Source organism: Streptomyces sp. NPDC048436, from assembly GCF_043200355.1.
GTDB lineage: Bacteria > Actinomycetota > Actinomycetes > Streptomycetales > Streptomycetaceae > Streptomyces.
The window spans coordinates 525,055-581,668 of sequence record NZ_JBICXP010000001.1 but is presented as its reverse complement, the minus strand read 5'-3'; the positions used below and the strand labels follow the sequence as shown (position 1 = coordinate 581,668).

Below are 56,614 nucleotides of genomic sequence, written 5' to 3'. Positions count from 1 at the left end.
TCCGGCGAGCACTTCGCGCAGCAGCGCGACCCGTACGGCGTCCATGGAGTCGCATCCTGCCCCAACAAGTCACTTGTCAGGCGCAGTTCACCGGGAATTCGCCCGGGGTGGGGAGTGCCCCGGGATGACTGTTGAGACAAGTGTTCCCTTCCGGGCGGGGCGCGAGGGGTACGCGAGCTTCCGGATCCCCGCCGTCGTGCGCACCCACGCGGGCACCCTCCTCGCCTTCTGCGAAGGCAGGGTCGGATCGCAGCAGGACTTCGGCAACATCGACGTCGTACTGAAGAGGTCCGGCGACGGCGGCCGCACCTGGGGCCCGCTCCAGGTCGCCGCCAAGAACGGCGCCGACCTCGCGGGCAACCCCGCCCCCGTCGTCCTGAACACCGGCCGCGTCCTCCTCGTCCACGTCCGCAACGCCGCCGCCGCGACCGAGGACGCCATCCGGCGCGGCAAGGTCCCGGCGGCGAACGGCCGCCGCGTCTGGGTGCAGCACAGCGACGACGACGGACGCACCTGGTCCGCCGCCAGGGAGATCACCGGGCAGGTGAAGAAGGCGAGCTGGCGGTGGTACGCGACCACCCCGGGGCACGCCCTGCAGACCGGCACGGGCCGGGTCGTCGTGCCCGCCAACCACACCCTGCCCCCGGCCGGCACCGACAACGGCACCGAAGCCAAATACAACGGCGGCCACTGCCTTCTCAGCGACGACCTCGGCCAGACCTGGCGCATCGGCTACATCGACGACAACACCAACGGCTATGTGAACGTGAACGAGACCACCGCGGCCGAACTCCCCGACGGGCGGGTCTACTTCAACACCCGCAACGACTCCCCGGCCCCCGGCAACCGCGCCGACGCCCACTCCCGCGACGGCGGCCAGAGTCTCCTCAAGCCCTTCCGCCCGCAGGCGGGGCTCACCGGCCCCGTCGTCGAATGCAGCGTGCTCCAACTGCGTACGCCCGACGTGCTGCTGTTCTCCGGGCCCGCCGACCCCGGCTTCCGCGCCCTGATGACGGTGCGCCGCAGCCGCGACGGCGGCACCACATGGCAGGACGCGCACACGGTGGACGGACTGCCCGCCGCGTACTCCGATCTCGTACGCGTGGACGACGAGAGGGTCGGACTCCTCTACGAGACGGGCGACTTCAGCGCGTACGAGACGATCACCTTCCGGCGGATTCCGGTGGCGGAGCTGGCCTGACGGGGGCGGTGACCAGGCGGTGAGTAAGGTCGGCTGCATGACCTCTAACGACAGTGTGCAGAAGGCTCCGGCCAAGGATCCCTGGGAGCTGCCCGACGTCTCCGGGCTCGTCGTCGGCGTACTCGGCGGCACCGGCGACCAGGGCCGCGGCCTCGCCTACCGCCTGGCCCGCGCAGGCCAGAAGGTGATCATCGGCTCCCGTGCCGCGGAGCGCGCGCAGAGTGCCGCCGACGAGCTGGGGCACGGCGTCGAGGGCGCCGAGAACGCGGAGTGCGCGCGGCGCAGCGACATCGTGATCGTCGCCGTACCGTGGGAAGGGCACGGCAAGACCCTCGAAGGGCTGCGCGAGGAGCTGAGCGGCAAGCTCGTCGTCGACTGCGTGAACCCGCTCGGCTTCGACAAGAAGGGCGCCTACGCCCTCAAGCCCGAGGAGGGCAGCGCCGCCGAGCAGGCCGCAGCGCTGCTCCTGGACTCCCGCGTCACGGCCGCCTTCCACCACCTCTCGGCGGTGCTGCTCCAGGACCCGGCCGTCGAGGAGATCGACACCGACGTCATGGTCCTCGGCGAGGCCCGCGCCGACACGGACCTCGTCCAGGCGCTCGCCGCCCGCATCCCCGGCATGCGGGGCGTCTTCGCCGGACGGCTGCGTAACGCGCACCAGGTGGAGTCCCTGGTGGCCAACCTGATCTCCGTGAACCGGCGCTACAAGGCGCACGCGGGGCTTCGCGTGACCGACGTCTAGGACGTAGCGGGCATGGGGGACACTGGATCGGTACGCCGCCTCGAACGACCCTCGATCCTCGAACCCCGACAGGAGCCGACCCCCATGCCCCGCCTCGCTCTCTACGCCCTCACGGTCTGCGCCCTCGCCGTCGTCGCGGCCGTGGTCTCCTTCGTCCAGGGCTACTGGCTCGGCGTCGTGTGGGTGCTGCTCGCCGGTCTCTCGTCGAACATGGCGTGGTACTACCTGCGGCGCGCGAAGGCCGAGCGGGACGCGCGCGCGGCTACGGGTTGAGCGTGCAGTACTGGCTCGGGTCGCCGTCCCAGAAGCGATAGAAGTCCTGGCCGCAGTACGTCTGCAGATCGTTTACGCCCAGTCCGCGCAGGACGGCGTCGATCGCGTCGAAGAAGGCGTGGTTGACCTCGGGGATCCACAGGATGCCGAAGACGGCCAGCAGACCGAACGGCGCGAACGGCTCCACCTGGCGGCGGATCTTGTGCGAGAGCCAGGGCTCGATGACGCCGTAGCCGTCAAGGCCCGGAATGGGCAGCGAGTTCAGGATCGCGGCCGTCACCTGGAGCAGCGCCAGGAAGGCCAGCGCGTACCGGAAGGTGTCCGGCACCCCGGAGAGCGCGTCGAGCCAGAAGGGCGCGGTGCAGACGACCGCGAAGAGCACGTTCGTCAGCGGCCCCGCGGCCGAGATCAGACTGTGCTTCCACTTGCCCCTGATGCGCCCTCGCTCGATGAAGACGGCGCCACCGGGCAGACCGATGCCGCCCATGATCACGAACAGCACCGGCAGGACGATGCTGAGCAGCGCGTGCGTGTACTTGAGCGGGTTGAGGGTCAGATAGCCCTTCGCGCCGATCGAGATGTCGCCGCTGTGCAGGGCGGTGCGGGCGTGCGCGTACTCGTGCAGACAGAGCGAGACGATCCAGGCCGCCGTCACGAAGAGGAAGACGGCGATCCCCGGATTGTCCGCGAATCCGGTCCATGCGGCCCAGCCGGAGACCGCGGTGACGGCGGCGATCCCCAGGAAGACGGGACTGATCCGCCGGTCGCTGCTTCGGGTGGGAGCGGTGGTCATGGGGCGGGGCTCCTGAAGGTGGCGGGCCGGTTGTCGCAGGGAACGTACCCCGGCGTACGTCGAAAACGTCTCGCACCCGGTGGGGAGTTCCGGGGAAGGTGGGGGCATGGCGCTGTGGAACGTGATGTACGACGACTGGCAGATGGAGTGCTGCGGGACACCGTTCACCGTCGGTGACGAGGTGGCCTGGCAACTGGAGGGCGAGCCGCCGCTGTACTCCGTGGAGCGGCACGGGATGGAGGGGCCGGACACGATGGGGCGGGTGCGGTCGATCCAGATGGTGACGCAGGGCTTCGCGCTGACGCCCGACTCCGGGGGCACGTTCGAGCCGGTGCCGGGGGAGCGGTGGCTCCGCCCGGTGGAGGAGTGCCCGAAGTGGTTCACGGATCCGGTGGAGGGGAGCCGGGAGGAGGGATACTTTCGGCGGGAGGTGGGGGTGCTGGTGGTTCTTGAGGTGTCTGGTGGTTCTTGAGGTGTCTGATACCGGCCTGTCCGGCAGACTTCCGGCCCGTCCGGCGCTTGAGGACGAACTCGGCGGAGCCGGTGACTGACGGCGCAACACCCGGCGGATCCCTCCGCACCCCGCTCAACCGGCGGAGCCAACCCCCACCACCGGAGACAATGGACCCGTGCGCTACCGCATTCTCGGCACCACCCAGGCATTCCACGCCGACGGCACCCCCATCGCCGTCGGCGGCTCAAGGCTGCGCGCGCTCCTGACCGTCCTCGCCCTGCGCGCCCCGCGCCCCGTGCCCGCGGACGTCCTCGTCGACGAGGTGTGGGGCGGCGACCCGCCCGCCGACGCGACCGGCGCGCTGCAGGCACTCGTGGGCCGCCTGCGCCGGGCCGTGGGTGCCGACGCGATCGCATCGGCCGACGGCGGCTACCGGCTGACCGCCGAGCGGGACGACATCGACCTGTACCGCTTCGACCGCCTCGCGAGTGAAGGCGCAAGAGCCCTCGCGGACGGCGACCCGGCGAAGGCGATGGCGAGCCTGGACGGCGCGCTCGCCCTCTGGCAGGGCCGCCCCCTCGCCGACCTCCCCGACCGCACGGCGGAGGCCGCCCGCTGGGAGTCCCGCCGCCTCGACGCCCGCCGCGCCAGACTGACCGCGGCGCTCGCCCTCGGCAGGGCCGAGCAGATACTGCCCGAGCTCGCCGCCCTGTGCGAAAGCCACCCCCTCGACGAACCGCTCCAGGCCCTGCGGCTGCGGGCGCTGCGCGAGGCGGGCCGCCCGGCGCAGGCGCTCGCCGCGTACGACGAAGTGCGCCGCCTCCTCGCGGACCGCATAGGCACCGATCCCGGCCCCGAACTCCGCGCCCTGCACGAGGAGTTGCTGCACCACGCGACCCCGCAGGCCGCGGCACCGGCCCCGGCCCCCGCCCCGGCCCGCCCGCAGGGCAACCTCCGGGCCAGGCTCACCTCCTTCGTCGGCCGCGAGGGCGACATCGAGGCCATCCGGGGGGACCTGGCGCGGGCCCGCCTCGTCACCCTGCTCGGGCCCGGCGGCGCGGGCAAGACGCGGCTCTCGCAAGAGGCAGCGGAAGCCCACGCGGGCGGCGTGCCCGATGGCGTATGGCTGGCCGAACTCGCCCCGGTCGAGGACCCGGACGCGGTCCCCGAAGCGGTGCTCACCGCGCTCGGCGCCCGCGAGACGGTGCTGCGCGGCGCGGGCGCCGAAGAGCTGCGGGCGGTGTCGGAGTGGCACGGCGACGACCCCGTCGTACGCCTCACCGAGCACTGCTCGCCGCGCCGCATGCTGCTGATCCTCGACAACTGCGAGCACGTCATCGAAGCCGTGGCCCGCCTCGCCGACCAGCTGCTCGCGCACTGCCCCGGCCTCACGGTCCTCGCCACAAGCCGCGAACCCCTCGGTGTACCAGGGGAGTTGCTGCGCCCGGTGGAACCCCTCCCGGAGCCCATCGCGCTGCGGCTGCTCGCGGACCGCGGGGCGGCGGCGAGACCGGGCTTCCGCGTCGAGGACGACCGGGCGGCGGCGGCCGAGATCTGCCGGCGCCTGGACGGCCTGCCTCTGGCCATCGAACTCGCCGCGGCCCGCCTGCGCATGCTCACCCCCCGCCAGATCGCCGACCGCCTGGACGACCGCTTCCGCCTCCTGACGAACGGCGCCCGCACGGTCCTGCCCCGCCAGCAGACCCTGCGCGCGGTCGTCGACTGGTCCTGGGACCTCCTCGACACCCCTGAACGCACCGTCCTGCGCCGCCTCTCCGTCTTCGCGGGCGGCTGCGACCTGGCCGCGGCGGAGGCGGTGACGGCCGCCCGCCAGGACGGCGAACCCGGGGAGGCCGACGTCGCCGACGTACTCGGCTCGCTCGTCGACAAGTCCCTTGTCGTCGCCGCCCCTTCGCCCCAAGGCGTGATGCGCTACCGGCTCCTTGAGACCGTCGGCGAGTACGCGGGGGAGCGCCTCGACGAAGCCGGTGACCGCGGCGCCGCCGAGCGCGCGCACCTCGTCTACTTCCGGGAGTACGCCCGGCTCACCGAGCCGCGGCTGCGGGGCGGCGAGCAGCGGGACGCCGTCGAACAGCTCGAAGTCGAGTACGAGAATCTGCGCACCGCCCTGCGGCACGCCGTCGCCGCCGGGGACGAGCAGGAGGCGCTCTGCCTCGTCCTGTCGCTGTCCTGGTTCTGGACGATCCGCGATCTGCGCATCGAGATCCGCAACTGGTCCCGCGATGTCGTCGCCCTCGGCCCCGACCCCTTCACCCGCCCCGTCGCCCCGGTGGAACCGCTCTACGAACGCTGCACCGCCGCCCCGTTGCCCATGCGCCCCGAGGTGCTCCAAGAGGCGCGGCGCGGCGTCCATCTCATCCAGCTCTCCTGCATGGACATGAACATGGAGGCCTGGCAGACGTCCGCGGCCGCGGAGAAACTCGCGGGCATCAGGGAGGCCTACCGGCCGGGGCTTCCGCAGACCTGCTGGTCGCCCGGGAGTCTGTGGTTCTTCGCGGTGCTTCTCGCCGGGGACATCGCCTACCTGCGCGACATCATCGACGCGACCATCGCCACCTGTCGCGAGCGGGGGTACGAGTGGGAGCTCGCCGCGTCCTTGCAGCAGCGGGCCAACATCCTCGCCAACCGCACCGCCTGGGCCGGCGACGCCCGCCGTGACGCGGATGAGTCCCTGCGGATCTTCACCCGGCTCGGCGACGTGTGGGGCATGGCCGAGGCGCTCTCCTCGCGCGGTGAGGCCCATGAGCGGCGCGGCCGGTACGAGCTGGCCGCCGAGGACTTCGCCGCCGCCATCGAGCACGCGAAGCGGCTCGGCGCTCCCGCGCAGGTGTCGGTGCTCACGGCCCGGCTCGGCGCGGTCCTCGCCGAGGCGGGCGAACTGGCCCGGGGCGAGGAGATGCTCTGGTCGGTCATGGACCGCGACGGCAAGGGCGGCAACACCAACGAGTCGATGCCCACCGCCCGCTTCTTCCTCGTCGACCTGCTGGGCCGCACCGGCCGCACCGCAGAGGCGCGCGAGCAACTCGCCCTGTTGCGGGAGGAGTTCAAGGCCGTCGAGTTCGTCGTCTTCGAGGGATTCATGCTCGGCTGCGAGGCATGGCTCGACATTCTGGACGGCCGGCACGCCGAGGGTCTCGTCCTGGCGCTCGCCGCGCTCGACAAGTCCCGCGACCCACTGGCCAAGATGATCGCCCCCCATATGCCGACCATCCAGCTCATCTCCGCCGCCCGCGCCCTGGCCGGTCTCGACGGCGGCCGGTACGCCCATGACGCCGCCCGGCTGATCAGCGTCGCCCAACGGGAGCTGCCGTCCGGTCACTTCGCCGCCGCCATGGAGCGCGAGAACCACGCGGCAGCCGTGGAGCTCGCGCGCGGGGCACTGGGTGATGCCGCGTACGAAGCCGCGTACGAGGAAGGCGGCAACCTCACCTTGGATGAGGCCGCCGCCCTCTGTGACACGTACATCGGCTAGCGAGCCCGTGCTCGGGTCTCAGGCCTTCGTACGGAACTTGTGGATCGCGATGGGCGCCATCGCCAGCGTGAGCACCGCCGACCAGCCGACCGTCACCCACACGTCGTGCGCGACCGGGCCGCCCACCATCAGGCCGCGCGCCGAGTCGGCGAGCGCGGACAGCGGGTTGTAGTCGGTGAAGCCCTGCAGCCAGCCCGGCATCGACTGCGTCGGCGCGAAGATCGACGAGCCGAACTGCAGCGGCATCAGGACCAGGAAGCCCATCGCCTGCACGGACTGGGCGCTCTTCATCGTCACGCCCAGGACCAGGAAGATCCACATGATGGACGTGCCGAAGAGCGCGCTGAGGCCCACGGCGGCCAGCAGACCACCCCAGTTGGTGATGTCGAAGCCCACCAGGACGCCGACGATCATCATGATCGTCGTGGCGACGAGGAGCCGCATCAGCTCCACCACGATCTTGGCGAAGAGGACCGAGCCCTGGCCGATGGGCAGGGTCCGGAAGCGGTCCATGATGCCGTTCTGGAAGTCCTGGTTGAAGCCGGTGCCGACGGCCATGGCGATGTTCATGCTCATCATCGCCATCATGCCGGGCACCACGTACTGCACGTAGGCGTCCTGGCCGCCGCCGAGCGCCTGCCCGATGGAGCCGCCGAAGACGTACACGAACAGGAGCGTGAAGACGATCGGCATCAGGACCGCGTCGAACATCGACTCCGGATCCGCGCGGATCCACTGCAGGTTGCGGCGGACGAGGGCGCCGGTGTGGCGTACGTGGCCGCGCAGGCCGATGCGGCCGTCGTCCTGGCCGCCCTTGGCGAGGGGGGCCGTGAGAGTGGTGGCGCTCATACGGCGGCCTCCTCGAGTTCGGTGGGGCGGATGTCCTGCGGGGCGCTCGCCTTCTCGCCCGTGATGGAGAGGAACACCTCGTCAAGGCTGGGCAGTTCGGTGGCGATCGAGCCGATGGTGATGCCGCGCGCGGTGACCGCGCCGACGACCGCGGTGAGCTGCTCGTCGCTGAGGATCGGGACCAGGACGGTGCCGGTCTCGGCGTCCACGGTGGACGTGGCGAGGCCGGTGAGGCCCAGGTCGTCCAGGGTGGTGGCCAGCGGGTGCAGCTCCAGCGGGTCGGCCGGGCGTACGCGCAGGGTGCGGCCGCCGACCTTCGCCTTCAGCTCGTCGATGCCGCCGTTGGCGATGACCTTGCCGCGGTCGATGACCGTCAGCTCGGACGCCAGCTGCTCGGCCTCCTCCATGTACTGGGTGGTGAGCAGCACGGTGACGCCGTCGGCGACCATGCGCTTGACCTCCGCCCACACCTCGTTGCGGGTGCGGGGGTCGAGGCCGGTGGTCGGCTCGTCCAGGTAGAGGACGGAGGGGCTGCCGATCATCGACGCGGCGAGGTCGAGGCGGCGGCGCATGCCGCCCGAGTACGTCTTCGCCTGGCGGGTGGCGGCCTCCGTGAGGGAGAACCGCTCCAGGAGGGCGTCGGCCCTCGCCCTGGCGTCCTTGCGGGAGAGGTCGAGGAGCCGCCCGATCATGTAGAGGTTCTCGCGCCCGGAGAGCTTCTCGTCGACCGAGGCGTACTGGCCGGTGAGGCCTATGACGCGGCGGAGCTGGCGGGGCTGCTTGACGACGTCGTACCCGGCGACGAAGGCGGAGCCCGAGTCCGGGGTGACGAGGGTGGAGAGGCAGCGGACGAGGGTGGTCTTGCCGGCGCCGTTGGGACCCAGCACGCCGAGGACCGTGCCCTCACGTACGTCGAGGTCCACGCCGTCCAGTGCTTTGGTCTCGCCGTAGTGCTTGACCAGTCCCCTCACGGTGACGGCGCTTCCTGCGCCGCCGGGGATGTTGTCGATTCGCTTCATGCCGGAAGAATGGCAGCCGCCACCGACAAACCACCGACATCCCGCCTACAGGGGGTGCTCGTCGAGGGCAGGACGCCGGGTAATCGGGTGGGTGGGCGGGAAACGATCGCCGCGAAGCGGCGCAGAGGGAGACCGCGAAACCGCCCCCGGCGAGAAAAGGCAGCCCGTCGACGGGGGAATCGACGGGCTGCCGTGGTGCCGCTATGGCTCATGTGCCCGGCACAGGGTGCCGGGCGGTACCAGTTGCCGTACTAGTGGACCGCGTGCTCCTCGGAAGGAAACGTTCCGCCGACCACGTCCTCCGCGAACGCCTTCGCCGCGCCGTTCATCACCGAGCGCAGATCCGCGTACTGCTTCACGAAGCGCGGCATCTTGCCGCCGGTGAGGCCCAGCATGTCCGTCCAGACAAGGACCTGCGCGTCGCACCCGGCGCCCGCGCCGATGCCGACCGTCGGGATGTGCAGGGAGCGGGTGACCTCGGCGGCCAGTTCCGCGGGGACCAGTTCGAGGACCACCGCGAACGCCCCCGCGTCCTGCGCGGCCTTCGCGTCGCTCAAAAGGCGGTGCGCCGCCTCGTCGCCGCGGCCCTGGACGCGGTAGCCCATGGTGTTCACGGACTGCGGGGTGAGGCCGAGGTGGGACATGACCGGGATGCCGGAGGCGACGAGCAGCTCGGTCTGGGGGAGCGAGCGCTCGCCGCCCTCCAGCTTCACCGCGCCGACCCCGGCCTCCTTGACCAGGCGCGTCGCCGAACGGAGGGCCTGGACCGGGCCCTCCTGGTACGAACCGAAGGGCAGGTCGCCGACGATCAGGGCACGCGAGGTGCCCCGTACGACGGCCGCGGACAGCATGGCCATCTCGTCGAGGGTGACGGGCACGGTCGTCTCGTACCCGAGATGGCAGTTGCCCGCGGAGTCGCCGACCAGCATCACGGGGATGCCGGCCTCGTCGAAGACGGACGCGGTCATCGCGTCGTACGCGGTGAGCATGGGCCACTTCTCGCCCCGCTCCTTGGCGGCGGCGATGTCCCGCACGGTGATGCGGCGGGAGCTCTTGCCTCCGTACAGCGCCTTGCTGCTGTCGGTCGAGGCGGACTCGCTCGCGGGCTGGTTCTGGGCAGCCGGAAGTTGCGTCATCGCAACGGCTCCTTCTCTTATCTCGAGGCGCCCTGACGGCGTCCCCGGATCACCTCCATGGTGGCATCGCGTGCCGCCCCGCGGCTAGTGGACCCTTCCGGCCCCTTGGGTAAAGTCTTTACAATACGAGACGGTCTCGTATCGGAATGGTCCTAGGGTGAAGCCCATGACAACTCCCACCGTCTCCGCCCCACGTATTCCGGAAGCCGTTCACCGGCGCCGCTGGGCGATCCTCGGCGTCCTGATGCTGAGCCTGCTGATCGTGGTGCTCGACAACTCGATCCTGAACGTCGCCATCAAGACGATCTCGACCCCGGAGCCCACGGGCCTCGGCGCCACCCAGAGTGACCTGGAGTGGGCCATCAACGCCTACACCCTGGTCTTCGCCGGACTGCTCTTCACGGCAGGCCTCCTCGGCGACCGACTCGGCCGCAAGAAGGTCCTGCTCGCGGGCCTCGCCGTCTTCGGTATCGGCTCCGCACTCGCCGCCGAGTCCGGCTCGCCCGTCCAGCTCATCCTGTTCCGCGCGGTGATGGGCCTGGGCGCCGCCTTCGTGATGCCCGCCACCCTCGCCGTCCTGATGAACGTCTTCGAGCGCGACGAGCAGCCCAAGGCCATCGGCATCTGGGCCGGCGGCGTCGGCCTGGCCATTGCCATCGGGCCCATCACCGGCGGCGTACTGCTCGACCACTTCTGGTGGGGCTCGGTCTTCCTGGTGAACGTGCCGATCGTGATCATCGCGATCGGCCTGATGATCTGGCTCGTGCCCGAGTCGCGCGACCCCAAGCCGGGCCGGATCGACCTGCCGGGCGTGGCCCTGTCCATCGTCGGCCTCGTCCTGCTCGTCTACGGCATCATCAAGGGCGGCCAGCTGGCCGACTTCACCGACCCCGCCGTCCTCGCGACCATCCTCGCGGGTCTCGCCGTGCTCGTCGGCTTCGTGGTGTACGAGAAGCGCAGCGACCATCCGTCCATCGACATCTCGTACTTCGAGAACCGCGCCTTCTCGGCGGCCATCGCCTCCCTCGCGCTCGTCTTCTTCGCGCTGATGGGCGTGACGTTCTTCGCGGTCTTCTACACGCAGAGCGTGCGCGGCTACTCGCCCCTGCAGACCGGCCTGCTGATGCTGCCGCTCGCCGCGGCGCAGCTCATCTTCGCGCCGCGCGCCCGCCTGGTCGTCGACCGCTTCGGCGTCCGCGCCGTGTGCACGGGCGGGCTGCTGCTCGTGGCCGCGATGCTCGCCGCGTTCACGATCCTTCAGGCCGATACGCCGATCTGGATCCTGGAGGTCATCTTCTTCCTGATGGGCACCGGAATGGCGCACATCATGACCCCCGCCAGTGTCGTCATCATGCAGGCGCTGCCCCGCGAGAAGGCGGGCTCCGCCTCCGCCCTGAGCAACACCTTCCGCCAGGTCGGCGGCGCCCTGGGCATCGCGGTGCTCGGCTCCGTGCTCTCCGCCGCCTACCGCAGCGGCGTCGAGGACAAGCTGACCCTGCTGCCCGCCGACGTACGGCACACCGCGGGCGAGTCCATCGAGGCCACCCTCGGCGTCGCGGCCAAGCTCGGGCCGCGCGGCGAACCCCTCATCACCGCGGCCCACGACTCCTTCCTGCACGCCATGCACATCACGGCCCTCTGCGGCGCCGGCGTCGCCCTGATCGGCGTCGTGGTCGTCGCCCTGTTCCTGCCGGGCCGCGCCCCCGAGGAGCCGGAAGCCGCATGACGGGAAACGGAGTTGATGTGGGCCACATCGCCAGAGGCGTCCGGGGGCGCCCCCGCAGTGAGGCCGTGGAGCGGTCGATCATCGAGGGCGTACTGAAGATGCTGGAGGACGGTGTGCCCCTCGCCGACCTCTCCATCGAGCGGATCGCCCGCACGGCGGGTGTCGGCAAGGCCACCATCTACCGCCGCTGGAGCGGCAAGGAGGAGCTCTTCGTCGACCTCCTGCGCACCATGGACGACCCTCCTCCCGAGCTGGCAGGGGACTCCATGCGCGGCGACCTCATCACCCTCCTCGACCATCTGCGCAGACGCGGCGTGAACATGCGGTCCTCCGCGCTCCTGCACAACGTGTTCGCGCAGATGAAAAGCCTGCCCAAGCTGTGGGAGGCGTACCACGCGACCGTCATCGAACCGCAGCGCAGCGTCATGCTCGGCGTGCTGCGCCGGGGCGTCGAGAACGGCGAACTCGGCCGGGACGTCGACGTCGTCCTTGCCAACGACCTGTTCGCCGGCCCCATGCTCGTACGCGCCGTTCTGCGCTCCGACGCCCCGCTCGACGAGGACCTCGCCGAGCGGATCGTGGACACCGTGCTCGCCGGGCTGCGGCCCACGGGGTGAATGTGCGCGTTTCGTCACAGCGGCCCCGTTGTGGGGCGAGATGCGGAACCCGCCGCACTGCCCCGCTCGTCCTCGTCCCGTACGGCCGTCATGGACGGCGGGGAGACACCCGTTCATCCCCTAGTGTTTCAGGGGCGAGGACGGTTGCACGGCACCAGTGAGGCGACGAGCGTATGGCGCAGGCGTATGTGACGGAGACGGGCAGCGGCGGCTCGGAACCCGGCCGCCAAGGGTCCCGGTTCCGGCGCCTGGCCGACGGATGGCGGGGCGACCGGGGAATCTGGCGGCGTGGACTCGTCATCGCCGGTGTCGCGGTGCTGCTCAGCCTGGTGATGCTCTTCCACGCGCAGATCCCGAACGGCGTCGGCAACCTGGGCAGCCTCATCGAGACGTTCCTGCCCTGGCTCGGCATCCTGATCCCGGTGCTGCTCGTCATGGGCTTCGTCCGCAGGTCCGCCACCGCGCTGATCGCGGTGCTGCTGCCCTCGGTCATCTGGGTCAGCTCCTTCGGCGGCCTGATCACCGACAAGTCCGGCGCGGGCGGCGATCTGACGGTCGCCACGCACAACGTGAACGCGGAGAACGCCGACCCGTCGGGCACCGCCCGTGACGTGGCCGCGTCCGGCGCCGACGTCGTGGCCCTCGAGGAGCTCACGGCGGGCGCCGTCCCGACGTACGAGAAGGCCCTGGCCGGCACGTACAAGTACCACTCGGTGCAGGGCACGGTCGGCCTGTGGAGCAAGTACCCGCTGACCGGCACCGAGCCCGTCGACATCAAGCTGGGCTGGACCCGGGCGATGCGCACGACGGTCGCCAGCCCCAAGGGCGAGGTCGCCGTGTACGTCGCCCATCTGCCGTCGGTGCGGGTCAAGCTGGACGCGGGCTTCACCGCCAACCAGCGTGACGCGAGCGCCGACGCGCTGGGCGAGGCGATCGGCCACGAGCCGATCTCCAAGGTCGTGCTGCTCGGTGACCTGAACGGCACGATGAACGACCGGGCCCTGAACGGGGTCACCTCGCAGCTGCGCTCCACGCAGGGCGCGGCGGGCGACGGCTTCGGCTTCAGCTGGCCCGCTTCGTTCCCGATGGCGCGGATCGACCAGATCATGGTGAAGGGCGTCGAGCCGCTGTCGTCGTGGACGCTGCCGGAGACGGGCAGCGATCATCTGCCGATCGCGGCGCGGGTCGAGCTCTAGCCTCGGGCCGGCCGGGGGAGCGGGACGCGCCGCCATGTGGCGCACATCTCCTCTTAACCTCGCGGAATACTGGGCCTGAGAGACTTTGTTCCGGAAGTAAACTTATGGAACACCACTCCCTCACGCGCTCCTCCGGAAGGTTCTTCATGCCCCTGGCCCTGCTCGCCCTAGCCGTGGGCGCCTTCGGCATCGGTACGACCGAGTTCGTGATGATGGGCCTGCTGCCCAACGTCGCCGACGACCTGGACATATCCATCCCCACCGCCGGACACCTGGTGTCGGCGTACGCCCTGGGTGTCGTCATCGGCGCCCCGCTGCTCGCCGCGGTCACCGCGCGCATGCCGCGGCGGCGCGTCCTCATCGGCCTCATGGTGCTGTTCGTCGCCGGCAACGCCCTGTCGGCCGCGGCCCCCGACTACCACTGGCTGATGGCCGCCCGCTTCGTCAGCGGCCTTCCGCACGGCGCGTTCTTCGGCGTCGGCGCTGTCGTCGCCACCGGCCTGGTCGCTCCCGAGCGCAAGGCGCGCTCCGTCTCGCTGATGTTCCTCGGCCTGACCGTCGCCAACATCGTGGGCGTACCGGTCGCCACCGCCATGGGTCAGCAGCTCGGCTGGCGCGCCACGTTCCTCGCGGTCAGCGCGATCGGCCTCGCGGCGATCGCGGCGCTGGCCTTCCTCGTACCCGCCGACCACGGCCACGGCGAGAGCGGCGGCCTGCGTGGAGAGATCCGGGCGCTCGGCAGCGTGCCGGTGTGGCTCGCGCTCGGCACGACCGTCGCGGGCTTCGGGGCGCTGTTCTCCGCGTACAGCTATGTGACGCCGATGCTCACCGACGCGGCGGGCTACGCTGAATCCAGCGTTACGTTGCTGCTCGCGCTGTTCGGTGTCGGCGCGACGGCGGGCAACCTGCTCGGCGGCCGGCTCGCCGACCACTCCCTGCGGGGCACGCTCTTCGGCGGCCTCACGGCGCTTGTCGTGGTCCTCGCCCTGTTCCCGGTCCTCATGGGCACGGCCTGGACCGCCGCGATCGCGGTGACGCTGCTCGGCATGGCGGCGTTCACCACGGGTTCGCCGCTGCAGCTGATGGTCATGGAGAAGGCGTCGGCGGCCCCGTCCCTGGCCTCATCCGCCAACCAGGCCGCGTTCAACCTCGCCAACGCGGGCGGCGCGTGGGCCGGCGGCCTCGCCTTGGCCGCGGGCTTCGGGGTCACCTCTCCGGCGGTGACCGGCGCGGCGCTTGCCGTGCTCGGCCTCGGAGTGGCCGCGGTGGCGTACCTGGTGGACCTGCGGTCGCCCGCGGCGGGCAGTGAGCGGCTGGTGGCTTCGGGGAAGCCTCTTCGGGAGACGTCCCGGCGGTAGTTCCCCTGGTCCCTCGGGTGACACGTGGGTGGACGATCGACTCGCCGCTTCGCGGCGGATCTTCCCCGCCCACCCACCCGTTACCGTCAGACGGACTCCCGCCACCGATTGGTGATCGGCAGCCGCCGGTCCTTGCCGAACCCCTTCGCGGAGATCTTCGTGCCCGGCGGGTACTGCCGCCGCTTGTACTCGGCCGTGTCCACCATCCGCAGCACCTTCACGACGAGCTCCCGGTCGTACCCGGCGGCGACGATCGCGTCAGCGCCCTGGTCCCGGTCGACGTAGAGGGCCAGGATCCCGTCGAGCACCGGATAGTCGGGCAGCGAGTCCGTGTCCACCTGGTCCGGCCGCAGCTCCGCGCTCGGCGGCTTGGTGATGGAGTTCTCCGGGATCGGCGGGGTCTGCCCGCGGTCGGCCGCCGCGCGGTTGCGCCACTCGGCGAGCCGGAAGATCAAGGACTTGTAGACGTCCTTGATCGGCCCGTACGCCCCGACCGAGTCGCCGTAGAGCGTCGAATACCCCACCGCCAGCTCGGACTTGTTGCCGGGCGCGAGGACGATGTGGCCCTCCTGGTTGGAGATGGCCATCAGCATCGTGCCGCGCAGCCGCGACTGGAGGTTCTCCTCGGCGAGCCCGGTGAGCCCCAGGGACCCCATGTACGCGTCGAACATCGGCGCGATCGGCACGGTACGGAGGTTAAGACCCGTACGCCGGGCCAGCTCCTCCGCGTCACCGATGGAGTGGTCGGATGAGTAGCGGGACGGCATGGCGACGCCGTACACGTTCTGCGCGCCGAGCGCGTCGCAGGCGATCGCGGCGGTCAGCGCGGAGTCGATGCCTCCGGAGAGCCCGATCAGGACGCTGCTGAACCCATTCTTCGCGGTGTACGCACGCAGCCCGACGACCAGTGCCGAGTACACCTCTTCGTCGTCGTCGAGCCGCTCGGCGTACCCGCCGGTGAGTTCGCCCTCGTACGGAGCGAGGGGCTCGGCCGAGAGGGTGACGTGCTCGATGCGCAGTCCGTCGTCCACGATGCCCGACGGCGGCTCGGGGGCGGCGGCGGGCAGCTCCAGGTCGAGCACCACGCATCCCTCGGCGAACTGCGGTGCCCGCGCGATGACTTCGCCGTCCCGGTCCACGACCACCGAGTCGCCGTCGAAGACGATCTCGTCCTGGCCGCCGATCATGGCGAGATAGGCGGTGGTGCAGCCGGCCTCCTGCGCGCGCTTGCGCACCAGGTCCAGCCGTACGTCGTCCTTCATCTGCTCGTACGGCGACGCGTTGATCGACAGGAGCAGACCCGCCCCCGCGGTGCGCGTCGCCGGGACACGGCCGCCGTCCTGCCAGAGGTCCTCGCAGATGGCGAGCGCGACGTCGACGCCGTGCACCCGCACGATCGGCAGGGTCTCGCCCGGCACGAAGTAGCGGAACTCGTCGAAGACGCCGTAGTTCGGCAGGTGGTGCTTGGAGTAGGTCAGGACGGCCTCGCCGCGGTGCAGCACGGCGGCGGCGTCCCGCGGGGCGCCCGCGGGCTGGCCGAACTTGGGCTTGGCCTCCTCGGTGCGGTCGAGATAGCCGACGACGACCGGCAGCTCCCCGTACCCCTCGTCGTTCAGCCGCACGGCGAGCGCGCGCAGCGCCGCCCTCGAGGCATCGACGAAGGACGACCGCAGCGCGAGGTCCTCGACGGGATAGCCGGTCAGCGCCATCTCGGGAAACGCGACGAGGTGCGCTCCCTGCTCGGCGGAGTGCCGGGTCCAATGGACGATCGACTCGATGTTCCCGGCGAGATCGCCGACGGTCGAGTCGATCTGATTCAGGGCGAGGCGTAGTTGAGGCACGGAGCCAGTGTAATCGTCAGAGCGACGCGATGCCTGGGCGGGGAGTCCCCGTGGAGCGCCCCCACGGGGACGCCCCATGGGGGCGCCGGTCAGCGGCGGTAGCCCAGGACCGTCATCATTCCCGCCTCCGAGTGGTAGACGTTGTGGCAGTGGATCATCCACAGGCCCGGATTGTCCGCGTCGAAGTCCACCGTCAGCGTGCCGTTCGGCAGGACGACCGCGGTGTCCTTGCGGGGGCCGCCCGCCACGTTCGCCAGGGCGAAGGTGTGGCCGTGCAGGTGGACCGGGTGCCACATCGCCGTCGAGTTGGCGAAGACCAGGCGGACGCGTTCGCCCGCGCGGACCGGGTGGCGGCGGCCGGGGGAGTACGGCTTCTTGTCGAAGGCCCAGTCGTACTTCGCCATCCCGCCCGTCAGCTGGATCCTGATCGTGCGGTCAGGCTTGCGGGACGGGAGGGCCGCCGACTCCGCGGCCCGCAGCTTGTCCGCCGTCAGGAGGCGGCCCTTGAGCTCCTTGGGGCGCGTGGCGGGAGCGGGCGCCGCGCCGCCGCCCGTGCGCAGGACCGCGAGCGCCGCCGCCTTCTTGCCCTCGGCCGCCGCGGTCAGCGGGAACGCCCCGTCCTTGGCGGTGACCAGGACGTCGTAGCGCTCGCCCATGCCGAGCAGCAGCGCGTCCGTCTTCGCGTGCTCCACCGGGAAGCCGTCCGTGTGCGTCACCGTCATCTCATGGCCGCCGAGCGCCACCCGGAAGGCCGTGTCGCCGCCCGCGTTGATGATGCGCAGGCGGATGCGGTCGCCGGGGCGGGCCTTGAAGGAGGAAGGGGAGTCCGGGGTACGGCCGTTGATCAGGTAATGCGGGTACGCCACGTCGCCGGCGTCGCCGCCGAGGAGGTCACTCTTGGCGCCCATCATCATGCGGGAGGGGCCTGACGGCTTGGTGCCGGGCTCCGGGGACGCGTCCGTTCGCAGAGACATGCTCGACATGTCGTGGCCGCCGTGGTCCATGCCGCCGCCCGTGTCGTCGCCCTCGTCGCCCTTGCCGCCCATGTCGTGGCCGCTCATGCCCTTGCTGAGCTGGGCGAGGACGGCGTCCGGGGTCGAGCCGTCCACGCCGTCGACCCAGTCGTCCAGGACGACGACCCACTCCTTGTCGTACTTCAACGGCTCCTTGGGGTCCTCGACGATCAGCGGTGCGTACAGGCCGCGGTCCTGCTGGGTGCCCGAGTGGGGGTGGAACCAGTACGTCCCCGGGTGCGGGACGGCGAAGCGGTAGGTGAAGTCGGCGCCCGGCTTGACGGCCTTCTGGGTGAGGCCGGGGACGCCGTCCATGTCGTTGCGCAGGGCCAGGCCGTGCCAGTGCAGGGAAGTGGCCTGGGGCAGGTGGTTGGCGAGCGTGAGGGCGAGGGTGTCGCCCGCGGTGACGCGGACTTCCTTGCCGGGCAGCTGGTCGCCGTACGCCCAGGTCTTGACCGTACGGCCGCCGAGGTCGAGCTCGGCCGTCATGGCCATCAGCTTCACCTCGCGGACCGCGCCGCCGCCGGCCCGCTTCTTCTCCGCGGCGGCGACTTCCTTGCCGGAGGGGTCGACGTAGCCATCGGGCTCGGAGCCGCCGCTGTGCGCGTTGTGGCCGTTGTGGCTGGAACCGGAGCACGCGGTGAGAAGTCCCGAACCGGCGATGGCGGTCGCGGCGCCGAGGAGGGCGCGGCGGGATGGGGTGCGCGGGGTTTGAGTGCGCATGGCTGAGTACACCTCGTCGTGGTGGTGGTGCGTACAGAGGGGCGCGTCTGCTGCTTCTGATGCGTCGCGCAACGCCGGAGTGCGGCGGGGTGCGGGCAGCGCGAAGCAGCCGGTGCGTCGGCCTAGATACGCAGCACGGAGAGGTGGGAGAGGAGTATGCGGGGCGGCGGCGGATCGGGCCGCAGCCCATCGGCGGCCGGGGCGAGCGGACGTGGGGGTACGGCAAAGCCACCGGGTCGCAGGAGCCCGGCTCGCAGCAGCAGGAGAAGGGTGAGCCCGGCAAGCACGGCCAGGCATACGGAGAGGGGGTCCATCCCGGCCATGCCGGCGGGGACGGACGCCGATGCCACGTTTGCGGCGGGGGCCGTGCGGGCGTGGCTGCTCGGGATCGCGCCCGGCAGCGGTTGCCCGGCTCCGGGGCGGACGTGGGCGCCTGCGTCCATGGCGGCCGGCACGCGCGCGTGCCCGCTGTCGGCCGTACTCATCCCATGCTGCCCGGCGGCCCGTTCGGTCCCGCCCCCGTGTCCCGTCGGATGGCCCAGCGTATGCATCGTCACGATGCCGAAGAGCAGCGCGGCGAGCAGCAGGAGCTGTCCGCCGTTCGCTGAGCTCTTCCTGTGCGCCATGGGACGAAACCTTACCCCCGGCGGGTATTCGACGACATGCGGGCCCCCGGTGCTCCACTGATCATGAGCCCATGACAACTACGGACGAAGTGGCAGAAGTCGGACCCGTGCCGACTGTACTGCCGGGACCCCGCCCCGGTACCGGCCGGCCCGCCGCAGTATCGGCCCTCCTCGCCCTGGGCGCGTTCGCCTACAGCGCGTGGCTCATCGAACCCTTCCTCGGGACCGGGCTCTCGCCGGTGAGTTCGTACGTCAGTGAACTCGCCGCCCAGGACCAGCCGTTCGGCACGCTGTTCCGCACGACCGACCTGACCGCAGGGCTGCTGGTCCTCACCGCCGCGGTGAGCGCGTTGCTGTGGCTGCCGCGCCGGTGGGCCACCAACGCGGGCTGGGCGGGGCTCGCGCTGTTCGGGGCGGCCACCGCCGTCGACTCGCGGCTGCCGATGAGCTGCGCGCCGACCGCCGACGCGGGGTGCGCGGCAAGGGAGCGGGCGGGGCTCGTGCCCGCGACGCACGCCGCGCACGTGGTGAGCAGCAGCGTCGCGGTGACGGGGGCGCTGGTGGGGGTGGTGGTGCTGACGCTCGCGGCGCGGAGATGCGGGGTCCTGCCGTCCCTCGCGGGCACCCTCGCCCTCTTCCTCGTACTCCTCGAACTGGCCGCCACCACCTGGACCTTGGCGGCCATCGCCGCCTTCGACGCGGGGCAGGGCACGTGGGGCATGGGGATCGGGCAGCGGCTTCAGGTGCTGCTGATCGCGGTCTGGGTGGGGCTGCTGGCGCGTGCGGTGGTGCGGCGCGGGTGAGGGGGTGAGGGTGCGTTCCTTCGTACGGATCGGGGGAGTGCCGCACCACGTGGAGGTGACGGGGCGGGGGCCGGTGTGCGTGCTGAGCGCGGGGCTCGGGCTCGCGTGGTTCGACTGGGACGCGGTGGTGGAACTCCTCTCCCCACGGCGGACGGTCGTCAACTTCGACCGGCCGGGGCTCGGCCTGAGCGGGCACGCGCGCGTGGCGCCGTCCCTCGCCGGGGAGGCGGCGCGGATCGCTTCACTCCTCGACGCGCTCGGCCTCTCCGGGCGGCCCGCCACGGTGGTGGGGCACTCGCTCGCGGGCTTCCACTGCGAGGCGTTCGCGCGCCTGTATCCGGCGCGTACGTCGGGCCTGGTCCTGGTCGACTCCAGCGTCGAGGAGCGGCCGAGGGTGCGGACGCCCCGCGGGGCGCGGCTGGGCTTCGCACGCGCGTGCGGGGCTGTGCTGAGCGGGGTGGGGGTGCCGAGGGCGGTGGGGCCATGGGTGCGGCGGATGGCGGTACCGGGGGCGCCGGTGGATGTCGTGCGGCAGGTCTACGGGACGAGCAGGGTGCTTCAGGCCTCACTCGTGGAGTACGCGACGTATGGCGACGCGGCGGCCGAACTCGCCGTGCTCCGGCGGAAGTTACCGCTCCCGGAGGGTATTCCCGTGACGGTGCTTGCCGCGTCCGCGGGGGCTTCGGGTTCGGGTTCGGGGAAGTGGCTCGCTCGCCAGCGGGGGCTGGCCGAAGAGCTCGACGCGGAGTTCCGCGTCGCGGAGGACTCGGGCCACGTGGTGATGCGGGACCGCCCGGCGGAGGTCGCGGAGGCGGTACTGGGGGATGGCGGGTGACGCCCCGGCCCGCCACCCCAAAGCCCCGCCCACGAACACCCCCGGACGCCCCGCACCCCCGCACGCCCCGCACCCCCGCCCCTCCCCCTAAGCCCCCCCGCGCCCCCGAACCCCCCTCACACTCTCCCGAATCACGATATGCGTCCCCAGGAGATGCCTCTCCTGGCCCGACCGTGCGCTCCCGTTCAGCGCGAGCCGGACCGCCGTCCTGCCCATTTCCTCTGCCGGGATGTGCACCGTCGTCAACCCGGGGGTGATGTCCGCCGCTACCGGGTCGTCGTTGTAGCCGACCACCGAGATGTCCTCCGGGACCCGCAGGCCGTGCTCCCGGAGTGCGATCACCGTCGCCGCGGCCACCCTGTCGTCGCCCGCGAAGACCGCCGTGAAGTCCGGCTTGCCGTCCGCCTTCTTGAGGAGGTCCATGATCGCCTCGTACCCGTGGTTCTGGCCGAAGCCGATGCCGTGCAGGATCGCCTGCTCGCGCGGCACCCCGTGGTCGGACAGCGCGCGGAGGTATCCGGCGACGCGGTCCTCGCCCGTGGTGTGGCCGGGCTGGTAGCCGATCAGGGCGATCTTGCGGTGGCCCGCGCCCAGGAGGTGGCTCGTGATCGCGTACGCCCCCGCCTCATTGTCGTACTCGACGACCAGCGCCGGGACATCCGGCGCCGGCGCCGGACGCCCGCACAGGACGAGGCGGGAGCCGGCCGCGGCCAGCGCCTCCGCGTACCGCGCCATCCGCTCGCGGTACTCGTCGTCCTCGACGACGCCACCCACCAACACCACCGCCTCCGCGGCCTGTTCGCGCATCATCTGCACCAGGGCAAGCTCACGCGCCGGATCACTGCCCGTCGACGCGACCAGGGTGAGCCTGCCCTGCTGGGCGGCCTCCATTTCCACGCCGTGTGCGACATGGGCGTAGAAGGAGCTCACCAGCTCGAACATGAGCACCGCTATCGTCTTGCGGCCCGCGCCCGCCAACGCGCGCGCATGCGCGTTGGCGACGTAGTCGAGATCCTTGACGGCCCGCAGCACCTTCGCGCGGGACGCCGTCGACGTCGGGTAGTTGCCCGCGAGAACCCGCGAGACGGTCGCGACCGAGACGCCAGCCCGCGCCGCCACATCGCGGATGGTGACCCGCTCACCCACTGTGTCTCCTCAAGTAGCAGTAGCCGGGGCGGGGTTGCCCGCGAATGAGCATGCGCCCACCGCGCCCGCCCCGGCACCATCATCCCGCGTCCGCGCCCGGATGAGTGCGCGGATCAGTCCCCGGATCAGTGCGCCGCCTCGTACTCCTTTGCGAACTCCGCCCGCGCCTTGTCGCCGCCCTGCGCCTGCCACTTCTTGTAGACGGCGTCCCAGTCGGACAGCTTCTTGCGGCCCGAGACGATCGCCGTGACGCCGTCCTCGATGACCTGCTGCATGGACGCGCCCTGCCGGTTGTACGTGTCCGACATCAGACCCCAGTGGTCATCGCGGACGAGGTGCGGCACGACCGCCTTCTCCCAGGTGTGCAGCCGCTTGGTGAGGTCCGGGTAGCCGGGGAAGTACAGCGGCTGCGGCGCGTCCATGAGGTAGGCGAAGGGGAGGTTCGTCCTGTTCTCCACCAGGCCGAGCGAGGTGGGGATCGGGTCGCCGTTCTTGTCGTACGTGAAATGTGTGCCCTCGACGCCCGAGTGCATCAGCTCGTACTCCTTCGAGCCGAACGGCGACGCCAGCCAGTCCAGGACCCGCAGCATCAGCTTGACGCGGTCCTTGGAGGCCTTCTTGATGACGGTGTAGCCGAAACAGCCGCGGTTCTGCTGGTAGACGGGCGTCGCGCCGTCGACCACGTACGGCACGGCCGCGTCCAGCGTGAACTCGTCCTTGATGCCCTGCGCGTTGGAGATGACCGCGCCCCAGCCGTCCGTCATCGAGCGGACCGTGCCGTTGTAGAACTGGGTCTTGAGGTCGACCTGGGAGACCGAGGTGGCGTCGGAGTTGTACGAGCCCGCCTTGCGCATCTTGGACATGTACTCAAGGGCGGCCTTGAACTCGTCGGTCCCGAACATGTCGGTGACCTTGCCGTTCTTGATCTGCCACTGGTTCGGCGCGCCGTGCCACATCGCGTGGTAGAGGTAGCCGAAGAAGCCGACAGAGGAGGCGCCGAGCGCGTACTTCTTGTTCTGCGAGGCCTCCCTCGCCATCGTCTGGAAGTCGGCCGCCGCCATGCCCGGCTTGTAGCCCGCCTTGGCGAAGGCCTCCTTGTTGATGAACATCGCGCCCTGCACCTTGGCGCGCTCGATCGGGAGACCGTAGATGCGGCCGGATACGCGGCCCATGCCCTCCCACGCGTACGTGGGGATGTTGGCGAGGTTCGGGTAGTCGTTGACCGCGTCGCCCGACAGGTGTTCGGACAGGTCCGCGCACCGCGCCTGTACGAACTGCGACTCGCGCGGCAGGACGTAACCGCCACCGAAGTTGATCATGTCGGGCAGGTCGTCGCCCGACATCAGCGTCGACATCTTGGAGCGGAAGTCCGCGTCAGGCACCACCGAGAACTCGACCTCGACACCGAGGGCCTCGTTCATCGCCTGCCAGAACTTGTTCGATCCGACCGGCTTCGGCGGGGTGCCGTAGGTGATGGTCATGACCTTGATCTTCTGCTTGCCGGTGCCCGGCTTCTCGGCCGTCGCGGCGACGAGCTTCTGCGGGTACTTGGTGAAGCCGGGCTGTACGCCCGCGGTGCTCGGCGCGAGGTCGGGCTTCGGGCCGTCGGCGGGCGTGTACGTCGGCCAGGGCGTCACCTTCTTGTCGGCGTTGCTGACCGAACCGCCGCCGCCCGAGTCGGTGGAACAGGCGGTGAGCAGGGAAGGGGCCGCGACAGCGGCACCACCGACGGCTATGGAGCGCAGCAGCGTGCGGCGCGACATCGAGGAACCGGACACAGTGTCATCAACCTTTCGGACATGCGGAGTCGAGCGAGTCGTGTGAGTCGTGCGGGAAGTGGCTCAGCTCTTGATGGCGCCGGTGAGCACGCCCTTGGTGAAGTACTTCTGCAGGAAGGGGTAGACGATCAGGATCGGTACGGTGGCGATCACCAGGACGGCCATCTGCATCGTCTGCGGTGCCGAGACGTTCGCCGCGTCGCTCAGGCCGGTGTCCGCGATCTGCGAGCCACCCATGACGTATGTACGAAGGACCTGCTGGAGCGGCCAGTGGTCTGACTCCAGATAGATCGACGCATGGAACCAGGCGTTCCAGTAGCTCACCGCGTAGAAGAGGCCGACGACAGCGAGGGCGGCCTTGGAGAGCGGGAGCACGACGCGCCACAGGATCTGCCAGTCGTTCGCGCCGTCGAGCCGCGCCGCCTCGTACAACTCCTCGGGAACGCCCTGGAAGAAGCCGCGCAGGACGACCAGATTGAAGACGTTGATGAGGAGGGGGACGATCAGGGAGCTGTAGCTCTCCAGCATTCCCATCCCCTTGACCAGCAGGAACGCGGGGATCATGCCGGGCGGGAAGAGGAAGGTGAACAGGACGATCAGCAGGATCGGCTTCCCGCCGTACACCTTGGGGCGGCTCAGCGCGTACGCCAGGAACGTCGTGCACGCCAGCGAGGCGAGGGTTCCGATGATCGTGACGCCGGCGCTCACGCCGAGCGCCTTGGTGACGATGCCGCCCTCGAAGACCTGTTCGTAGGCGCGCAGGGTCGGGTGCGTCGGCCACAGGACCCAGCCGCCGTTGTCGATGACCTCGCGGTTGGAGGCGAACGACGTCGAGACGATGACCAGGAAGGGTACGAAGACCATGACCAGGATGGTGACGATGGCGAGGGCCTTGGCCACCTGGGTGACCGGCTTCGGCTTCTCCATCCAGGAGGGGCGTACGGGGCGGGTAGGGCGTGCGGGGCGCGCCCGGCCCGTGGGCCGTATCGCCGCGGTTTTCGTGCTGCTCACTTGTAGACCCCCTGCTCGCCGAGGCGATGGGCGACCTTGTTGGCCGCGAAGACGAGAATCGCGCCGACCACGCCCTTGAACAGGCCCGCCGCCGCGGCGTATCCGGTGTCGCCGCCGACGATGCCCTGCCAGAAGACGAAGGTGTCGAGCACCTCACCGGCCTCGGGCCCGACCGACTGCCGTTGCAGCAGCATCTGTTCGAAGCCGACCGAGAGGATGTCGCCGAGCCGCATGATCAGCAGCAGGATCACCACGGACCGGATGGACGGCAGCGTCACGTGCCAGAAGCGGCGCCAGGGGCCCGCTCCGTCGATCGCTGCGGCCTCGTACTGCTGCTCGTCCACCTGCATCAGGGCGGCGAGGAAGATGATCGTGCCCCAGCCGGCGTCCTTCCAGACGACCTGTGCGACGACGAGCGCCGGGTAGGCGTCCGGGTTGCCGATGATGTCGACGGAGTGCAGACCCGCCTGCCCGAGCACGGAGTTGAGCAGTCCGGTGTCGGCGAGTACCTGCTGGAACAGGGCGACGACGATGACCCACGACAGGAAGTGCGGCAGGTAGACCACCGACTGCACGAAGCGCCGGGTCAGGTCCGAGGTCAGGCTGTGCAGGAGCAGGGCAAGGCCGAGCGGCACCGGGAAGTAGAAGACCAGTTGGAGCACCGCGAGGAAGAGCGTGTTCCAGGTCGCGTGCCAGAAGTCCGGGTCGCCGAACATCCGGTCGAAGTTCTCGAAGCCGACCCAGGGGCTGGCCCAGAGGCCGTCGAAGGGGACGTACTCCTTGAAGGCGACGGCGTTGCCGATGAACGCGCCGTAGTGGAACACCAGGAAGTACGCGACTCCCGGCACCATGAGCAGCAGCAGGAACCGGGAGGAGTGAAACCGTTTCCATCGCTCATCACGCCTGGGTTTGTTGCCTTTTGGTCGATTGCTGCTCTTGCCGGGCGGCTTCACCGCCTCGGTTTCCGTCCGGTCCTTCGTCACCGCTGACACGGCAGCCCCTCCGTCGTGGAACAAGGTGACCGGAATCTAAAGCGGTTACTAACGCCGGTCAACCCCCTTGGCCCGGCGATCTCTTGACCGCCGTCCCGACTTCGGCCTAGCCTCCAGGCGCTGTTGGGTAACCGGTTACTACGAGGGATGGTCACGCGTGGCAGACCAGGCAGAGTTGAAGGGCCCGCCGAAGACGGCGCTCGCCATGAGCGCGGACGTGGCGGAGCGGGTCTTCGCCCCGGGCATCCGCGAACGGCTCGCCCGCAGCGTGGAGTTGGCCCCCGCCCTGCTCGCCGGGTCACTCACCGGTGCCGAGGCGCGGGCGGTGCTCGCCGAGGTGGAGATCCTGGTCACCGGCTGGAACTGCCCGCCGGTGACGGCCGAGGTCCTTGCGCACGCGCCTCGGCTACGGGTTCTCGTGCATGCCGCCGGATCGGTGAAGCCCGTGGTGACGGACGCGCTGTGGGACCGGGGCGTGGTGGTCTCGTCGGCCGCCGACGCGAACGCGGGGCCCGTCGTGGCCTACACCCTCGCCGCGATCACCTTCGCGGCGAAGGGGGCGCTGTCGGCCGCCGCGGGCTACAGCGAGGGCTGGCCGCCCTTCACCGAGCGGGCCGGCGCCGACGCGCGGACCGTCGGGATCATCGGGGCGTCACGGATCGGACGCGGGGTCATCGCCGGGCTGCGGAAGTCCGACGCGGGGTGGCGGGTGCTCCTCACGGATCCGTACGTCACCCGGGAGCAGGCCGCGGGGCTCGGGGCGGAGCTTGTGGAGCTGTCCGAGCTGTGCCGCCGCAGCTCGATCGTCAGCATCCACGCGCCTCAACTGCCCGAGACGCGGGGGATGGTGAGCGCGGACATGCTGAAGCTGATCCCGGACGGGGGAGCCGTCATCAACACGGCGCGGGGCTCTTTGCTGGACACGGAGGCGCTGGCCCGGGAGTGCGGGGCGGGGCGCCTCGACGCGTTCCTCGACGTCACGGACCCGGAGCCGCTGCCGCCCGGGCATCCGCTGCTGGTGCTGCCCAACGTGCTGGTCACCCCGCATGTGGCGGGGGCGCAGGGGAGCGAGGTGCGGAGGCTGGGGGAGTTCGCGGTGGGGGAGGTCGAACGGTTTCTGGCGGGGGCGCCTTTGAGGGGGAGGCTTTTGCGGGAGGAGTTGCTGCGGATGGCTTAGCCCCTGGGCTTTGGGCGCCGTTTGGCTCCGGCTTCGGTGGGCCTGGGGCTGTCCCGGCGCCCCCTGGCTCTGCGCGCCGCACGTCACCGGCTTCGCCGAGTTCGTCCTCAAACGCCGGACGGGCTGTTTCCTAGCCCCTGGGCTTCGCGCGCCGCCCGTCACCGGCTTCGCCGAGTTCGTCCTCAAGCGCCGGACGGGCTGGTGGTCCGTCGCGCGGGCTGAGAGCCCGTCCCGCGCGGGGTGAGACTCTGTCCCGCGCGGGCCGGCTTCGGGGGGGCCTGGATCCCCCCGGCCACCCCCGACTGGTGATCGGCCTCCCCGGAGTTACGCCTTCGCTCCCCGTGCCTTCAACAGATCCGCCATCAGCTTGATCTCCGACTCCTGCGACTCCACCATCCCCCGAGCCAGCCGCAGTTCCGCCCCCACCTCACACCGCTCCACGCACCCCTTGGCCATATGAACGCCGCCCTGGTGATGCTTGGTCATCAGCTGCAGGTAGCGCACCTCGGCGGCGCGGCCGTTCAGCTTGCCCAGCTTCTCCAGGTCCGTGTTCGTCGCCATTCCCGGCATCAGCGCGCCGTCCCTGCCCGGGGGCATGTCGCCCATCCCCATCCATGCCATGGGGGCGTCCTCCGGCACCTTCGGCAGTTCCCACAGGTCGAGCCAGCCGAGCAGCATGCCCCGCTGGTTCGCCTGCGTCTGCGCGATGTCGTACGCCAGGCGGCGGATCTCCTTGTCCTTCGTGCGGTCGCGCACGATGTACGACATCTCCACGGCCTGCTGGTGGTGCGTCGCCATGTCCTGGGCGAAGCCCGCGTCCGCCGACGACGTGGACGGCGGGGTGGACGAAGAGGAGTCCGAGCTGTCCGTCGTGGCGACCCCGGCGGTGATCCCGCCGGCCACGATCACCGCCGCCGCGACACCGCCGACCAGCCACCCCGTACGCCGCCTCACTGGCCCTTGCCACCCGTGCACGCGGCCCCCGGCTCAGGGGTCTGCTTGCCCTGGACGTACGAGGAGAAGAAGGACTTGACCTTCGGGTCGGCCGCGCCCGTCACCGTGCGCTGGTGGCCCCAGGCCGACAGCATGATCGGGTCCTTCTGGTCCTTGACCGGGCTCATCAGCGAGTACGGCGTCTGCTTGACCTTCTGCTCCAGCTTCTTCAGGTCGGCGGCCTTCGCCTTGTCGTTGTACGTCACCCAGACCGCGCCGTGCTCCAGGGAGTGCACGGCGTTGCGCTCGGGGAGCTCGTCCTTGTAGACGTCGCCGTTGCAGTTCATCCACACCTGGTCATGGTCGCCGCCCACCGGCGGAGTCATCGCGTAGCTGACGTCCTTGGTGACGTGCGTACGGCCGAGCTGCTTCGCGTTCCAGACCTTCTCGCCGTCCGCGGTCACCTTGAACTTCGGCGCCGACTTCGCGTCGGTCTTCGCGGCGGAGTCGTCGTCCGCCTTCTGGAAGAGGACGACACCACCCACGGCGAGGGCCGCGACCACGACCGCGCTCAGCGTGATCGTGATGACGCGGCCCCGGCGGTCGCGTGCGCGCTCGGCCCGGCGCATCTCCTCTATCCGTGCCTTGCGGGATGCGTTGCTCGTGTTCTTGGCGGAACCCATGATGTGTCCTTCGGCGATGCGGCGATACGACGGAAAGGGCGGGACGCGCGGGGCGGAACATGGTGGAGCGGTGCGCTGATCGTAATGGGCGAGCCCGGCGGACTGTAGGGGCGGTCTGAGCCGCCCGCTGTTACGGGCGGGCCGATCAGCAGGCACTATGGGCACAGGGCGGCACATGGCCCGCAACGCGCCGGAAACGGTGTGGTGGGATGCTCATGTGCCCCGATGTGTCCCCAGACGCGAGCTCAGCGCGAGCACCGGGCGGACGCAGGCGGCCTGACCAGCAATGATGGGTGGAAGCGGAAGATGGACAAGCAGCAGGAATTCGTGCTCCGGACACTGGAGGAGCGCGACATCCGGTTCGTACGCCTGTGGTTCACGGATGTCCTCGGCTTCCTGAAATCGGTCGCTGTGGCTCCCGCCGAACTGGAGCAGGCCTTCGACGAGGGCATCGGCTTCGACGGCTCGGCGATCGAGGGATTCGCCCGAGTGTACGAGTCGGACATGATCGCCAAGCCGGATCCGTCGACCTTCCAGGTCCTGCCCTGGCGCGCCGAGGCGCCCGGCACGGCCCGGATGTTCTGCGACATCCTGATGCCGGACGGCTCCCCGTCCTTCGCGGACCCGCGCTATGTCCTGAAGCGGGCCCTGGCGAAGACCTCCGACCTCGGTTTCACCTTCTACACCCACCCCGAGATCGAGTTCTTCCTCCTGAAGGACAAGCCGCTGGACGGCTCGCGGCCCACCCCCGCCGACAACTCCGGCTACTTCGACCACACCCCGCAGAACGTCGGGATGGACTTCCGCCGCCAGGCGATCACCATGCTCGAATCCATGGGCATCTCGGTCGAGTTCAGCCACCACGAGGGCGCGCCCGGCCAGCAGGAGATCGACCTCCGTTACGCGGACGCACTCTCCACGGCCGACAACATCATGACGTTCCGCCTGGTCATGAAGCAGGTCGCACTGGAGCAGGGGGTCAACGCGACCTTCATGCCCAAGCCCTTCTCCGAGCACCCGGGCTCGGGCATGCACACGCACCTCTCCCTCTTCGAGGGCGACCGCAACGCGTTCTACGAGTCGGGCTCCGAGTACCAGCTCTCCAAGGTCGGCCGCTCCTTCATCGCGGGCCTCCTGAAGCACGCCGCCGAGATCTCCGCGGTCACCAACCAGTGGGTGAACTCCTACAAGCGCATCTGGGGCGGCTCGGAGCGCACGGCGGGCGCGGGTGGCGAGGCCCCCTCGTACATCTGCTGGGGCCACAACAACCGCAGCGCGCTCATCCGCGTCCCGATGTACAAGCCCGGCAAGACCGGCTCCGCCCGGGTGGAGGTCCGCTCGATCGACTCGGGCGCGAACCCCTACCTGACGTACGCCGTCCTGCTCGCCGCGGGCCTCAAGGGCATCGAGGAGGGCTACGAACTGCCGCCGGGCGCCGATGACGACGTATGGGCCCTGAGCGACGCCGAACGCCGCGCGATGGGCATCGAGCCGCTGCCGCAGAACCTGGGCGAGGCGATCGCCCTCATGGAGCGGTCGGAACTGGTCGCCGAGACGCTGGGCGAGCACGTGTACGACTTCTTCCTGCGCAACAAGAAGCAGGAGTGGGAGGAGTACAGGTCAGAGGTCACCGCCTTTGAGCTGCGGAAGAACCTGCCGGTGCTGTAGGCCACGCCAGGGGCGCGGGGCTGTCTCGGTGTGCGGCCCCGCGCCCCTTACGGCCCCGCGTCCCTTACGGGGCCGCGGTGATCGAGGCCCGCAAAGGCGTCGTCGCCCGCACCCGGTACTCCTGGATGGCCCACCCATTGCCATCGGGGTCCTTGAAGTACATGAACGTCCCGCCGTCCTGCGGCCCATGCGCCACCGGCTCCGACACATCGAGGCCACGGGCCGTCAGCTCCGCGTGGGCCGTCTTCGCGTCGGCCACACACAGCTGCAGGCCCTGGTAGGAGCCGGGGGCCGGGGTAGGGCCGTCCATCGTTTCCCAAAGGGTGTCGGCCAGGGCGATGGAACAGCCGGAGCCCGGCGGGGTCAGCTGGACGATGCGCATGCCCGGCATGACCTCCGTGTCGATGTCCACGTGGAAGCCGAGCTTGTCGCGGTAGAACTCCTTGGCCCGGTCGACGTCACTGACGGGGAGCGGGATGACCTCGAGTGTGTATTCCATGGGCCGAGTACACCAGGGAGCCCACGGCTTGTCAGCGCGAATGACGGCCTCCGCCCCGTGCCCCTCACGTGAACCGCCACCGAGTCTGGCTGAACGGCTCGCCCTTGCCGAAGCCGAAGGCCGTGCGAGGGGCCACCTCGAAGACGTACGCGTGGCCCGCGCCGTGGTGGAAGCAGCCGTCGCGGACCTCGTAGTGCCAGAAGCTGCCGTACTTCGCCTCCCACGCCGCCGCCAGGCGCTCCAGCCTCTCCTCGTCGGTGACGCGGACGGCGGTGCCCTCGACGACCAGGTCGTATCCCTTGTCCCAGAGGTTGACGCCCGTCGTCAGCACGGTCTCCGGGTTGGCGGCTAGGTTGCGTGCCTTGCGCTCCTCGGGGCCCGTGCAGAAGTGCAGGGCGCCGTCCAGCCAGACCGCGGGCAGCGGGGTCACATGGGGGCGGCCGTCGGGGCGCACCGTCGAGACCCAGAAGAGCTCGGCCGCCTTGAGCTGCCGCACGGCATCGGGCCATGGGGTCGCCGCCGCCCCGGGACTGCTGTACCGCACATCCAGTTCCGTACGCGGTTCGCTGCTCGGCATGGTCCGCCTCCTGACGCCACCCATGAAGCTTCCGTCGAAGGGCCGACTCCGCGGGAGGGCAGAACTCATCGGTCAGGCCGTAGGCTCGGGCCAGGAGTGATCGAACGGAGGCGCGGAATGACGGTGCCGCAAGGGCGCAGAAGCAGTACGTTCACCCGGCTGCTGCGGCATGGTTTCACCGATCCGTCCGCCGCCGAGCGGCTGCTCGGAGCCCCGGAGCTGTCCGCGTTGCGCTCGGACCCGGTGCTGCTCGACGCCCTGGGAGCGGCTGCCGACCCGGACCTCGCGCTCCTCGGCCTCGTACGTCTGGTCGAGGGCCAGCCGGACGACACGAGCCGCCGTGAGCTGCTCGACACCCTGGTCAGCGCCAAACCGCTGCGCGACCGGCTGCTCGGCGTGCTCGGCGCCTCCGAGGCGCTCGCCGACCACCTGGCCCGCCACCCCCGCGACTGGCGGGCCCTGGTCACGTACGAGTCGGCCGACCTGCACCCCGGCGTCGAGGAGTTCGTGCAGGGCCTCGCCGACGCCACCGACCCCGTCTCGCTCCGCGTCTCCTACCGCCGCTGCCTGCTGTCGATAGCGGCCCGTGACGTGTGCGGCACGACGGACGTCGCGGAGGCGGCGGCCGAGCTCGCGGACCTGGCGACGGCGACCCTGCGCGCCGCGCTCGCCATGGCCGAGGCGGACGCGCCCGGGGATGCCGCGCAGTGCAGGCTCGCGGTCATCGCCATGGGCAAGTGCGGTGGCCACGAGCTGAATTACGTCTCCGACGTCGACGTCATCTTCGTCGGCGAGGCGGTGGGCGGAGCCGACGAGGGCAAGGCGCTGCAGGCCGCCACGCGGCTCGCCTCGCACATGATGCGGATCTGCTCGGAGACCACGGTCGAGGGCACCATCTGGCCGGTCGATGCCAACCTCCGCCCCGAGGGCCGCAACGGCCCCCTGGTGCGCACCCTCAGTAGCCACCTCGCCTACTACCAGCGCTGGGCCAAGACCTGGGAGTTCCAGGCGCTGCTCAAGGCCCGCCCGGTGGCCGGGGACCTCGCACTGGGGGAGGAGTACGTCACCACGCTCGCGCCCCTCGTCTGGCACGCCGCCGAGCGCGACAACTTCGTCCCCGACGTGCAGAAGATGCGCCGCAGGGTCGTGGAGAACATCCCGGTGGGCGAGGTCGACCGCGAGCTGAAGCTGGGGCCCGGCGGGCTGCGGGACGTCGAATTCGCCGTACAGCTCCTTCAGTTGGTGCACGGCCGGGGCGACACGAGGATCCGCAGCGGCTCGACCCTCGCGGCCCTCGATGCGCTCGCGGCCGGCGGCTATGTGGGCCGGGTGGACGCCGTCCAGCTCGACGACGCCTACCGCTTCCTGCGCTCCCTGGAGCACCGCATCCAGCTCTTCAAGCTGCGGCGCACCCATCTGATCCCCGAGGACGACGCCGACCTGCGGCGCATCGGGCGCTCGCTCGGCATGCGGATGGAGCCGATCACCGAGCTGAACCGCGCGTGGAGGCGGCACACCTCGGTCGTGCGCCGCCTGCACGAGAAGCTCTTCTACCGCCCGCTCCTGGACGCGGTGGCCCAACTCGCCCCCGGCGAGACCCGGTTGAGCACGGAGGCGGCCCGCGAACGCCTCGTGGCCCTCGGCTACCACGACCCCTCGGCGGCCCTGCGCCACCTGGAGGCCCTCGCCTCCGGCGTCACCCGCAAGGCGGCCATCCAGCGCACCCTGCTGCCCGTCCTGCTCGGCTGGTTCGCGGACTCGGCGGACCCCGACGCGGGCCTCCTGAACTTCCGCAAGGTCTCCGACGCGCTGGGCAAGACCCCCTGGTATCTGAGGCTCCTGCGCGACGAGGGAACGGCGGCCGAGAACCTGGCCCGCGTCCTGTCCGCCGGACGCCTGGCCCCCGACCTCCTCCTGCGCGCCCCCGAAGCCGTCGCCCTCCTCGGCGACCAGCGCGGCCTCGAACCGCGCGACCACGCCCACCTGGAGCAGGAGGTCCTGGCGGCGGTGGGCCGCGCGAACGGCGCCGAACAGGCGGTGACGGCGGCGCGAGGCGTCCGCCGCCGCGAGCTCTTCCGCACCACCGCCGCGGACATCGTCGGCTCGTACGGCACCGAGGAGAGCCCCGCGGAGGCCGATCCCGGCGCGCTCGTCGACCGGGTGGGCGACGCGGTGTCCGACCTGACGGCGGCGACCATCGCGGGCACGCTGCGCGCGGTGGTGCGCGAGGGCTGGGGCGACACGCTGCCCGTCCGCTTCTCGGTGATCGGCATGGGCCGCTTCGGCGGCCACGAACTGAGCTACGGCTCGGACGCGGACGTCCTCTTCGTCCACGAGCCCCGCGAGGGCGTCGAGGACCAGGAGGCGGCGAAGGCGGCGGCCAAGGTGGTCGCCGAGATGCGCCGCCTGCTCCAACTCCCCTCCGCCGACCCGCCGTTGCTCATAGACGCGGATCTGCGCCCGGAGGGCAGGAGCGGGCCCCTGGTGCGCACCTTGAAGTCGTACGAGGCCTACTACCGCCGCTGGTCACTCGTCTGGGAGTCCCAGGCGCTGCTGCGGGCCGAACCGGTCGCGGGCGACGCCGAGCTGGGCCGCGCCTTCGTCGAGCTGATCGACCCGTTCCGCTATCCGGCGGAGGGCCTGGGTGACGACGCGGTCCGCGAGATCCGCCGCCTGAAGGCCCGGATGGAGGCGGAACGCATGCCGCGCGGCGCCGACCCGACCCTGCACGCGAAGCTGGGCCGTGGCGGTCTTTCGGACGTCGAATGGACCGTCCAGCTCATGCAGTTGACCCACGGCTGGGTCGAACCGGGCCTGCGCACCACACGCACCCGGGAGGCCCTCGCCGCGGCCTGCGCGGCCGAGCTGATCCCGACCGAGGATGCGGCGATCCTGGACGAGGCGTGGGTCCTTGCCACACGGGTGCGCAACGCGGTGATGCTGGTGCGCGGCAGGGCAGGGGACACGTTCCCCTCGGACGGGCGCGAGCTGGCCGCCGTGGGGCGGTACTTGGGGTACGACCCCGGGCATGTGGGGGACATGCTGGACGACTACCGGCGGATCACGCGCAGGGCGCGGGCCGTGATGGAGGAGAGGTTCTACGGGGCGTAGAGGGGGCGTAGGGAGCACCCTGCGGCTGCGTCTCGACGAGTGGTCGAAGCGGCTGGAGGACGAGCGGGCCGCGCGGGGCCTGGCGCATCAGGGACCTGCGGGACGCGGGCGCGGTGGGCGCATCACGTACCGAGGTGGAAGCTAGACCTTCGCCTTGCCCCTGAGCCGCAGCAGCGTCTCCCGCAGGCTCTGGCGGCTCTCCGTCACGTCCTGCGGCAACGTGTAGGGCATCGACCCGTACCAGAGCCGCGCCACGGCGAAACCGAACGTCAGGCAGATCATGCCGCCCACCGCGTCCAGCCAGAAGTGGTTCGCGGTCGCCACGATCACGATCAGGGTCGCCGTCGGGTAGAGCAGGCCGAGCACCTTCACCCACGGCACCGAGGCGAGGGCGAAGATCGTCAGGCCGCACCACAGGGACCAGCCGATGTGCATGGAGGGCATCGCCGCGTACTGGTTCGACATGTGCTTGAGGTCGCCGGAGGCCATGGAGCCCCAGGTCTGGTGGACCAGGACCGTGTCGATGAAGTCATGGCCGGTCATCAGGCGCGGGGGCGCCAACGGGTAGAAGTAGTACCCGATGAGGGCCACACCCGTGGTCGCGAAGAGCACCAGGCGGGCGGCCGCGTACCGCCCCGGATGCCACCGGAAGAGCCAGACCAGCACGCCGAGCGTCACGACGAAGTGCAGTGTCGCGTAGTAGTAGTTCATGCCGACGATGAGCCATGTCACCGAGTCCACAGCGTGGTTGACGCTCTGCTCCACGGCGATCCCGAGGTGCTGCTCCACCCGCCAGATCCAGTCGGCGTTGTGCAGGGCCTGCGTCTTCTGTTCGGGCACGGCGTTGCGGACCAGTGAGTACGTCCAGTAACTCACGCCGATGAGCAGGATCTCGAACCAGAGGCGAGGGCGTCGGGGAGTGCGCAGACGGCGCAGGAAAGTCCGCCCATTGCGGTCTTCCTCCTCGCCCGCGATGGGTGATGAGGTGGGCCGCTGTCGGCCTTCCAGTGTCGTCACAGTCATCTCACCCATAGGCACAGAGTCTGCCAGATTCCCACCCTCCGCCCGATCATCCCAAGGTCTGGTTCAGGGCGCATTCTCTACGCCCTGAGGACGACTGCGATCCCCAGGGGCCGAAGCGGTTGAACCCCGAACCACCAGCTCGGGCATGAAGACGAATTCGCTGTGCGGCGCGGGCGTGCCGCCGATTTCCTCCAGGAGTGTACGCACGGCCGCCTGCCCCATCGACGGTACGGGCTTGCGTACCGTCGTCAGGGGCGGATCGGTGAATGCAATCAGGGGCGAATCGTCGAAACCGACCACCGATATGTCGTCCGGGACCTCGAAACCGCGCTGCCGCGCCGCCCGTATCGCCCCCAGGGCCATCATGTCGCTCGCGCACACGACGGCCGTGCAGCCGCGGTCCATCAGCGCCGACGCCGCGGCCTGGCCGCCCTCCAGGGTGTAGAGCGAGTGCTGGACCAGGTCCGACTCGATCTCATCGGGGGACAGTGCGAGCTGGTCCTGCACCGTGCGTACGAACCCCTCGATCTTCCGCTGTACGGGCACGAACCGCTTCGGGCCCAGGGCGAGCCCGATGCGTGTATGACCCAAGGAGACGAGGTGGGTGACCGCGAGGCGCATCGCCGCACGGTCGTCGGGTGAGATGAAGGGCGCCTGGACCTTCGGCGAGAAGCCGTCGACCAGCACGAACGGCACGCCCTGCGCGCGCAGCTGTTCGTAGCGCTGCATGTCGGCGGAGGTGTCCGCGTGCAGCCCGGAGACGAAGATGATGCCGGAGACGCCGCGGTCCACCAGCATCTCCGTCAGCTCGTCCTCGGTGGAGCCGCCCGGCGTCTGCGTGGCGAGGACCGGCGTATACCCCTGCCGGGTCAGGGCTTGCCCGATGACCTGGGCGAGCGCGGGGAATATCGGGTTCTCCAGCTCCGGCGTGATCAGCCCGACCAGGCCCGCGCTGCGCCGGCGCAGCCGCACCGGGCGTTCGTAGCCCAGTACGTCGAGTGCGGCAAGCACGGACTGACGGGTGGCCCCGGCGACGCCCGGTTTGCCGTTGAGCACCCGGCTGACCGTCGCCTCGCTGACCCCCGCCTGTGCTGCGATGTCGGCCAGCCGCGCGGTCACAGGATTGGACTGTACCGGTCGCATCTCAGGCTGCCCACCAGACCGTTGAATCTGCCGGAAGGCTCGTCTCGGCGCCGGACTCCCCGAGGCCGGCGCTGGCCAGGAGAACCGTGCCGGGCGTGGGGATCGTGACGGCGTCGGCGGTGAGGTTCACCGTGCAGACGACCGAGCCCCGAGGGGTCGTACGGCGGAAGGCGAGAACACCCTCCGGGGCCGGCAGCCACTCCACGTCACGGCCCGCCCCCAGCGCCGGGTGCTCGCGGCGCACGGCGAGCGCGCCGCGGTAGAACTCCAGGGTCGAGTGGGGGTCGCCCTCCTGGGCCTCGACCGTGAGGCCCTTCCAGGAGGCCGGCTGCGGCAGCCAGCTCGGGCCGCCCTCGGCCGGTCCGAAGCCGAACGGCGCCCGCTCCCCGGACCAGGGCAGCGGCACCCGGCAGCCGTCCCGCGTCCCGTCCTGCCCGGCGCTGCGGAAGAACGCCGGGTCCTGGCGCACCTCGTCCGGCAGCTCGGTCACCTCCGGCAGGCCGAGCTCCTCGCCCTGGTAGATGTACGCGGAGCCCGGCAGCGCCAGCATCAGGAGGGTGGCCGCCCTCGCCCGGCGCAGGCCGCGCGCCTCGTCGCCGTCCGCGAAGCGGGTGGAGTGGCGTACGACGTCATGGTTGGAGAGCACCCAAGTGGCGGGAGCGTCGACGGAGTTCATCGCGCTCAGCGAGCGTTCGATGACGGCGCGCAGCTCGGCCGCGTCCCAAGGTGTCGTCAGGTACTCGAAGTTGAAGGCCTGGTGCAGCTCGTCCGGCCGCAGATACAGGGCGCTGCGCTCCACGGTCGGCGTCCACGCCTCGGCCACGGCGATCCGCTCGCCCGCGTACTCCTCAAGGATCTTGCGCCACTCGCGGTAGATCTCGTGCACGCCGTCCTGGTCGAAGTAGGGGACGGCCTGGCTGCCGAGCAGCTTCACCTGCTCCTCGTGGCCGATGTCGGGCAGGCCCGCCGCCTTGACCAGGCCGTGGGCCACGTCGATGCGGAAACCGTCTATGCCGAGGTCCAGCCAGAACCGCAGGATCGAGCGGAACTCGTCGTGCACCGCCGGGTGGTCCCAGTTGAAGTCGGGCTGCTCGGGCGCGAAGAGGTGCAGGTACCACTCGCCGTCCGCGACCCGCGTCCAGGCCGGGCCGCCGAAGATGGACTCCCAGTCGTTGGGCGGCTCGGAGCCGTCCGCGCCCTTGCCGGGACGGAAGTGGAACCGATCCCGAAGCGGCGAGCCCGCGCCCTCCCGCAGCGCCTGCTTGAACCACTCGTGCTGGTCCGAGCAGTGGTTGGGCACCACGTCGACGATCACCCGCAGGCCGAGCGCGTGCGCTTCCCGTACGAGGTCGTCGGCGTCCGGCAGCGTGCCGAACATGGGGTCCACCGCGCGGTAGTCGGCCACGTCGTACCCGGCGTCGGCCTGCGGCGACGCGTAGAAGGGGGAGAGCCAGACGGCGTCCACGCCGAGGTGCTTCAGATAGGGGAGGCGGGCCGTGACACCCGGCAGGTCGCCCATGCCGTCGCCGTTCCCGTCGGCGAAGCTGCGCGGGTAGACCTGGTAGATGACGGCGTCGCGCCACCACTCCCGGCGCGCACTGGCGTCGGACGAGGCGTCGGCGGGACGGGCGGCGGTGACGTGCTGGGTCATGAAGTCCCTTAGGAGTACGGGGAGTTACAGGAGAGTCAGGACTTGGTGCCGCCGGCCGTGAGGCCCGACACCAGGTTGCGCTGGACCAGCAGGAAGACCAGGGTCGCCGGTATCAGGATGATCACCGAGGCGGCGGTCATCATGGCCCAGTCGGCGCGGGACTCGGTGGCGAAGGTCCGGATGCCGACGGCGAGCGTGTAGTGGTCGGCGCCCATGAACTGGGAGGCGTAGGCGACTTCGCCCCACGCGGTGAGGAAGCTGTAGAACGCGGTGACCGCGAGCCCCGGCTTGGCCAGCGGCACGATCAGCCGCCAGAACGTGCCGAAGGGCGTGAGCCCGTCCACCCGTCCCGCCTCGTCGATCTCCTGCGGGACGGTGTCGAAGTACCCCTTCATCATCCAGGCGCAGAAGGGGACGGCCGTCGTCGCGTACGTGAGGATGAGCCCCAGGTAGTTGTCGATCAGGTCGAAGCGGGCGAGGAGTTCGTACAGCGGCACGATCAGCACGGCCATCGGGAACATCTGGGTGACCAGGAAGCTCCACATCAGCTGCCGGTGGCCGGGGAACCGCATCCGCGAGACCGCGTAGCCCGCGGTCGCCGCGAGGAAGACGCCGAGCACCGTGGTGCCGCCCGCGACGATCACCGAGGCGCCGAACCACTGCGGGAAGTCGGTGTCGGTGACGACCTTGACGTAGTTGTCGAGGCTCAGCCCGCTGATGACCTCGCCCGGGTTCTGCCAGGCGGACTTGGGCCCGAGCGATATGAAGACGATCCAGAGCACCGGGAAGGCCGCGACCAGGCTCGCCAGTATCAGCGTGCCGTGCAGGGCGACCGAGGCCAGCGGCGAGCGCTCCTCACGGCCGCGCACCTTCTTCACCCGGCGGACCGGGCTCTGTTCGGCCGCCGCCAGGGAAGGGGCCGGGGAGTGGGTGGTTGCAGAGGTCATGGTGTTCAGGCTCCTTGACCCTCAGGCCTGCTCGGTCTTGAGCTGGCGTCGGCGGTAGAAGGTCGAGAAGGCGAGCAGCAGGGCGAGAATCACGATTCCGTAGGTCGCCGCACCGGAATAGTCGGACACTCCGGTAAACGCCTTGCGGAAGGCGAAGGTCACGAGGATGTCCGCCTCACCGGTGGTGTTCTGGCCGAGCAGCAGGTAGATCACCGCGAACATGTTGAACGTCCAGATGCAGCCGAGCAGGACCACGGTGTTCGTCACCGGGCGCAGGCCGGGCAGGGTCACGTTCACGAAGCGCTGCCAGGGCGACGCACCGTCCATCTCGGAAGCCTCGTACAGCTCCTTGGGAATGGACTGGAGGCCGCCGAGCAGCGCCACCATGTTGAAGGGGACGCCGATCCAGACGTTCACCATGATCACGGCGGTCTTCTGGGCGAGCGGGGTCGCCAGCCAGTTCTGCGCGGGCAGACCGACCGCCGTGATCATTTCGTTGAAGACGCCGTACTGGGAGTTGAGCATCAGCCGCCAGGCGAAGACCCCGACGAACGCGGGGACCGCCCAGGGCAGGATGAGCAGCGCCCGGTAGAGCAGCTTGGCGCGCATCTTGCGGTTGAGCAGCAGGGCCAGACCCATGCCGATGCAGACGTGCAGGACGACGCAGGCGAAGGTCCAGACGATCGTCCAGGTCAGGCGCGGATAGAAGTCGCCGTCCGCTCCGGAGAGCACCTGCCAGTAGTTGTCCAGGCCCACCATCTTGTACGTCGCCGGGGCGTGGAAGGCGCCGATGTCGCGCGCCACGTTCGCCTCGTTGGCGTTGGTGAGGGAGAGATAGAAGCCGTAGCCGAGCGGGTAGAGGACCAGAACCGCCAGGACGATGACGACCGGAGCCACCATCGCCCAGGCGTACCAGTACTTCTGCCAGGAGTGCTTCACTGCGGTGAGCATGGGTCAGGAGTCCTCAGCCGTTCAGGGTGTAACCGGGGAGCAGCTTCTTGAAGTCCTTGGCTGCGGCGTCCAGGCCGGACTTCACCGGCACGTCGCCCTGAAGGATCTTGGTGTACTGCTGCACGAGCGGCGTGAAGAGGCTGCCGACCTGCGGGAGTGCCACGCGCGGCCGTGCGGTCTTCATGATCGGCTGGAAGCCCTTGATGCGGGCGTCCGCGGTGACCTTCTCGGTGTACGCGGAGTCGCGGGTCGGCAGCGTCGCGGTCTCGGCGGCGATCTTCTGCTGGCTCGCCGTCGACGTCATGAACTGCGAGAAGAGGTAGCTGGCGTCCAGGTTCTTCGAGCCCTGGTAGACGGTGAGGTCGTGACCGCCGGTGGGGGACTCGGCCTTGCCGGTGGAGCCGGCCGGGACCGGGGCGTAACCGAGGTTGTCCTCCTTGCCCTTGAAGGCCGAGCCCGTGAGGTCGTCGGTGACCGACCAGGGGCCCTGGACCAGCATGGCGACCTCGCCGTTCTTGAACGAGTTCTGCATGTTGTCGTAGGCGTTGGCGAAGTCGACCTTGGCCGAGGCCTGGTCGTAGACCTTCTTCGCGGTCGTGACGGCCTTCACGGCCTCCGGCGAGTTGATGGTGATCTTCTTGGACTTGGTGTCCGCGAGATCGGTGCCCTCGCCGTAGAGGAAGGGCAGCAGGAAGTAGGAGTCGGGGTTGAGGTAGGTGCCCTCGACGCCGGTCTTCTTCTTGATGGTCTTCGACGTCGCGATGAACTCGTCCCAGGTGGCGGGCGCCTTCTTGATGCCCGCTTCCTTGAACAGCTTCTTGTTGTAGAGGATCCCCAGGGTGTCGGTGACCGACGGGACGCCGTACGTCTTGCCCTGGTACTTGGTGGTGTTCAGCGGGCCTTCGGTGAAGTCGTCCGTGCCGCCCTTGAGCGCGGCGGTGCCGTCGAGCGGCGCGATGTAGTGCAGCGAGGCGTACTCGGGGATCAGGCCCACGTCGGCGCGCATCACGTCGGGGGCGCCCTTGCCGGTCTTGGCGGCCGACTTGAACTTCTGCTCGATCGAGGCGAACTCGATGTTCTCGTAGTTCACGTCGATCTTCGGGTACTTCTTCTCGAACTCGCCGATCAGCTTCTTGTAGACCGGCGCCTCGGTCGTGGCGTCCGAGGTGTCCCAGTAAGTGATGGACCCGGAGATGTCCTTGGCGTTCTTCGCCTTGCCGCCGGTCGAGCTGTCGTCGTCGCTGCCGCAAGCGGTGGCGGCGAGCGCCAGTGCGGTGACCGCGGCGGCGATCGATATGCCACGTCGCATATTGAACTCCTAGAGGAAGGACCCGCTGTGCCGTCCGTCCCATCGACGGCCGCCGGGCTGGCAGGAAGTTAACAGCCCTGCAAGGTCTTGCGAAAGACCTTGCAGGATATTTTCTGCGCAACGGATGCCAGGCGGGGGCGGTGTGTGGGGAGCGGGGTGCCGTTCGGGGAGGGTGTGCGGACGGGCATCGGCGGGGACTTCTTGCAAAGTCTTGCTGCAAGTCCTTCGCGGCGGTACGTTCCCGGTCACTCACCCGGACCCGCAACCGGTCGAACGCCTGCGCCGTCACCGGCCGGGCGCCCGGACACGCAAGGAGAGTCCCTCGTGGCCCCCCAGCTCAGACGCCGCACCGCGGCGGCCACCGGCACGATCGTCGCGCTGCTCGCGGCCCTCGTCGCCGCGATACCGGCGGGCGCAGCCGCCCCGCCCCCGAGCACCGTCGACCTGTCGAAGTCGGCCGCCCAGTGGATCGACCGGACCACGGTCGCCCTGCCGAAGGAGAGCGAGACCCCCTCCGCCGACACCACCCGCATCGTCTCCGACCAGGACGGGAGGCTCGCGGTCGAGGACGGTGAACTCACGGGCGCAGGACAGGAGTTGCGGCTGAAGAAGCTCCCGTCAGGCCTGACCGAAGCCCAGCGGGACAGGTTCCCGCAGCTGCGTGCGTACACGGCGTACGAGGTCGACCGGCGCGACCGGCGGCGCGCCCCCGAAGCGCTCACCGGGCAGCTCGTCCTCGCCCAGCGCGCGGCCGGCGGAAAGCTCGTCACCGCCACCGGAGTCCAGACGCAGGGCGTCCTTGACGACCTCTACGCGGCGAAGGCGACGAAGGCCACGCTCGGCCCGGTCTTCCACCGGTCCGGCACGGTGACGCTCTCCGTGTGGGCACCCACCGCGCAGTCCGTCGGGCTCGAACTCGGCGGCGAGCGGGTGCGGATGCGGCGCGACAGCGGGAGCGGAGTGTGGTCCGCCACCGGCCCCCGAAGCTGGAAGGGCCAGGAGTACCGCTATGTGGTGAAGGTCTGGGCGCCGGGCGTCCGGAAGATCGTCACGAACACGGTCACCGACCCCTACGCGCTCGGCCTCACCGCCGACTCCGAGAAGTCCCTGGTCGTGGACCTGGCCGACAAGAAGCTCGCGCCCAAGGGCTGGGCGGACACGGTCAAGCCCGCGCCCGTCGCCCTCAGGGACGCGCAGATCCAGGAGCTGCACGTCCGGGACTTCTCCGTCGCCGACAAGACGTCGAAGCACCCCGGGAAGTATCTGGCGTTCACGGACACCGGCTCCGACGGCATGAAGCACCTGAAGAAGCTCGCGGCGGCAGGCACCTCCTACGTGCACCTCCTGCCGGCCTTCGACTTCTCCACCGTCCCCGAGCGGGAGTCCGCCCAGGCGAAGCCCGACTGCGATCTCCCCTCGTACGCCGCCGACTCCGCCGAACAGCAGGAGTGCCTGGCCAAGGTCGCCGCGAAGGACGGCTTCAACTGGGGCTACGACCCCCTGCACTTCACCGTGCCGGAGGGCTCGTACGCGAGTGACCCCACAGGGACGGCGCGCACGGTCGAGTTCAGGAGGATGGTCCAGGGGCTCAACCGGCAGGGCCTGCGGGTGGTCATGGACGTGGTCTACAACCACACGTCCGCCAGTGGCCAGGCAGCCGCGTCGGTCCTCGACAAGATCGTGCCCGGCTACTACCAGCGGCTGCTCGCCGACGGCTCCGTAGCGAACTCCACCTGCTGCTCCAACACGGCTCCGGAGAACGCCATGATGGGCAAACTGGTGGTCGACTCGCTCGTGACCTGGGCCAAGGAGTACAAGGTCGACGGGTTCCGCTTCGACCTGATGGGACACCACCCCAAGGCCAACATCCTGGCCGTACGGGAGGCCCTGGACGCGCTCACCGTCAAGAAGGACGGCGTCGACGGAAAGAAGATCATCCTCTACGGAGAGGGCTGGAACTTCGGCGAGGTCGCCGACGACGCCCGCTTCGTCCAGGCCACCCAGAAGAACATGGCGGGGACGGGCATCGCCACCTTCTCCGACCGGGCACGTGACGCGGTGCGCGGCGGCGGCCCCTTCGACGAGGACCCCGGTGTCCAGGGCTTCGGCAGCGGCCTCTACACGGACCCGAACTCCTCGCCCGCCAACGGCACTTCGGCCGAGCAGAAGGCGCGGCTCCTGCACTACCAGGACCTGATCAAGGTCGGCCTCTCCGGCAACCTGGCCGACTACGCGTTCACGGACACGGCGGGGGAGCGGGTCACCGGCGCGGGCGTCGACTACAACGGCGCACCCGCCGGATACGCCGCCGCGCCGGGCGACGCCCTCGCCTACGCCGACGCCCACGACAACGAGACCCTCTTCGACGCCCTCGCCTTCAAGCTGCCCAAGACGGCGACAGGGCGGGACAGGGCGCGGATGCAGGTGCTCTCCATGGCCACGGCGACGCTCTCCCAGGGCCCGGCGCTCTCCCAGGCCGGGAGCGACCGCCTGCGCTCCAAGTCCCTCGACCGCAACTCCTACGACAGCGGCGACTGGTTCAACGCCCCGCACTGGGACTGCCGCGACGGCAACGGCTTCGGCCGGGGCCTGCCGCCTGCCGCCGACAACAAGGACAAGTGGCCCTACGCCGAGCCCCTGCTGACGTTGGTCGAGGTGGGCTGCCCGGAGATCGAGGGGGCGTCGGCCGCGTACCGCGATCTGCTGAGGATCCGTGCGACGGAACCGGCCTTCGGGCTCCGCACGGCGGACGAGGTGCAGCGGACGCTGTCCTTCCCGCTGTCGGGGCGCGAAGAGACTCCCGGCGTCATCACCATGCGGCTCGGCGATCTCGTCGTGATCTTCAACGCCACTCCGCAGACCCAGGAGCAGCAGGTCACACAGGCGGCGGGCGACGCGTACGCGCTGCACCCCGTGCAGGCGACGGGCGCGGATCTTACCGTCAAGCGGGCCGCGTACGAAGCGGGTTCGGGGACCTTTACCGTTCCGGGTCGTACTGTCGCCGTCTTCTCCCGGGGCTCGCGATAGGGCGCTAGCTTGTGGGGCAGGCCCCGAGGGGGCCTGTCCCGTCCCGCTCTGAGGGGCTGTCCCGCGTGAGCGCCAAGGGTAAGGCAGTGAAGACGGTCTGCACGGTCCTCGTGGTCGACGACGTGGCCGCCAGCAGGTACGCCCTGAGCGCGGTCCTGCGCAGGGACGGCCATCGCGTCGTGCTCGCCGCGAGCGCGGGCGAGGCCCTGATCGAACTCGACGCGCGGATGCGGGCGGGGGACCTGCCGGACGTGGCGCTCGTCGACGTCGGCCTGCCGGACATGAGCGGCTATGAACTCTGCCGCCGGATGAAGCAGTTGCCCCCCATCGCCGCCCTGCCCGTCGTCCACTTCTCGGCGGCGGCGCACGCGCCCGCCGACCGGTGCCAGGGGCTCGACGCGGGCGGCGAGTCCTATCTGACGGTGCCCGCCGAACCGGAGGAGATCCAGGCGGTCGTACGGGCCGCCGCGCGCGGGGGCCGTAGCCGCACCGACGCTCAACAGCGGGTCGGGCGGCTCGCGTTGCTGGCCGGGACGATCCTGGACGTGCAGTCCGCGCGCTGCCTCGGCGAGCTCGCCGAGGCAGCGGCGGCGGGCACGGCACGGCTGACCGGCGGCCACGCGGCGGTGTTCGTGCTCGGCGAGGAAGGCGAGATCCACCGGGGGCTCTCGGGATACAGGACCCCCGCCTCCCTGCCGGACGCCGAGGCGCACGCGGCCGTGGCCCGGCTGATGCGGCGCGTCATGTCCGGGCGGACAGGGGTACGCCCCACCGTCGTGCCCGCGCCGCTGTGGCCGCCGGGGTTCTTCCGCCCGGCGGGGTCCGGTGGGCAGTGCGACGGCAAGCCCGAGGACGCGGGCCTCGTCCTTGCCCGGTTGCGCGAAGGGCGCACGCTGGTGGGCCTCGCCACGCCCGCGTACCAGGAAGGGCCGGGCGGCGAGACGGGCCAGCTCGTCGAACGCCTCGCCCACGCGACCGCCCTCGCGGCGGAGCCGCTGCTGATGTACGAAGAGGAGCGGCACATCGCGCTGACCCTCCAACGCAGCTTCCTGCCGGGCACGTTGCCGGAACTGCCCGGCACCGAAGTCGTCGTCCGCTACGAACCGGCGTCGCGCCAGACGGAGATCGGCGGCGACTTCTACGCCGCGCTTCCGACGCCCGCCGGTGTCCTGACCGCCATCGGCGATGTCGTCGGGCACTCCCTCGACGCGGCCACGGTGATGGTCGAGATACGGCACGCGTTGCGCGCCTACTGCCTGGAGGACCCCGGCCCCGGCGCACTCGCGGGGCGCCTCGACCGGATGCTCCAGCGCTACCACCCGGACGTGACGGCCACGATGTGCCTGTGCCTCGTCGACCCGGACACCGGGCGCACCCTGATCGCCAACGCGGGGCACATCCCGCCGCTGGTGGTGCGGGACGAGGGCACGGCCGCGTACGTCGACGTGCGGGGGCCGCTGCTCGGCCTCGGGCTCGACAGGCCGCCGCCCGCCGAAGTGGTCCTCGCGCGAAGCGAGCGCCTCCTCATGGTCACCGACGGGCTCATCGAGACGCGGGGCACGGACCTGGCGGTGTCGATGGAGCAGCTGCGGGCCGCGGCGGCCGGCGCGCCGCCCGGTGTCGACGACCTGTGCGACACGCTCCTCGGGTGCTTCGGCCACGAACGGGAGGACGACATCGCGCTCCTCGCGTTGCGCCGGCGCTGACTCGCGTTGCGCCGCCGCTGAGACGAGACGTCCGGAGAAAGAATCCGCCGCACACACCTGTACCGGCCCGCCTACCCGTCAGTACATTGACGCCATGTCTAATACGCAGAGCCGGGAGCCCGAGGCCGTCGCGTCCGAGCGCATACCGCTCAAGGCACGCAAAGTCTCCTTCTCCTGGGAGGACACCCCGCTCCACTGGGTGCCGGGCGACCCCTTCGCCACGCACATGATCAACGTGCTGCATCTGCTGCTCCCGGCGGGCGAGCGCTGGTTCGTCCACGTGTACAAGCAGGTGCTGCCGTACATCCGTGACGACCGGCTCCGCGAGGACGTCATCGGCTTCATCGGCCAGGAAGCCATGCACGCGCAGGCCCACGACGAGGTCCTCCCTCACCTCAAGGACCTCGGCCTCGACCCCACGCCCTACACCGCCCAGGTCGACTGGCTCTTCGAGAAGATGCTCGGCGACAGGACGCTGCCGCCCGGCAAGGCCCGCAAGTGGTGGCTGATGGAGCGCGTCGCGATCATCGCGGCGATCGAGCACTACACCGCGTTCCTCGGCAACTGGGTCCTGAACGCCGACGAACTCGACCGCCGGGGCGCCGACCCGACCATGCTGGACCTCCTGCGCTGGCACGGCGCGGAAGAGGTCGAGCACCGCTCCGTCGCCTTCGAGCTCTTCATGCACGTCGACGGCGGCTACCGCCGGCGCGCCCGCACCTGGGCGACGGCCTTCACCGCCCTGGTCTTCCTCTGGCAGCGCGGCGCGCGCTTCTTCATGGAGAACGACCCGACGCTGATCGGCGGCAAGGCTTCCTTCAAGGGCTTCTACCAGGCCGGGAAGAACGGCACGCTGCCCACCACCCCGGACATGATCCGCTCCATCCCCCGCTATCTGAGCCGCTCCTACCACCCCTCCCAGGAGGGCAGCACCGCACAGGCCGTCGCCTACCTCGCGTCCTCACCGGCGGCCACCGCCGCGGAGGCCGCGACGGCCACGCCGTCCAAGGGAGCGCACTGACATGCCCCGCATCCGCACCGTCCTGCTCGTCGCGGGCGCGGCCCTGCTCACCAGGCGGGCCATGCGCCGCCGCATCGACGCCTCCCCGCTCTGGCCGCTGCCCGCCCTGGAGGAGCCCGTCTCGGGCCGCCCGCGCTCCCGTGCGCTGCGCCTCCTCGTCACCCGGCACGAGAGCGTCGCCGATGGCGTCGTCCAACTGCGCCTTGAGGGCGGCGACTTGCCCGCCTGGCAGCCGGGCGCCCACCTCGACCTGGTTCTGCCGTCGGGTCTCGTCCGCCAGTACTCGCTGTGCGGCGACCCCGATGACACCTCCTCGTACACCGTCGCGACCCGTCTGATCGGCGCGGAGCAGGGTGGCCGCGGCGGGTCGCGCGAGGTTCACGAGCAGCTTCAGGAAGGGATGGAGGTCGAGGTGCGCGGCCCGCGCAACCGCTTCCCGCTGGCCGACGCCGATGCGTACGTCTTCGTCGCGGGCGGCATCGGCATCACCCCGATCCTCCCCATGCTGCGGCAGGCCGAGGCGGCGGGCCGCGACTGGCGGCTCCTGTACGGGGGCCGCTCCCGCGCCTCCATGCCGTTCCTTGAGGACGTACGGAAGCTGGCGGGGTCCGCGGAGGACCGGGTCACGGTCGTCGCCGATGACGAGGACGGCCGCCCGGACCTGGCCGCCTTCCTCGCGGATCTGGCCCCCTCCACCGCGGTCCACGTCTGCGGCCCCGAGGCCCTGATGGAGGCGGTGGCGGCCACCCTGCCGCCGAGCGCCGACCTCCACCTGGAGCGGTTCACGCCCCACACCTCCACGGACGGCAACGGCGCCTTCGAGGTGGAATTGCGCCGCAGCCGCCGGACCATCGAGGTGCCCGCCGACACCACGGTCCTGGCCGCGGTGCGCGCGGAGCTGCCCAACACGGCGTACTCCTGCGAGCAGGGATTCTGCGGGACGTGCCAACAGCGGGTCCTGGAGGGGGAGATCGATCACCGCGACGAACTGCTCACGGACGCGGAGCGCGGCGACTCGATGCTGATCTGCGTTTCGCGGGCGAGCGGTGACCGAATCGTCCTGGACATGTGAGAGATGTGAACGGTTGGAGTGGACCGGCCCCTTGGACGGCCGGATCTGCTCGGTAAGGTGTTCGCATGACTACCGGGGTGCGCCGCAGAATGGGTGTCGAGGAGCGGCGGCAGCAGCTGATCGGGGTCGCCCTTGAGCTGTTCAGCCACCGCTCGCCCGACGATGTGTCCATCGACGAGATAGCGGCGGCCGCGGGCATCTCGCGTCCGCTCGTCTACCACTACTTCCCGGGCAAACTCAGCCTGTACGAGGCGGCGTTGCAGCGGGCGGCCGACGATCTGGCCGAGCGTTTCGTGGAGCCGCGGCGGGGTCCGCTCGGCGCGCGCCTGCTGCGGGTGATGGGCCGCTTCCTGGACTTCGTGGACGGCCACGGCCCCGGTTTCTCCGCGCTGATGCGGGGCGGCCCCGCGGTCGGCTCCTCCACCACGAACGCGCTGATCGATTCGGTGCGCCAGGCGGCGTACGTCCAGATCCTCGCGCACCTGGGCATCACGGACCCGCCGGCGCGGCTTGAGCTGGTGGTCCGCTCCTGGATCTCGCTCGCCGAGTCGACGGCGCTCATCTGGCTCGACGGACGCCGCATCCCGCGCGCCGAACTGGAGCTTCAGCTGGTGCACGACTTCGCGGCCCTGGCCGCGGTGAGCGCCGCGTACGACGAGGAGATGGCGTCGATCCTGCGCCGCATCCTCGCCGAGGAACCGGCGGACGGCCCGTTCGCCGAACTGATCACGCGCCTGATCGCGCTGGCCCCGACGGAGCAGCACAGTTGACCCACAGACTGGCCGAAGAACAGGACATTCCCACCCTGGTCGCCCTCTACGACGGTGCCGCGCGCTGGATGCTGGACCGGGGCATCGACCAGTGGAAGCCGGGCGACAAGGACGCGGCGCACTTCCGTAAGCGCATCGCGTCGGACGAGGTCTGGCTCGCGTACGCGGGCGGTGAGGTCGCCGGAGCGTACGAGGTGTGGTGGTCGGACGAGCCTGCCTGGGGCGTGCAGCCGCCCGTCGCGGGCTATGTGCACCGCCTGATGACACGACGCGGGGCGCCGCCCGGCCAGGGCCGCGCGATGCTGGCGCATGCGGAGCGCCGGATCGCGGCGGCGGGCCGGGAGCGGTGCCGCCTGGACTGCGTCTCGTCCAACCCGCGGCTGCGGGAGTACTACGAGGGGGCGGGCTACGTGGTGGTGGGGGAGCTGCCGGGGAAGGTGGCGGCGGACGGGAGCACGTACGGGGTGATGCTGCTGGAGAAGGACGTGCGGGGGCTCAGCGGTGGTGGCTGAGGGGTCAGCGTAGAGTCGGCACCTTCTTGCCGTCCGTGAGCCGGCCGGTGAGCCCTGCGTGAGCCTTGCGGTCCGTGGGGACGGCCAGCGTGTTGCCGGGGGTCGGGGCGCTGCCCGACATCGTGACGGAGACGATTTCCTTGCTGCCGCCGCCCAGGAGGTACCAGTTGCCGCCGCGGGACTTCCACCGCACTCCCGCGAGCACCGACGGCTCCCGCCCTCCGCAGGCCGGTGAGTCCTCCGCCTTCGCCGCGACCGCCGCCGCGCCTCCCGCCCGGAACAGCGCGAGCACCCGGCTGTCGGCGCCCCGCCAGGTGTCGGCCCGGGTGCAGATCCACGCGGCGGGGCCGTTCGCCTCGGGCAGGGCCTGGCGGGCGTACTGCCAGGAGTTCACGGACCGCACGCCGTTGGACCGCGCGGCGGCGAGTGAGCAGGCGGTGTCCGACCAGTCCGTGGCCGTGGCCTCGCGCGGGGCCCGGGGGCGGCCGGCGGTGAGGTGTGCGGGAACGATTTCGCCGAGGTCGGTCGAGAAGCGGTTCGCTCCTGTGTTGTCCCGCAGCTCCAGAGCGTTCCACGACGTACAGGAACTTGCCTGCGCCGGGCTGGCGAGCGGCTGGGTCACGCCGTCGTCGTCCCGCTTCACGGCATCGGCGCCGCTACCCGGCTTCAGCAGGTCGCGTACGGAGACGCCGGCCACCCAGGGGGCCGTCAGATAGCGCACGTTGCCGTCGACCCGGTTCACCACCAGGGCGCCCGCCTCGGCGCTGGACGCGCCGTCCACGCGGGCGAAGTCGAGTGCGGCTCCGCCGGTGCCGTCCTTGGGCTCGGCGTAGCGCACCACGCGCAGGCCGTCGTAGAGCAGGACGACGCGCGCCGCGTCGACCTCACCGGCGAAGAGCAGCTGCGGGGGGCCGGGAGGGGCGCCCGCGGCGGTGCCGGGTGTGGCCGAGACCTGTACCGACTCACCGGGCCTTGCCCAGACGGCCAGGGCCCGCCGCAGCAACGCTTCGTCATCGACGAGCGCACCCCTCGCGGGCCACACGGAGAAGTCCGTACGGGCGGACCGCTTCCACGTGCCCGCCGCGACCTTCGTCAGCTGCCCCGGGTCGAGCGCCGCCTGCCCCGCCGGGTTCTGCGCGTAGGCGGGCGCCGCGGCCCCGTCGGGACCCCAGCCGCCGCCCGGCAGTCCGAGCAGCGCCCCGCAGACCAGCGTGGCCACAAGCGCGACGCCCGCGGCCTTCATGTGCTGCCTGCGCCGCATCAGGTCGGTCGGCCTCGCCTGCAGCGAGCACGGGTCGAACTCGGGCGACCTGAGCAGGTCGTACAGCGCGTCCACGCCGTCGGCCTCGTCGAGCGCCGCTTCCGGCTCGTCGACTCCCGCTGCGGCGAGCACCTTGCGTACGTCGGCGTCGGGGAGCCGCTCAAGGCCTCGCAGTACGTACGCGGCGCGGGCGGGGCCCGAAAGGGACGCGAGGCGCTGATCCAGGGCGAGTTCGTCGGCGCCGCCCGAGCGGGGGAAGAGCCGAAGCCCCCATACCTGCGGCAGCAGCGGGGGCAGCTGCGCGCGCTTGGGCAAGGCCTTGCGCCGCAGCGGGAGCCCGGCGTCGAGCGCGGTGCCGATGACCCGCAGCCGCACATACGCGTACCCGGGGTCGCCGCCGCGCCCTTCGCCCTCCCGCTGCACGGGAATGCCTTCCGTGCCCCCCGACCTGCCGCTGCGGGGGAGCGCACGCTGGGTGAGCGCGTGGGCGGTCAGGACCCGCCGGTTGCGCCCGAGGCTGGGCGGCAGCACCAGATAGGCGAGCCGGACCAGGCGCGGGTAGTGCTCGACGAGGGCGGCTTCGGCCTGCTCGACATCGACGACGGCGGAGAGATCCTGGGGCGGGGAGGGGGACTTCACATTCGACGACACGTTCAGCAAAACGAGCGAATCGTCGGGAGGTCACCCGTCCATGAGCTGTCGCGCATAGTTTCCCATCGACCGCTGGTATCGCGGCAGATGGGGCGCGAGGGCCCCCAGGACCAAGGAGAGTCCCTCCCTCTCGCGGCCGAGGTTGGCCAGGCACAGAGCGAGGGTCGCGCGCACGGCGTCGTCCAACTCGTCGCTCGGTGCCTCCAGTTCGGGTGTAAGGAGGGCGACGCCGGCCTCGGCCTGGCCGACGTTCCTCAGCGAGCTGGCGAGTTGGATGACGGTGCGGCGCCGCCGATACCCCTCGAGCCCCTTCTCCAACGCCTCCCGGTACAGGGGGACTGCCCGGTCCGAATGGCCCGTGGAGTCGAAGGCGCAGGCTCGCTCGAAGGGGTGTACGGGGTTGCCCTCGGGCAAGGCTTCGACCAACTGGTCGATCAGCGCCCGGAACTCCGCTCCTTCTGCCTCGCCCCTCTCAAACCCGGCCCAGGCTTCGGCCACTTGCTTCTCCCACGCGATATCCATGGGGCAACTTTCCCACGAGGCAAGTCCTGTTCCCCCACGGAGGCGATTTCTCCCGAACAGACCCTTCCCGCCCACCCGCCCGTTTGCCCCGCAGCGACCTCTGGACGAACAAGCTTTCCCGCCCACCCACCCGATTGCCCCGCAGCACGACCGATTGGCTGCAGTCGGGAGCGCTCGCGAGGGGACGTGTCGGTATTTCCGCCCGGAGCACGGTTCGCGGCGCTCCGGTGCCGAAGTACCACCGCGGCCACCGGACGATGGCGAGGACGGACATACCGGCGCGGCCCCGCCCCCAAGACGGACAGGCACCGCACCCCCGGCCACCCGCACCGCGGCCCCGCAGCGCAGACGGACAGGCACCGCATCCCCGGGCGGCCAGAGCCCCCCTCAAGCAACCCCCCACTCGCTGAACTCCACCATCCCCCGACCCCCACCACCCCCATGCGTCGCGCTCATGAACATCCCCACGTCCTGCGCCGCCGCAACCCCCGGCACAGCCACACTCGCCACCACCCTCCAGCTGGCACCCCCGTCCACGGAGCACGACCCCGTCACCACGTCCCCCGACCGCCCCAACCGCAACAGCACCGGCGCCTTGAACCCCGCCCCCGTGATCCGCTTGTACGTGTCCAGCGTTCCGTCGCCGTTCGTGTCGTACGAGAGCACCACCCCGTTCGCCGGAGTGACCGCGAGGTCCACGAAGCCCCGTGAGCCCGCCGTCCCCATCGCGTTGCGGGCGATGAGGCCCGCGCGGGCCCACGGTCCCGTGACCGCCTGGGAGTCCACCCGTACCGTCACCGAGGCCCCGTCCCGCAGCGCACCCTCCCGGTACAGCGCGCCGAACTCCGTCGTGCCCTTCCAGAGGTCCGCTCCCGCCCCGTCGATCGCGAAGCGGCCGTTCAGCTCGCCGAAGACGGCTTCGTTGTTCGTGTACTTCTTCCAGCCCGCCCCTACCGGCCCCGCCTCGAACAGCACACCCTCGTGCACGGCCTTGACCCGCCTCTCGCCCCGCGGCCCGTACCGCACGTCGATCTCGTACGGAAGAGGCCGCAACGGCCGGTCCAGCGGCGTGCCCGGCGCGCTCACCCGCCACGCCACCTTCCCCGTGCCCGCCGGGGCGACCGGGGGCAGCGACACCGGCCCCGAAGGCTCCGCGTCCACGCCGCTCAGCTCGAAGTCGACACGCCCCGTGCCCCGCAGCCCGTTGACGTTCCGGAAGACGGCCGCCACCCGCGCCTGTCCGCCCGGCGGGAGAGAGGGCGGCTCAGCCGTGACCTCCAGTGCCCCCTGGTAGGGCGCTCCCGCCAGCACATCCCGGACCCGCGCCGCCGTGCGGTAAGGATCGCCGACGCCCCGCAGGGGATAGTCCTTGCGCTCCCGGGTCCACGGCTCCTCCACCGCGAACCAGTCGACCGCCCGCGGCTCGCGCCCCGCGGCCAGCGCGTCGGCCAGCTCGTCGAGCCACTTCTGCCAGCGCGGGATGTAGAAGTCCGCCGTAAGCCCGGCCCAGTCACGGTTCGCGTACTCGTGGAGATTGCCCGCGTCCGATGTCGCCCTGCCGCCCCACACCGTGATCAGGACCTTCGCTGTCCGCTCGAACTCGTCACGTTCCGCCGCGCTCGTCCCCATCCGCCGGGCCGCGTCGACCCACGGGCCAAGGAGAAACGCCGAGTTGGTGGCCGTCAGCTCGTCCGAGAGGCGCATCAGGCGCAGCCACAGCGTGGACAGCGCGCGGAAGGTCGCCGCGTCCTTGCGGCGGTAGGCGGCCCGCAGCTGCGGCAGCAGCTGGCGGCTGCGGTGCGCGAGGGACTGGCGGGCCACGTCCACCAGGTCGTAGCGGTAGGCCGCACTGCCGCGCAGGGACCCGCGGACCCCGAGGAGCCCGGCGAACGCCGCGTCGAAGCGGCCCGGGTCGTACGTCAGCGCGCGCGGCGCGAACTCGGCGGCACGGTTCGCCGCCAGATCGGGCCGGGCCGCGAACAGCGAGTCGTGCGGGTCGCTCCGCTCGACGGCGGTGTGCCGGTAGGCGGTGTCGTGCAGAGCCCGCCAGGCTGCCCGCGCGTCGGTGTCCCGGCCGCCGTAACGGAACCCGGCGTACCCGGTGAACCAGGCGCCCAGGTCGAACTTCTCCTCGACCCAGGCGAGTTCGGAGAAGAGCTCGAACGCGGCCGGGTCCCGGTCCGTCGCCTCCGGCATGAACGCCGTACCCGCGAGCGCGCTGCCGTCCTTGTCCCGCCAGGCGAAGAACTTCTCGTTCCAGATGTGGGTCCTGGCGCCGATCGTCGTACGCCCCCCGAAGTTCGGGATGGTGCCGAAGGCGTACGGAGTGCCGCCCCAGTCCTTCTCGCGGTCGGTGACGCTCGTGTACCGGTCGGACACCCCGTCCACGATGAGCATCCGCCGCCGGTCGATCGCGTCGAGCAGCTCGGGCAGCGGGTTGGCCTCCCAGCCGAGGATGACCCAGGTCGCACCGGGGCGGGCCTTTTGCAGGGCCGCCTCGACGCCGCGCGCCGCGTCCGGGACGGGGACGTCTCCCGCGGTGCCGCCCTCGTGCAGCAGGTCCATCTTGAAGTGCTCGGCCGCGCCGAAGAGCTGCTCCTGGTGGCGGTAGAAGGAAGCGGCGACCTTCGCGAAGGACGAGGTCCGCGGGTCGAGCCAGTCGGGCCGCTTGAAGCCGTGCCAGTTTCCCTGCGGCACCACCCGCGCGTCCCCGCCGTTCCGGGCCACGAATCCGTCCGGTACGTGACCGTAGTAGCCGGGCAGCACCGGAGCTATCCCCAGCTCGCGGAGTCGGCCGATGATGCGCTGCCCCAACTCCATGCGTTGGGCGATCAGTTCAGTCGAAAGCGGCCCGCCGTACCCCGAGAGGTTCTGCAGCAGCCACCACGCCTGATGCGACGGCGCCGGCAGCCACGCGCGTGCCTCGGCGTCGCTGTAGCCGAAGTCCTTCAGCACCTGGTGGTAGACCGCCTCGGCGCCCGCGATCACCAGGACCTCGTTGCAGCCGTGCAGGGCGAGTACGTCGATCATGCGCTCCCAGTACGACCAGTCGGCGTACGGCGCGGTGTACCCGTCGTTCGTGTCGTTCAGGGCGAACCGGTGCGGGAGCCTGGTGGACCGCTCCAGTGGGCGTGAGGGCGCGGGCAGCCTGTCCGGAAGGTCCAACTGGCTGCCGTTCCAGGCGATATGGGCCCCGCAGGTGTACTTCAGATACCAGTGGACCCCCGTGAGCAGCACGGCGGGCGTCGTGCCGGACACCTGGATCCGCCCCGTGGTGCCCGTGACGCGGAATCGGTCCACGCCGTCTCTCGCGGGCACGAGTCTGAGCCGGAACTGTTCCGTGTGATGCGGCAGGAGTCTGTTGAGTGCTGAGCGCGCGGAATCCGTATCGAAGGCGGAGGCAGCGCCCTCGGCGGGCCTCTCGGCGGCATGGGACGGAATCGCCGTCCCGCCGACGGCCGCACCGAGGCCGATGGCCCCGGCTGTGCCGAGCACGGTACGACGGGACGGGTCGCTCATGTGTACCCCCTGGGTCGGATGGTGCGGCGCACGGTATCCGTGTGGTCGCCGCCGCTCAACGGTGCATACGGAGATGGCGAGTTCACCTCGCCTGAAGGGACTGGTGGGACGATGAGGGCAGCGCGGAAGACGCTTGCGGGCATGGGTGTGGGACTGCTGCTGGCGCTGGTGGCATGCGGCTCGGACGGCGACGACGCGCCGCCTGATACGGCGAGCGGCAGCCTGGAGCAGCTGGCGGCCAAGGCGCGGTGCAAGCCCGACATCCAGACGGACGCGGCCGAACTGCGGCAGGCCACCTGTGAGAAAGGTGCCCGCCGTTATGTCCTCGTAACCTTCACAACCGCCCGTGGCCAGGCCGAATGGCTGAATGAGGCGGACGATTACGGCGGTACGTACCTCGTCGGCAAGAAGTGGATCGCGGTCGGCGACGACAAGGTGGTCATGCGGCTGCGCGGTCGGCTCGGTGGGACGGTGGAGGAGTCCTCGCACCACTCGGGGAGTAGTGGTGGTGGGGATCACGAGGACAAAAGCCCGGGGCACTCGGGCCACTCCGGTCACCACACGAGCTGACCGCGCAGCGGTACGGGGGGTCAGCGCGTCGGTTCTGGTCTGCTCAGTTGCAGCGCTGGCCTCGGTTGATGCACTTGGCCACGCGCTGCATCAGGTTCTCGTCGAAGACGTTGATGAAGTCACCGTGGTCGGTGACCGGTTTGTGCAGCTGCTCGGGGAACGAGTCCACCGCGAAGCCGGGGCCCGGCGGCACGTCGTACACGATGCGCTGCACCAGCTGCGGAATGGCCTTGAAGCCCTGCGGGCAGGTGCCGCTCTTGGCGTCGGCGAAGGCCACGTGCGTGCGGTGGTTGGCGCTGTCGGTGTTCTGGCCGTCCCAGCAGCTCTGGAAGTTGAACGTCCTGACGACCTTGCTGCCATCCGGGCAGATCGGATACTTGTCCTTCAGCTGCCGGTTCTCGAAGCCGGTGCAGCTCCAGGACGCGTTGGCGTTCGCGTCACCATTGGTGAGCGCCTTGGCGTCACCGGTGATGATGCGCAGGAAACGCGGCATCGCGACGACCTTGCTCGTCGGATTCCCGGCGAATTTCAGCGTGACCGAGGCCGGCGTCTGGATCTCGCCGACATTCTGGTCCTTGCCGCCGCCGTCCGCGTCGGCGTCGTTCTCGTCCTCTCCGTTCTGCAGCCTCAGGACAGGCCAGTAATAGGTGGACTTGTCCCCTTGGTTTCGGCAACTCGTGTCGCCG

General features: G+C 70.6%; 47 protein-coding genes (2 of these 47 running past the window's edge). 21 read left to right on the top strand and 26 right to left on the bottom strand.

Translation table 11 applies throughout. The features are described from left to right. Positions 1 to 45 carry the start of a hypothetical protein gene (locus tag ACGFX9_RS02690; RefSeq protein ID WP_393463560.1) on the bottom strand. 558 nt of this gene lie to the left of the window's left edge, so only the first 45 of its 603 coding nucleotides appear in the window; the start codon lies at positions 43 to 45; the stop codon falls past the left edge of the window. A gap of 79 nt (positions 46 to 124) precedes the next feature. Between ACGFX9_RS02690 and ACGFX9_RS02685 the strand changes: the two genes are divergently transcribed. Genes ACGFX9_RS02685 through ACGFX9_RS02675 form a run of 3 tightly spaced genes read left to right on the top strand, consistent with a single transcriptional unit; the run spans position 125 to position 2,216 of the window. Continuing rightward, a complete protein-coding gene (locus ACGFX9_RS02685; protein WP_393463558.1) occupies positions 125 to 1,201 on the top strand; it encodes an exo-alpha-sialidase in 1,077 nt (358 codons plus the stop codon). Positions 1,202 to 1,238: 37 nt separating this feature from the next. Next, complete coding sequence (npdG, locus tag ACGFX9_RS02680) at positions 1,239 to 1,943, top strand: NADPH-dependent F420 reductase (protein ID WP_393463556.1); 705 nt, start codon at positions 1,239 to 1,241, stop codon at positions 1,941 to 1,943. Positions 1,944 to 1,955: 12 nt separating this feature from the next. Further along, positions 1,956 to 2,216 carry a hypothetical protein gene (locus ACGFX9_RS02675; protein ID WP_393463555.1) on the top strand — a complete coding sequence of 87 codons (261 nt, stop codon included), beginning with the start codon at positions 1,956 to 1,958 and terminating at the stop codon, positions 2,214 to 2,216. Here the strand turns inward: ACGFX9_RS02675 and ACGFX9_RS02670 are convergent. Continuing rightward, positions 2,206 to 3,009: a site-2 protease family protein gene (locus tag ACGFX9_RS02670; protein WP_393463553.1), complete on the bottom strand. Its 804-nt coding sequence runs from the start codon at positions 3,007 to 3,009 to the stop codon at positions 2,206 to 2,208. The genes ACGFX9_RS02675 and ACGFX9_RS02670 overlap by 11 nt on opposite strands. A 106-nt stretch (positions 3,010 to 3,115) precedes the next feature. Here ACGFX9_RS02670 and ACGFX9_RS02665 point away from each other — a divergent pair, with 106 nt between their 5' ends. Further along, the gene (locus ACGFX9_RS02665) at positions 3,116 to 3,481 is read left to right on the top strand and encodes a DUF6578 domain-containing protein (protein WP_393463551.1); all 366 of its coding nucleotides are present in this window, start codon (positions 3,116 to 3,118) and stop codon (positions 3,479 to 3,481) included. Positions 3,482 to 3,638: 157 nt separating this feature from the next. Further along, a complete protein-coding gene (locus ACGFX9_RS02660; RefSeq protein WP_393463549.1) occupies positions 3,639 to 6,956 on the top strand; it encodes a BTAD domain-containing putative transcriptional regulator in 3,318 nt (1,105 codons plus the stop codon). Between the two features lie 18 nt (positions 6,957 to 6,974). Here ACGFX9_RS02660 and ACGFX9_RS02655 read toward each other — a convergent pair whose 3' ends face one another. From ACGFX9_RS02655 to panB, 3 genes are all read right to left on the bottom strand, one after another. Then, positions 6,975 to 7,805 (bottom strand): ABC transporter permease, encoded by an 831-nt coding sequence (locus tag ACGFX9_RS02655; protein WP_393463548.1) that lies wholly within the window; start codon positions 7,803 to 7,805, stop codon positions 6,975 to 6,977. Further along, complete coding sequence (locus ACGFX9_RS02650) at positions 7,802 to 8,824, bottom strand: ATP-binding cassette domain-containing protein (RefSeq protein ID WP_393463546.1); 1,023 nt, start codon at positions 8,822 to 8,824, stop codon at positions 7,802 to 7,804. Before ACGFX9_RS02650 ends, ACGFX9_RS02655 begins: the two co-directional genes overlap by 4 nt. A 251-nt stretch (positions 8,825 to 9,075) precedes the next feature. Further along, positions 9,076 to 9,960, bottom strand: coding sequence for a 3-methyl-2-oxobutanoate hydroxymethyltransferase (panB, locus tag ACGFX9_RS02645; protein ID WP_393463544.1), 885 nt, complete (start codon positions 9,958 to 9,960; stop codon positions 9,076 to 9,078). A gap of 166 nt (positions 9,961 to 10,126) precedes the next feature. On the opposite strand from panB, the gene ACGFX9_RS02640 reads away from it, so the two are divergent. From ACGFX9_RS02640 to ACGFX9_RS02625, 4 genes are all read left to right on the top strand, one after another. Then, positions 10,127 to 11,686: an MFS transporter gene (locus tag ACGFX9_RS02640; protein WP_393463542.1), complete on the top strand. Its 1,560-nt coding sequence runs from the start codon at positions 10,127 to 10,129 to the stop codon at positions 11,684 to 11,686. Continuing rightward, complete coding sequence (locus tag ACGFX9_RS02635; RefSeq protein WP_393463540.1) at positions 11,683 to 12,303, top strand: TetR/AcrR family transcriptional regulator; 621 nt, start codon at positions 11,683 to 11,685, stop codon at positions 12,301 to 12,303. Before ACGFX9_RS02640 ends, ACGFX9_RS02635 begins: the two co-directional genes overlap by 4 nt. A gap of 173 nt (positions 12,304 to 12,476) precedes the next feature. Continuing rightward, positions 12,477 to 13,499, top strand: coding sequence for an endonuclease/exonuclease/phosphatase family protein (locus ACGFX9_RS02630; protein ID WP_393463538.1), 1,023 nt, complete (start codon positions 12,477 to 12,479; stop codon positions 13,497 to 13,499). Between the two features lie 146 nt (positions 13,500 to 13,645). Then, positions 13,646 to 14,857, top strand: coding sequence for an MFS transporter (locus ACGFX9_RS02625; RefSeq protein WP_393463537.1), 1,212 nt, complete (start codon positions 13,646 to 13,648; stop codon positions 14,855 to 14,857). A gap of 86 nt (positions 14,858 to 14,943) precedes the next feature. On the opposite strand, the gene ACGFX9_RS02620 is transcribed toward ACGFX9_RS02625, so the two are convergent. The 3 genes from ACGFX9_RS02620 to ACGFX9_RS02610 all read right to left on the bottom strand — a co-directional run bounded on the left by ACGFX9_RS02620 (position 14,944) and on the right by ACGFX9_RS02610 (position 19,060). Next, positions 14,944 to 16,698 carry an NAD+ synthase gene (locus tag ACGFX9_RS02620; protein ID WP_393463535.1) on the bottom strand — a complete coding sequence of 585 codons (1,755 nt, stop codon included), beginning with the start codon at positions 16,696 to 16,698 and terminating at the stop codon, positions 14,944 to 14,946. Positions 16,699 to 16,787: 89 nt separating this feature from the next. Next, positions 16,788 to 18,434 (bottom strand): multicopper oxidase family protein, encoded by a 1,647-nt coding sequence (locus tag ACGFX9_RS02615; RefSeq protein ID WP_393463533.1) that lies wholly within the window; start codon positions 18,432 to 18,434, stop codon positions 16,788 to 16,790. Between the two features lie 122 nt (positions 18,435 to 18,556). Continuing rightward, positions 18,557 to 19,060: a hypothetical protein gene (locus ACGFX9_RS02610; protein WP_393463531.1), complete on the bottom strand. Its 504-nt coding sequence runs from the start codon at positions 19,058 to 19,060 to the stop codon at positions 18,557 to 18,559. A 107-nt stretch (positions 19,061 to 19,167) separates the two neighbouring features. Here ACGFX9_RS02610 and ACGFX9_RS02605 point away from each other — a divergent pair, with 107 nt between their 5' ends. Then, positions 19,168 to 19,863, top strand: a complete 696-nt coding sequence (locus ACGFX9_RS02605; RefSeq protein ID WP_393463529.1) for a DUF998 domain-containing protein — start codon at positions 19,168 to 19,170, stop codon at positions 19,861 to 19,863. Between the two features lie 10 nt (positions 19,864 to 19,873). Beyond that, positions 19,874 to 20,698 (top strand): alpha/beta fold hydrolase, encoded by an 825-nt coding sequence (locus ACGFX9_RS02600; protein WP_393463527.1) that lies wholly within the window; start codon positions 19,874 to 19,876, stop codon positions 20,696 to 20,698. A gap of 87 nt (positions 20,699 to 20,785) precedes the next feature. On the opposite strand, the gene ACGFX9_RS02595 is transcribed toward ACGFX9_RS02600, so the two are convergent. The 4 genes from ACGFX9_RS02595 to ACGFX9_RS02580 all read right to left on the bottom strand — a co-directional run bounded on the left by ACGFX9_RS02595 (position 20,786) and on the right by ACGFX9_RS02580 (position 25,484). Continuing rightward, positions 20,786 to 21,844, bottom strand: a complete 1,059-nt coding sequence (locus ACGFX9_RS02595; protein ID WP_393463525.1) for a LacI family DNA-binding transcriptional regulator — start codon at positions 21,842 to 21,844, stop codon at positions 20,786 to 20,788. A gap of 125 nt (positions 21,845 to 21,969) precedes the next feature. Then, positions 21,970 to 23,607 (bottom strand): sugar ABC transporter substrate-binding protein, encoded by a 1,638-nt coding sequence (locus ACGFX9_RS02590; RefSeq protein WP_393463523.1) that lies wholly within the window; start codon positions 23,605 to 23,607, stop codon positions 21,970 to 21,972. 78 nt (positions 23,608 to 23,685) lie between these two features. After that, on the bottom strand, positions 23,686 to 24,549 hold the full coding sequence (locus ACGFX9_RS02585) for a carbohydrate ABC transporter permease (RefSeq protein ID WP_393465563.1): 864 nt from the start codon (positions 24,547 to 24,549) through the stop codon (positions 23,686 to 23,688). An 80-nt stretch (positions 24,550 to 24,629) separates the two neighbouring features. Further along, a complete protein-coding gene (locus ACGFX9_RS02580; protein WP_393465561.1) occupies positions 24,630 to 25,484 on the bottom strand; it encodes an ABC transporter permease in 855 nt (284 codons plus the stop codon). Between the two features lie 346 nt (positions 25,485 to 25,830). Here ACGFX9_RS02580 and ACGFX9_RS02575 point away from each other — a divergent pair, with 346 nt between their 5' ends. Then, positions 25,831 to 26,802: a hydroxyacid dehydrogenase gene (locus ACGFX9_RS02575; RefSeq protein WP_393465558.1), complete on the top strand. Its 972-nt coding sequence runs from the start codon at positions 25,831 to 25,833 to the stop codon at positions 26,800 to 26,802. 324 nt (positions 26,803 to 27,126) lie between these two features. Here ACGFX9_RS02575 and ACGFX9_RS02570 read toward each other — a convergent pair whose 3' ends face one another. Together ACGFX9_RS02570 and ACGFX9_RS02565 are read right to left on the bottom strand one after the other, a co-directional pair. After that, complete coding sequence (locus ACGFX9_RS02570; protein ID WP_393463521.1) at positions 27,127 to 27,756, bottom strand: DUF305 domain-containing protein; 630 nt, start codon at positions 27,754 to 27,756, stop codon at positions 27,127 to 27,129. Next, positions 27,753 to 28,418: a DUF3105 domain-containing protein gene (locus tag ACGFX9_RS02565; protein ID WP_393463519.1), complete on the bottom strand. Its 666-nt coding sequence runs from the start codon at positions 28,416 to 28,418 to the stop codon at positions 27,753 to 27,755. The genes ACGFX9_RS02570 and ACGFX9_RS02565 overlap by 4 nt, the downstream gene beginning before the upstream one ends. A gap of 306 nt (positions 28,419 to 28,724) precedes the next feature. Here ACGFX9_RS02565 and ACGFX9_RS02560 point away from each other — a divergent pair, with 306 nt between their 5' ends. Then, positions 28,725 to 30,086: a glutamine synthetase family protein gene (locus ACGFX9_RS02560; protein ID WP_160504710.1), complete on the top strand. Its 1,362-nt coding sequence runs from the start codon at positions 28,725 to 28,727 to the stop codon at positions 30,084 to 30,086. A gap of 64 nt (positions 30,087 to 30,150) precedes the next feature. Here ACGFX9_RS02560 and ACGFX9_RS02555 read toward each other — a convergent pair whose 3' ends face one another. Beyond that, positions 30,151 to 30,585, bottom strand: a complete 435-nt coding sequence (locus tag ACGFX9_RS02555) for a VOC family protein (protein WP_393463517.1) — start codon at positions 30,583 to 30,585, stop codon at positions 30,151 to 30,153. Between the two features lie 64 nt (positions 30,586 to 30,649). Further along, positions 30,650 to 31,162, bottom strand: coding sequence for a pyridoxamine 5'-phosphate oxidase family protein (locus ACGFX9_RS02550; RefSeq protein ID WP_393463515.1), 513 nt, complete (start codon positions 31,160 to 31,162; stop codon positions 30,650 to 30,652). Between the two features lie 117 nt (positions 31,163 to 31,279). Here ACGFX9_RS02550 and ACGFX9_RS02545 point away from each other — a divergent pair, with 117 nt between their 5' ends. Beyond that, entirely contained in the window at positions 31,280 to 34,273 is a 2,994-nt protein-coding gene (locus ACGFX9_RS02545; RefSeq protein ID WP_393463514.1) for a bifunctional [glutamine synthetase] adenylyltransferase/[glutamine synthetase]-adenylyl-L-tyrosine phosphorylase, read from the top strand. Between the two features lie 141 nt (positions 34,274 to 34,414). Here ACGFX9_RS02545 and ACGFX9_RS02540 read toward each other — a convergent pair whose 3' ends face one another. The 6 genes from ACGFX9_RS02540 to ACGFX9_RS02515 are packed head-to-tail and all read right to left on the bottom strand — an operon-like array spanning position 34,415 to position 41,297. Continuing rightward, positions 34,415 to 35,305, bottom strand: a complete 891-nt coding sequence (locus ACGFX9_RS02540; protein WP_393463512.1) for a phosphatase PAP2 family protein — start codon at positions 35,303 to 35,305, stop codon at positions 34,415 to 34,417. Between the two features lie 54 nt (positions 35,306 to 35,359). Further along, the gene (locus ACGFX9_RS02535) at positions 35,360 to 36,415 is read right to left on the bottom strand and encodes a LacI family DNA-binding transcriptional regulator (RefSeq protein ID WP_393463510.1); all 1,056 of its coding nucleotides are present in this window, start codon (positions 36,413 to 36,415) and stop codon (positions 35,360 to 35,362) included. Positions 36,416 to 36,440: 25 nt separating this feature from the next. Next, positions 36,441 to 38,090: a glycoside hydrolase family 13 protein gene (locus ACGFX9_RS02530; protein WP_393463509.1), complete on the bottom strand. Its 1,650-nt coding sequence runs from the start codon at positions 38,088 to 38,090 to the stop codon at positions 36,441 to 36,443. Between the two features lie 35 nt (positions 38,091 to 38,125). Further along, positions 38,126 to 39,037 (bottom strand): sugar ABC transporter permease, encoded by a 912-nt coding sequence (locus tag ACGFX9_RS02525; protein ID WP_393463507.1) that lies wholly within the window; start codon positions 39,035 to 39,037, stop codon positions 38,126 to 38,128. 21 nt (positions 39,038 to 39,058) lie between these two features. Then, a complete protein-coding gene (locus ACGFX9_RS02520; protein WP_393463505.1) occupies positions 39,059 to 39,988 on the bottom strand; it encodes a carbohydrate ABC transporter permease in 930 nt (309 codons plus the stop codon). A gap of 13 nt (positions 39,989 to 40,001) precedes the next feature. Continuing rightward, positions 40,002 to 41,297 carry an extracellular solute-binding protein gene (locus tag ACGFX9_RS02515; RefSeq protein WP_393463503.1) on the bottom strand — a complete coding sequence of 432 codons (1,296 nt, stop codon included), beginning with the start codon at positions 41,295 to 41,297 and terminating at the stop codon, positions 40,002 to 40,004. Positions 41,298 to 41,621: 324 nt separating this feature from the next. Between ACGFX9_RS02515 and pulA the strand changes: the two genes are divergently transcribed. The 6 genes from pulA to ACGFX9_RS02485 all read left to right on the top strand — a co-directional run bounded on the left by pulA (position 41,622) and on the right by ACGFX9_RS02485 (position 49,405). After that, positions 41,622 to 44,324, top strand: coding sequence for a pullulanase-type alpha-1,6-glucosidase (gene pulA / locus ACGFX9_RS02510; RefSeq protein WP_393463502.1), 2,703 nt, complete (start codon positions 41,622 to 41,624; stop codon positions 44,322 to 44,324). A 65-nt stretch (positions 44,325 to 44,389) separates the two neighbouring features. After that, a complete protein-coding gene (locus ACGFX9_RS02505) occupies positions 44,390 to 46,030 on the top strand; it encodes a SpoIIE family protein phosphatase (protein WP_393463500.1) in 1,641 nt (546 codons plus the stop codon). Positions 46,031 to 46,124: 94 nt separating this feature from the next. Continuing rightward, complete coding sequence (locus ACGFX9_RS02500; protein WP_393463498.1) at positions 46,125 to 47,051, top strand: metal-dependent hydrolase; 927 nt, start codon at positions 46,125 to 46,127, stop codon at positions 47,049 to 47,051. A gap of 1 nt (position 47,052) precedes the next feature. Further along, entirely contained in the window at positions 47,053 to 48,123 is a 1,071-nt protein-coding gene (locus ACGFX9_RS02495; protein ID WP_393463496.1) for a PDR/VanB family oxidoreductase, read from the top strand. Positions 48,124 to 48,188: 65 nt separating this feature from the next. Next, the gene (locus ACGFX9_RS02490) at positions 48,189 to 48,893 is read left to right on the top strand and encodes a TetR/AcrR family transcriptional regulator (RefSeq protein WP_393463494.1); all 705 of its coding nucleotides are present in this window, start codon (positions 48,189 to 48,191) and stop codon (positions 48,891 to 48,893) included. Beyond that, positions 48,890 to 49,405, top strand: a complete 516-nt coding sequence (locus tag ACGFX9_RS02485) for a GNAT family N-acetyltransferase (RefSeq protein WP_393463492.1) — start codon at positions 48,890 to 48,892, stop codon at positions 49,403 to 49,405. The genes ACGFX9_RS02490 and ACGFX9_RS02485 overlap by 4 nt, the downstream gene beginning before the upstream one ends. A gap of 4 nt (positions 49,406 to 49,409) precedes the next feature. Here the strand turns inward: ACGFX9_RS02485 and ACGFX9_RS02480 are convergent, their stop codons facing one another. From ACGFX9_RS02480 to ACGFX9_RS02470, 3 genes are all read right to left on the bottom strand, one after another. Further along, on the bottom strand, positions 49,410 to 51,326 hold the full coding sequence (locus ACGFX9_RS02480) for a hypothetical protein (RefSeq protein ID WP_393463490.1): 1,917 nt from the start codon (positions 51,324 to 51,326) through the stop codon (positions 49,410 to 49,412). 21 nt (positions 51,327 to 51,347) lie between these two features. Next, on the bottom strand, positions 51,348 to 51,839 hold the full coding sequence (locus ACGFX9_RS02475; RefSeq protein WP_393463488.1) for a tetratricopeptide repeat protein: 492 nt from the start codon (positions 51,837 to 51,839) through the stop codon (positions 51,348 to 51,350). Positions 51,840 to 52,226: 387 nt separating this feature from the next. After that, on the bottom strand, positions 52,227 to 55,358 hold the full coding sequence (locus ACGFX9_RS02470) for an alpha-N-acetylglucosaminidase TIM-barrel domain-containing protein (RefSeq protein WP_393463486.1): 3,132 nt from the start codon (positions 55,356 to 55,358) through the stop codon (positions 52,227 to 52,229). Between the two features lie 141 nt (positions 55,359 to 55,499). Between ACGFX9_RS02470 and ACGFX9_RS02465 the strand changes: the two genes are divergently transcribed. Then, positions 55,500 to 55,928: a hypothetical protein gene (locus tag ACGFX9_RS02465; RefSeq protein ID WP_393463484.1), complete on the top strand. Its 429-nt coding sequence runs from the start codon at positions 55,500 to 55,502 to the stop codon at positions 55,926 to 55,928. A gap of 43 nt (positions 55,929 to 55,971) precedes the next feature. Here the strand turns inward: ACGFX9_RS02465 and ACGFX9_RS02460 are convergent, their stop codons facing one another. Then, positions 55,972 to 56,614: the end of a DUF1996 domain-containing protein gene (locus ACGFX9_RS02460; RefSeq protein WP_393463482.1), read on the bottom strand. Its footprint extends 863 nt past the window's final position; the window shows 643 of its 1,506 coding nt (coding positions 864-1,506); its start codon lies off the right edge, out of view; its stop codon occupies positions 55,972 to 55,974.

Bases quoted from the DNA above. Each gene is read 5' to 3' on its own strand.
- ACGFX9_RS02650 (WP_393463546.1), bottom strand. From the start codon at position 8,824: ATGAAGCGAATCGACAACATCCCCGGCGGCGCAGGAAGCGCCGTCACC.
- ACGFX9_RS02525 (WP_393463507.1), bottom strand. From the start codon at position 39,037: ATGACCTCTGCAACCACCCACTCCCCGGCCCCTTCCCTGGCGGCGGCC.
- npdG (WP_393463556.1), top strand. From the start codon at position 1,239: ATGACCTCTAACGACAGTGTGCAGAAGGCTCCGGCCAAGGATCCCTGG.
- ACGFX9_RS02550 (WP_393463515.1), bottom strand. From the start codon at position 31,162: ATGCCGAGCAGCGAACCGCGTACGGAACTGGATGTGCGGTACAGCAGT.
- ACGFX9_RS02675 (WP_393463555.1), top strand. From the start codon at position 1,956: ATGGGGGACACTGGATCGGTACGCCGCCTCGAACGACCCTCGATCCTC.
- ACGFX9_RS02665 (WP_393463551.1), top strand. From the start codon at position 3,116: ATGGCGCTGTGGAACGTGATGTACGACGACTGGCAGATGGAGTGCTGC.
- ACGFX9_RS02575 (WP_393465558.1), top strand. From the start codon at position 25,831: ATGAGCGCGGACGTGGCGGAGCGGGTCTTCGCCCCGGGCATCCGCGAA.
- ACGFX9_RS02540 (WP_393463512.1), bottom strand. From the start codon at position 35,305: ATGGGTGAGATGACTGTGACGACACTGGAAGGCCGACAGCGGCCCACC.
- ACGFX9_RS02555 (WP_393463517.1), bottom strand. From the start codon at position 30,585: ATGGAATACACACTCGAGGTCATCCCGCTCCCCGTCAGTGACGTCGAC.
- ACGFX9_RS02530 (WP_393463509.1), bottom strand. From the start codon at position 38,090: ATGACCCAGCACGTCACCGCCGCCCGTCCCGCCGACGCCTCGTCCGAC.
- ACGFX9_RS02625 (WP_393463537.1), top strand. From the start codon at position 13,646: ATGCCCCTGGCCCTGCTCGCCCTAGCCGTGGGCGCCTTCGGCATCGGT.
- ACGFX9_RS02685 (WP_393463558.1), top strand. From the start codon at position 125: ATGACTGTTGAGACAAGTGTTCCCTTCCGGGCGGGGCGCGAGGGGTAC.
- ACGFX9_RS02630 (WP_393463538.1), top strand. From the start codon at position 12,477: ATGGCGCAGGCGTATGTGACGGAGACGGGCAGCGGCGGCTCGGAACCC.
- ACGFX9_RS02580 (WP_393465561.1), bottom strand. From the start codon at position 25,484: ATGGTGCCGGGAGTCGCGTACTTCCTGGTGTTCCACTACGGCGCGTTC.
- ACGFX9_RS02515 (WP_393463503.1), bottom strand. From the start codon at position 41,297: ATGCGACGTGGCATATCGATCGCCGCCGCGGTCACCGCACTGGCGCTC.
- ACGFX9_RS02640 (WP_393463542.1), top strand. From the start codon at position 10,127: ATGACAACTCCCACCGTCTCCGCCCCACGTATTCCGGAAGCCGTTCAC.
- ACGFX9_RS02475 (WP_393463488.1), bottom strand. From the start codon at position 51,839: ATGGATATCGCGTGGGAGAAGCAAGTGGCCGAAGCCTGGGCCGGGTTT.
- panB (WP_393463544.1), bottom strand. From the start codon at position 9,960: ATGACGCAACTTCCGGCTGCCCAGAACCAGCCCGCGAGCGAGTCCGCC.
- ACGFX9_RS02655 (WP_393463548.1), bottom strand. From the start codon at position 7,805: ATGAGCGCCACCACTCTCACGGCCCCCCTCGCCAAGGGCGGCCAGGAC.
- ACGFX9_RS02490 (WP_393463494.1), top strand. From the start codon at position 48,189: ATGACTACCGGGGTGCGCCGCAGAATGGGTGTCGAGGAGCGGCGGCAG.
- ACGFX9_RS02495 (WP_393463496.1), top strand. From the start codon at position 47,053: ATGCCCCGCATCCGCACCGTCCTGCTCGTCGCGGGCGCGGCCCTGCTC.
- ACGFX9_RS02590 (WP_393463523.1), bottom strand. From the start codon at position 23,607: ATGTCGCGCCGCACGCTGCTGCGCTCCATAGCCGTCGGTGGTGCCGCT.
- ACGFX9_RS02670 (WP_393463553.1), bottom strand. From the start codon at position 3,009: ATGACCACCGCTCCCACCCGAAGCAGCGACCGGCGGATCAGTCCCGTC.
- ACGFX9_RS02635 (WP_393463540.1), top strand. From the start codon at position 11,683: ATGACGGGAAACGGAGTTGATGTGGGCCACATCGCCAGAGGCGTCCGG.
- ACGFX9_RS02560 (WP_160504710.1), top strand. From the start codon at position 28,725: ATGGACAAGCAGCAGGAATTCGTGCTCCGGACACTGGAGGAGCGCGAC.
- ACGFX9_RS02500 (WP_393463498.1), top strand. From the start codon at position 46,125: ATGTCTAATACGCAGAGCCGGGAGCCCGAGGCCGTCGCGTCCGAGCGC.
- ACGFX9_RS02565 (WP_393463519.1), bottom strand. From the start codon at position 28,418: ATGGGTTCCGCCAAGAACACGAGCAACGCATCCCGCAAGGCACGGATA.
- ACGFX9_RS02470 (WP_393463486.1), bottom strand. From the start codon at position 55,358: ATGAGCGACCCGTCCCGTCGTACCGTGCTCGGCACAGCCGGGGCCATC.
- ACGFX9_RS02610 (WP_393463531.1), bottom strand. From the start codon at position 19,060: ATGGCGCACAGGAAGAGCTCAGCGAACGGCGGACAGCTCCTGCTGCTC.
- ACGFX9_RS02520 (WP_393463505.1), bottom strand. From the start codon at position 39,988: ATGCTCACCGCAGTGAAGCACTCCTGGCAGAAGTACTGGTACGCCTGG.
- ACGFX9_RS02465 (WP_393463484.1), top strand. From the start codon at position 55,500: ATGGGTGTGGGACTGCTGCTGGCGCTGGTGGCATGCGGCTCGGACGGC.
- ACGFX9_RS02585 (WP_393465563.1), bottom strand. From the start codon at position 24,549: ATGGAGAAGCCGAAGCCGGTCACCCAGGTGGCCAAGGCCCTCGCCATC.
- ACGFX9_RS02615 (WP_393463533.1), bottom strand. From the start codon at position 18,434: ATGCGCACTCAAACCCCGCGCACCCCATCCCGCCGCGCCCTCCTCGGC.
- ACGFX9_RS02545 (WP_393463514.1), top strand. From the start codon at position 31,280: ATGACGGTGCCGCAAGGGCGCAGAAGCAGTACGTTCACCCGGCTGCTG.